Annotated in this window: 43 protein-coding genes and 1 tRNA gene (2 of these 44 cut by a window edge); 13 read left to right on the forward strand and 31 right to left on the reverse strand. The window is 44.3% G+C overall.

Features of this window, described 5'->3' with window-relative positions; genetic code table 11:
* From ABFW99_RS05300 to polA, 19 genes are all read right to left on the reverse strand, one after another.
* A protein-coding gene (locus tag ABFW99_RS05300) for a bifunctional folylpolyglutamate synthase/dihydrofolate synthase (protein ID WP_349355123.1) crosses the window boundary here: on the reverse strand, positions 1 to 1,066 show its 5' portion. Its footprint begins 188 nt before the window's first position; 1,066 of the gene's 1,254 nt are visible here — the first part of the coding sequence; its start codon is at positions 1,064 to 1,066; its stop codon lies beyond the left edge, outside the window.
* On the reverse strand, positions 1,063 to 1,917 hold the full coding sequence (locus tag ABFW99_RS05305; protein WP_349355124.1) for an aminotransferase class IV: 855 nt from the start codon (positions 1,915 to 1,917) through the stop codon (positions 1,063 to 1,065). The genes ABFW99_RS05300 and ABFW99_RS05305 overlap by 4 nt, the downstream gene beginning before the upstream one ends.
* Positions 1,910 to 2,437: a TlpA family protein disulfide reductase gene (locus ABFW99_RS05310; protein ID WP_349355125.1), complete on the reverse strand. Its 528-nt coding sequence runs from the start codon at positions 2,435 to 2,437 to the stop codon at positions 1,910 to 1,912. The genes ABFW99_RS05305 and ABFW99_RS05310 overlap by 8 nt, the downstream gene beginning before the upstream one ends.
* A gap of 38 nt (positions 2,438 to 2,475) precedes the next feature.
* Entirely contained in the window at positions 2,476 to 2,898 is a 423-nt protein-coding gene (locus tag ABFW99_RS05315; protein ID WP_349355126.1) for a type II toxin-antitoxin system VapC family toxin, read from the reverse strand.
* Positions 2,876 to 3,157 (reverse strand): hypothetical protein, encoded by a 282-nt coding sequence (locus ABFW99_RS05320; protein ID WP_349355127.1) that lies wholly within the window; start codon positions 3,155 to 3,157, stop codon positions 2,876 to 2,878. The genes ABFW99_RS05315 and ABFW99_RS05320 overlap by 23 nt, the downstream gene beginning before the upstream one ends.
* 97 nt (positions 3,158 to 3,254) lie before the next feature.
* Positions 3,255 to 4,793, reverse strand: a complete 1,539-nt coding sequence (locus tag ABFW99_RS05325; RefSeq protein WP_349355128.1) for an MFS transporter — start codon at positions 4,791 to 4,793, stop codon at positions 3,255 to 3,257.
* 17 nt (positions 4,794 to 4,810) lie between these two features.
* Positions 4,811 to 6,181, reverse strand: coding sequence for an alpha-amylase family glycosyl hydrolase (locus tag ABFW99_RS05330; RefSeq protein ID WP_349355129.1), 1,371 nt, complete (start codon positions 6,179 to 6,181; stop codon positions 4,811 to 4,813).
* Between the two features lie 11 nt (positions 6,182 to 6,192).
* The gene (locus ABFW99_RS05335; RefSeq protein WP_349355130.1) at positions 6,193 to 8,520 is read right to left on the reverse strand and encodes an alpha-amylase family glycosyl hydrolase; all 2,328 of its coding nucleotides are present in this window, start codon (positions 8,518 to 8,520) and stop codon (positions 6,193 to 6,195) included.
* Positions 8,521 to 8,631: 111 nt separating this feature from the next.
* Positions 8,632 to 11,580, reverse strand: coding sequence for an alpha-amylase family glycosyl hydrolase (locus ABFW99_RS05340; RefSeq protein WP_349355131.1), 2,949 nt, complete (start codon positions 11,578 to 11,580; stop codon positions 8,632 to 8,634).
* A 10-nt stretch (positions 11,581 to 11,590) separates the two neighbouring features.
* Positions 11,591 to 12,604: a LacI family DNA-binding transcriptional regulator gene (locus tag ABFW99_RS05345; protein WP_349355132.1), complete on the reverse strand. Its 1,014-nt coding sequence runs from the start codon at positions 12,602 to 12,604 to the stop codon at positions 11,591 to 11,593.
* A gap of 77 nt (positions 12,605 to 12,681) precedes the next feature.
* The gene (locus ABFW99_RS05350; RefSeq protein ID WP_349355133.1) at positions 12,682 to 14,883 is read right to left on the reverse strand and encodes a T9SS type A sorting domain-containing protein; all 2,202 of its coding nucleotides are present in this window, start codon (positions 14,881 to 14,883) and stop codon (positions 12,682 to 12,684) included.
* 48 nt (positions 14,884 to 14,931) lie between these two features.
* Positions 14,932 to 15,957 (reverse strand): PorV/PorQ family protein, encoded by a 1,026-nt coding sequence (locus ABFW99_RS05355; protein WP_349355134.1) that lies wholly within the window; start codon positions 15,955 to 15,957, stop codon positions 14,932 to 14,934.
* A gap of 14 nt (positions 15,958 to 15,971) precedes the next feature.
* Positions 15,972 to 19,610 (reverse strand): hypothetical protein, encoded by a 3,639-nt coding sequence (locus tag ABFW99_RS05360; protein ID WP_349355135.1) that lies wholly within the window; start codon positions 19,608 to 19,610, stop codon positions 15,972 to 15,974.
* Positions 19,611 to 19,649: 39 nt separating this feature from the next.
* Entirely contained in the window at positions 19,650 to 22,316 is a 2,667-nt protein-coding gene (locus ABFW99_RS05365) for a TonB-dependent receptor (RefSeq protein ID WP_349355136.1), read from the reverse strand.
* 283 nt (positions 22,317 to 22,599) lie between these two features.
* On the reverse strand, positions 22,600 to 23,835 hold the full coding sequence (gene ispG / locus ABFW99_RS05370; RefSeq protein WP_349355137.1) for a flavodoxin-dependent (E)-4-hydroxy-3-methylbut-2-enyl-diphosphate synthase: 1,236 nt from the start codon (positions 23,833 to 23,835) through the stop codon (positions 22,600 to 22,602).
* Positions 23,836 to 23,841: 6 nt separating this feature from the next.
* Positions 23,842 to 24,750, reverse strand: coding sequence for a rhomboid family intramembrane serine protease (locus tag ABFW99_RS05375; RefSeq protein ID WP_349355138.1), 909 nt, complete (start codon positions 24,748 to 24,750; stop codon positions 23,842 to 23,844).
* Entirely contained in the window at positions 24,743 to 25,375 is a 633-nt protein-coding gene (locus ABFW99_RS05380) for a rhomboid family intramembrane serine protease (RefSeq protein ID WP_349355139.1), read from the reverse strand. Before ABFW99_RS05380 ends, ABFW99_RS05375 begins: the two co-directional genes overlap by 8 nt.
* An 11-nt stretch (positions 25,376 to 25,386) precedes the next feature.
* Positions 25,387 to 26,889, reverse strand: coding sequence for a phytoene desaturase family protein (locus ABFW99_RS05385; RefSeq protein WP_349355140.1), 1,503 nt, complete (start codon positions 26,887 to 26,889; stop codon positions 25,387 to 25,389).
* A gap of 283 nt (positions 26,890 to 27,172) precedes the next feature.
* Positions 27,173 to 29,926 (reverse strand): DNA polymerase I, encoded by a 2,754-nt coding sequence (gene polA / locus ABFW99_RS05390; protein WP_349355141.1) that lies wholly within the window; start codon positions 29,924 to 29,926, stop codon positions 27,173 to 27,175.
* A 96-nt stretch (positions 29,927 to 30,022) separates the two neighbouring features.
* On the opposite strand from polA, the gene add reads away from it, so the two are divergent.
* Positions 30,023 to 31,012, forward strand: a complete 990-nt coding sequence (gene add, locus ABFW99_RS05395) for an adenosine deaminase (protein ID WP_349355142.1) — start codon at positions 30,023 to 30,025, stop codon at positions 31,010 to 31,012.
* Positions 31,013 to 31,016: 4 nt separating this feature from the next.
* Here add and ABFW99_RS05400 read toward each other — a convergent pair whose 3' ends face one another.
* The 4 genes from ABFW99_RS05400 to nusB all read right to left on the reverse strand — a co-directional run bounded on the left by ABFW99_RS05400 (position 31,017) and on the right by nusB (position 34,967).
* Positions 31,017 to 32,549, reverse strand: a complete 1,533-nt coding sequence (locus tag ABFW99_RS05400; protein ID WP_349355143.1) for an N-acyl-D-amino-acid deacylase family protein — start codon at positions 32,547 to 32,549, stop codon at positions 31,017 to 31,019.
* 152 nt (positions 32,550 to 32,701) lie between these two features.
* Positions 32,702 to 33,796, reverse strand: coding sequence for a redox-regulated ATPase YchF (gene ychF / locus ABFW99_RS05405; protein WP_349355144.1), 1,095 nt, complete (start codon positions 33,794 to 33,796; stop codon positions 32,702 to 32,704).
* 18 nt (positions 33,797 to 33,814) lie between these two features.
* Complete coding sequence (locus ABFW99_RS05410) at positions 33,815 to 34,438, reverse strand: metallophosphoesterase family protein (RefSeq protein WP_440707443.1); 624 nt, start codon at positions 34,436 to 34,438, stop codon at positions 33,815 to 33,817.
* A 58-nt stretch (positions 34,439 to 34,496) separates the two neighbouring features.
* Positions 34,497 to 34,967, reverse strand: coding sequence for a transcription antitermination factor NusB (gene nusB, locus ABFW99_RS05415; RefSeq protein ID WP_349355146.1), 471 nt, complete (start codon positions 34,965 to 34,967; stop codon positions 34,497 to 34,499).
* A 248-nt stretch (positions 34,968 to 35,215) separates the two neighbouring features.
* Here nusB and ABFW99_RS05420 point away from each other — a divergent pair.
* A tRNA-Val gene (locus ABFW99_RS05420) sits at positions 35,216 to 35,289 on the forward strand.
* Positions 35,290 to 35,320: 31 nt separating this feature from the next.
* Here the strand turns inward: ABFW99_RS05420 and ABFW99_RS05425 are convergent.
* A complete protein-coding gene (locus tag ABFW99_RS05425; RefSeq protein ID WP_349355147.1) occupies positions 35,321 to 37,438 on the reverse strand; it encodes a PAS domain S-box protein in 2,118 nt (705 codons plus the stop codon).
* A 160-nt stretch (positions 37,439 to 37,598) separates the two neighbouring features.
* Between ABFW99_RS05425 and thrS the strand changes: the two genes are divergently transcribed.
* The 11 genes from thrS to ABFW99_RS05480 all read left to right on the forward strand — a co-directional run bounded on the left by thrS (position 37,599) and on the right by ABFW99_RS05480 (position 47,188).
* A complete protein-coding gene (gene thrS / locus ABFW99_RS05430) occupies positions 37,599 to 39,542 on the forward strand; it encodes a threonine--tRNA ligase (protein WP_349355148.1) in 1,944 nt (647 codons plus the stop codon).
* Between the two features lie 18 nt (positions 39,543 to 39,560).
* Entirely contained in the window at positions 39,561 to 40,103 is a 543-nt protein-coding gene (infC, locus tag ABFW99_RS05435) for a translation initiation factor IF-3 (RefSeq protein WP_255135932.1), read from the forward strand.
* Positions 40,104 to 40,178: 75 nt separating this feature from the next.
* On the forward strand, positions 40,179 to 40,379 hold the full coding sequence (gene rpmI / locus ABFW99_RS05440; RefSeq protein ID WP_255135856.1) for a 50S ribosomal protein L35: 201 nt from the start codon (positions 40,179 to 40,181) through the stop codon (positions 40,377 to 40,379).
* Positions 40,380 to 40,398: 19 nt separating this feature from the next.
* Positions 40,399 to 40,746 (forward strand): 50S ribosomal protein L20, encoded by a 348-nt coding sequence (gene rplT, locus ABFW99_RS05445; RefSeq protein WP_349355149.1) that lies wholly within the window; start codon positions 40,399 to 40,401, stop codon positions 40,744 to 40,746.
* A gap of 157 nt (positions 40,747 to 40,903) precedes the next feature.
* Complete coding sequence (gene pheS / locus ABFW99_RS05450) at positions 40,904 to 41,911, forward strand: phenylalanine--tRNA ligase subunit alpha (protein WP_349355150.1); 1,008 nt, start codon at positions 40,904 to 40,906, stop codon at positions 41,909 to 41,911.
* A gap of 17 nt (positions 41,912 to 41,928) precedes the next feature.
* Entirely contained in the window at positions 41,929 to 44,337 is a 2,409-nt protein-coding gene (pheT, locus tag ABFW99_RS05455) for a phenylalanine--tRNA ligase subunit beta (protein WP_349355151.1), read from the forward strand.
* Positions 44,338 to 44,349: 12 nt separating this feature from the next.
* Positions 44,350 to 44,604, forward strand: coding sequence for a hypothetical protein (locus ABFW99_RS05460; protein ID WP_349355152.1), 255 nt, complete (start codon positions 44,350 to 44,352; stop codon positions 44,602 to 44,604).
* The gene (locus tag ABFW99_RS05465) at positions 44,601 to 44,894 is read left to right on the forward strand and encodes a cell division protein ZapA (protein WP_421774406.1); all 294 of its coding nucleotides are present in this window, start codon (positions 44,601 to 44,603) and stop codon (positions 44,892 to 44,894) included. Before ABFW99_RS05460 ends, ABFW99_RS05465 begins: the two co-directional genes overlap by 4 nt.
* Before the next feature lie 29 nt (positions 44,895 to 44,923).
* Positions 44,924 to 45,739: a TIGR00282 family metallophosphoesterase gene (locus ABFW99_RS05470; protein ID WP_349355154.1), complete on the forward strand. Its 816-nt coding sequence runs from the start codon at positions 44,924 to 44,926 to the stop codon at positions 45,737 to 45,739.
* Positions 45,739 to 46,431: an ABC transporter ATP-binding protein gene (locus tag ABFW99_RS05475; RefSeq protein ID WP_349355155.1), complete on the forward strand. Its 693-nt coding sequence runs from the start codon at positions 45,739 to 45,741 to the stop codon at positions 46,429 to 46,431. Before ABFW99_RS05470 ends, ABFW99_RS05475 begins: the two co-directional genes overlap by 1 nt.
* 70 nt (positions 46,432 to 46,501) lie before the next feature.
* Positions 46,502 to 47,188, forward strand: a complete 687-nt coding sequence (locus tag ABFW99_RS05480; RefSeq protein WP_349355156.1) for a tetratricopeptide repeat protein — start codon at positions 46,502 to 46,504, stop codon at positions 47,186 to 47,188.
* A gap of 70 nt (positions 47,189 to 47,258) precedes the next feature.
* On the opposite strand, the gene ABFW99_RS05485 is transcribed toward ABFW99_RS05480, so the two are convergent.
* The 7 genes from ABFW99_RS05485 to ABFW99_RS05515 all read right to left on the reverse strand — a co-directional run.
* Positions 47,259 to 49,949: a helix-turn-helix and ligand-binding sensor domain-containing protein gene (locus ABFW99_RS05485; protein ID WP_349355157.1), complete on the reverse strand. Its 2,691-nt coding sequence runs from the start codon at positions 49,947 to 49,949 to the stop codon at positions 47,259 to 47,261.
* A 172-nt stretch (positions 49,950 to 50,121) separates the two neighbouring features.
* Complete coding sequence (locus ABFW99_RS05490; protein WP_349355158.1) at positions 50,122 to 52,179, reverse strand: T9SS type A sorting domain-containing protein; 2,058 nt, start codon at positions 52,177 to 52,179, stop codon at positions 50,122 to 50,124.
* 94 nt (positions 52,180 to 52,273) lie between these two features.
* Positions 52,274 to 53,218 carry a glycosyl hydrolase family 17 protein gene (locus ABFW99_RS05495; RefSeq protein ID WP_349355159.1) on the reverse strand — a complete coding sequence of 315 codons (945 nt, stop codon included), beginning with the start codon at positions 53,216 to 53,218 and terminating at the stop codon, positions 52,274 to 52,276.
* 1 nt (position 53,219) lies between these two features.
* Positions 53,220 to 54,128 carry a glycoside hydrolase family 17 protein gene (locus tag ABFW99_RS05500; RefSeq protein ID WP_349355160.1) on the reverse strand — a complete coding sequence of 303 codons (909 nt, stop codon included), beginning with the start codon at positions 54,126 to 54,128 and terminating at the stop codon, positions 53,220 to 53,222.
* A gap of 47 nt (positions 54,129 to 54,175) precedes the next feature.
* Positions 54,176 to 55,606, reverse strand: a complete 1,431-nt coding sequence (locus ABFW99_RS05505; RefSeq protein ID WP_349355161.1) for an MFS transporter — start codon at positions 55,604 to 55,606, stop codon at positions 54,176 to 54,178.
* Between the two features lie 34 nt (positions 55,607 to 55,640).
* The gene (locus ABFW99_RS05510; RefSeq protein WP_440707444.1) at positions 55,641 to 57,101 is read right to left on the reverse strand and encodes a glycoside hydrolase family 30 protein; all 1,461 of its coding nucleotides are present in this window, start codon (positions 57,099 to 57,101) and stop codon (positions 55,641 to 55,643) included.
* 54 nt (positions 57,102 to 57,155) lie between these two features.
* Positions 57,156 to 57,671, reverse strand: partial view of a glycosyl hydrolase family 17 gene (locus ABFW99_RS05515; RefSeq protein ID WP_349355163.1) — the final stretch only. It continues 774 nt past the right edge of the window; the window shows 516 of its 1,290 coding nt (coding positions 775–1,290); the start codon falls outside the window, past its right edge; its stop codon occupies positions 57,156 to 57,158.

A 57,671-nucleotide genomic window follows, 5' to 3' on the forward strand; every position in this document is an offset into this window, starting at 1 on the left:
ATGCTTTTTTAAATCCCCGTAAATGGTCGAAAAAATCCGGTGTTAGCTTATCCTTCATCCCGGAAAAAACCAATACCGTTTCTGCTTTTGGTTTCATCTGCTCCACTGCAGCGAGTGATGATTTCAGAGCCTGAGCATTGTGAGATCCACTGAAATACCATTCAAACCCGCGATTCAGCTTCTCAAAACGACCGGGAGCCCCTGTAAAAGATTCGATTGAACGTAAAAGCTGTTCCTTCTCGACTTTAAATTTAGTGTTCAGGATATCAGCTACCACCCAAACAATCGCCACATTCCACTTATTTACAGACTCTTTAAATATTGTCTTAAGCTGAATCGAAGGTGCATGCAACAAAACAACACCATTGCTCCATTCAGGTCGTAAACTTTCGATTTTATATACCTGAGCATCCTCTTTGTGAGCGACTTTACTAATTTCGTTTAACGGACCTCCTGGAATATTACCCAGCACTACCGGTTTGTTCTTCTTAATGATGCCAGCCTTTTCCCGTGCTATCTCCTCAATCGTATCCCCCAACACATTTTGATGGTCCAAACCAATGCTGGTAATTAACGATACTTCCGGGATAATGATGTTGGTTGAATCCAGCCTTCCACCCAGTCCGGCCTCAATAATCGCCAGCTCTACCTCTTCTTTTGCAAAAAACCAAAAAGCCAATGCTGTGCTGATTTCGAAATAGCTGAGCTGGATTTCCTGGAGTAACTCTGCAGATTCCTTAAAGAACTCAAGCAGCTGAGCGTCTGTAATTTCTTCCCCAATCACTCTCACACGTTCGTTGTATCGCAGAAGGTGAGGCGAGGTAAACAAACCTGTTTTGAATCCCGCATCCGCGTATACTTTCTCAAGTAAATAAGCGGTCGTCCCCTTTCCATTGGTTCCGGCTATATGAATGCTAGGGTAGCTATCCTGAGGGTTTCCCAAACGCTCACAGAATTGCCGGATGTTATCGAGTGAGAAGTTTGCAGCCGAAGTACCCGACTTTTGAAACATGGGAATGGAATCGAGATAATCCCATACATCCTCAATGCTATTAAATGGTTTCATTGCTGAAACTCCTTCACCTTCATTTGATCAAAGCCTGCTTTAATCTTCATCACCAACGGGTGATTTACTTCAAACCGGATTTCATCCAGTGAAAGAACTTCGGCTATCTCCATCAGAGAATTCGTGCAGAAAACGGCTTCAGCTTGCCGGATATCTGAAAGAAGGTATTCTGATTCTTCGAATTCAAGTCCAAGTGAGCGAATCACATCAAGAACCAACAACCGGGTTACACCAGGGAGTAAATCACATTTCGTGGATGGAGTGTATACCTTGTCCTCTTTTATCCAAAAGATGTTAGCTGAAGTTGTTTCGCTGACTTTATCATCCACGGTAAACATCAGTGCATCATCGCAGGAGCGTTTTGCAGCCTCCTGAGCAGCTTTGATATAGTTTAGCCCATTGCTGAGCTTATGTTTTCGTTCAAGAGCCTCTGAAGGGATGCAGCGCGTTTGAGCTATTGACAGTTTTAAATCTTTTCGTTCAGTCTGTTGCTTCGACGCCTGAATCATCCACTGAGCATTTTTTGAGCTTGGAGTATATCCTCTCCCCCCATTTCTCCAGCATTGAATTCGAATCATAGCTTCAGCATGCTTAAGCTGATTTTGCTTCAATAACTTTTCAACCTGTTCCTTTAATTCTTTAGAAGAAAACGGAGCCTGTATATTCAAATAATCGAGACCAGCTGATAATCGGTCAATATGATCATTCCACCCCAAAAATTTACCGGAATAGCTTCTGAGCGTCTCAAAGCAACCGTCGCCATACATCAATCCCCGGTTCAGTGGAGAAATGGCTGCAGCTGATTCCGGAATCAGTTCACCATTCAAAATCATATATACTGATTTACTCATCTATGTACACTTTTAGAGAATCGTACCCTACTCCTTTTTCATACCCGATTTGAGAAGTGACAATATTACTTTCTGCATCGAACAAAATGTAGCTCGGAAAACCGGGCACTTTGAGGTGGTTAAACAGATGCGTGCCATCCAGGTAGGTAAAACCTGGGTATTCAGGTACTTCCGGTAACGATTCTTCCGCATCTTTTACCAAGCCGGCAAGCACAATCAACGAATCATTTTCCAGGGTATATTTCTGTATCTCATCCAGCATGGATGTTGACTTTTCGGACCAGCTGGCCCAAAACACCAATAAGGTTGAATTCCCCTGCTGCTCTGCAATGGAGGTAGAGTCGGAAGAATTTAAAACCCGCAAAGGCATGGTTTTCAGTGAATCGGAGGTGGCAATATTTTCGTTAAATCGTGTCCGTTGCTTTCGTTCAAAATTGAAGGAAGAAAATACAATGACCAGCATCGTAATGACGGCCACTCCGATCATAAATGGAACAAATTGTTTTTGCTCTAAGCGCATACTTTTTGAGGAAAGATAGAGAAGATTATACTTCTAATTCACTGCTTATACGGAGAAATTAAATCAAGAGGATTTCCCTTTAAATCATGGTATATATGGAAGTCAAAGTCTAAGGTGAAAATCTGTGCATTATTTGAATCTTCTACTAAAGATAGAATACTAATATCACCCAAAGAGGCGTCATTGTCACTATATTTAAGCACCTGCTTATGGATATAATCCATGTTCTTTGGATATGCTTCTTCAACACTGATAAATTCTTCTTCAATTGTTCGAAAAAGTCCCTCTATTCCATTCGGAACTCTTCTAAGAATGTGAAAAGCTTCTGAAATTATAATGGAGGTCGTGACAAGGTTTTCTTCAATTCTGCTAATTTTCTCAGAGGCCCATAAGTGATGCTGGTCCCGCCTATTTAAAATTGCTACGATCGGCCCCGCATCAATGAAGACTGTCTTTGCCAAAATCTTCCATGTATTTAGGATTAGTGGATAAATCTCTTGGCCCGTCTTTAATAATTCCAACAAGGTGTTGCATTCTATCTAATAAAGAACCCGGTTTGGCCTCAATTTCATATTCCATGACTTCTTCATTCACCAAATTCATTACCACTTCTTTTTGGGATAGCCCCTTCTTTTCTGCAAGCAGTTTAATCTTGGCTTTCTCTTCCGGCGTTAACTTCATTCCAAACCAGACAATATCTTTTTTGTCTTTTGCACTCATCACGGTCTTATTATTCCAATGTTGCAACCAATCTACTATAAAGTTGCAACAGAGTCCACCAATTTTTTCAAGAACGGCTTTTCAATACAGCTATGAACTAATTGGCACCTGCTTTTTCGTCCACATCATCAACAAAATACATCGTGGCAGCAGCTATGATCATAACAATCCCACCAAGAACCAAAGCATAAACGGCCTCACCTCCGAAGTACGTACGAGTGACAAAGCCCAATATGGTGGCGGCCAAAAGCTGAGGTAGTACAATAAAGAAGTTAAAGATTCCCATATACAGGCCCATTTTTTGGGCGGGAAGTGAACCCGCCAGAATCGCATAAGGCATCGCTAATATCGAAGCCCATGCTACCCCCACTCCGATCATGGAAATGATGAGCATCATAGGGTCAGAGATAAAGTAAATCAGTATCAATCCGATTCCACCAAGTACGAGAGATAAAGCATGTACCCATTTACGACTCAATAGTTTAGCCAAAGGAGCTAATGCGAAAGCTACAATAGCAGCAACACCATTATAGACCCCGAACATTACACCCACCCAGTCGGCGCCTTCATTGTAAAGCATGGAGGTTGTATCACTTGTCCCATAGATGTGAGCCGTAACTCCGGATGTGGTATAAATCCACATGGCAAATAAAGCGAACCACGAGAAGAACTGAACCACAGCCAGCTGCTTCATGGTTTTGGGCATGTGGATGAAATCATGCATTACAACGACCAGTCCGTGTTGGGTTTTACCGCCTTTCTGAAGCAGTCCGGCTACCAATGAAACCAGACCCGCAGCAATCAAACCACCGGTGGCCACATACACTTCTTTCTCAAGTTCGTATGCAAAAGTGAGATACGTAGTGATTGCCCCAAAAACGGCAAAAATGATCCCCAGATTAATTTTATTTTGCCCCTTCCCGGCTTCAATAGGCACTTCACGAAGTACCGACTCATCTACAATTTCTTCTTTCTCAGCTTCCTCAAATCGCTCGAGTTCTTCCGGAGTATATTCTTTGGTTCGAAATACAGTCCAGGCTACAGCACTTATAAAAGCTACCGCTCCAAGGTAAAACGACCATTTTACAGATGGTGGAATAATCCCCTCCGGGGCTGTGTTTGCCACACCGAACCAGTTAGTCAATATCCACGGAAGTGCAGAAGCCACCACGGCTCCGGTTCCTATAAAGAAACTCTGCATGGCAAAACCTTTTGTCCGCTGCTCTGACGGGAGCATATCTCCCACAAACGCCCTGAACGGTTCCATAGATACATTAATGGAAGCATCCATGATCCAAAGCATACCGGCGGCAACCCAGAGTACGGGCGAGTTGGGCATAATCACCAAAGCAATGGATGCAGCAATGGCACCGAATAAAAAATAGGGTCTCCGCCGGCCAAGGCGGGTCCATGTTCGGTCACTGAAATAGCCAATAATCGGCTGAACCACCAACCCGGTAAGCGGAGCTGCTATCCACAAAATTGGGATATCGTCCACACTGGCCCCCAGTGTTTCAAAAATACGGCTTACGTTTGCATTCTGAAGGGCAAAGCCAAATTGAATCCCCAAAAAGCCAAAGCTCATATTCCATATTTCCCAAAAGCTGAGGCGAGGTCGTGTGGTTGGTTTTTCCATGCTTCCTGTATGATTAATTATTTAACAAAAATAACCCATTGATTGGGACCGAAACTGATCTCTTCCGAGGTAACCATTAAACTTGTGGAGTTATAGGTGGTGTACGATTCGTCAACACCAACGTCCTGCAGAGGCACGCTTTGGCGATCTCCGCTGAAATTCATTACCACAACAACTTCACTATCATCTTTCTGGCGTTTGTAGGCTAACACTCCTTCTGACCCCTCAGGAATCTGAATAAACTCCAGATCTCCTCCAAAATCTCCGTTCCACAAAGCGGGAGTATCTCGTTTCAGGCCCACCAGTGTGGTGTAGAAATCCTGGTACTCATACTCCTTCCATTCGATCGGGTCTTTCTCAAAGAACTCAAGCTGCTTGTCCAATCCGGATTCCTGTCCGTTATAAATCAAGGGCATCCCATCGATGGTAGCCGAAAGAACAGCGAAGTTCTCGAAATTATCCCCATACATACCCGGGTCTGTGCCATTCCATGAATTTTCATCGTGATTGGAGGTAAAATACATCCGGTAGACAGAGGATGGATAGTTGGCTTCCGTTACCTGCATCAGGCTATCCAGATGCTGAAAGGTTTGGTGGCCTTTCGCAATTTCACGTATGGTATGTGCATACTGCCATGCATAATTCATATGAAATGCTTCTTTCACCAATTCCGGCTCCCCATCTTCGGCAAGCATAAATACCGGTTTTATCGTATTCAGTGAGTCAATCGCTTCTTTCCAGAAATCAGTGGGAACCATGCCGGCCACATCACACCGGTAACCGTCTATATCAAATTCACGCACCCAGTATTCGAGGGCGTCAATCATGGCAGCCCGCATTTCTTCGTTTTCATAGTCGAGCTGAATTACATCACTCCAGTCAGTACCTCGTGGAGGCATAAAATTTCCTTCCTCATTCAGTTCGTACCAATCCGGGTTTTCGGTCCAGGGATTATCCCATGCGGTATGATTAGCTACCCAATCTATAATCACCTTAAAACCCAACTGATGCGCTTCATCCACAAAGCGGGCAAAGTCAGCTTTGGTACCAAAGTTCGGGTTCACGTCTTTATAATCCTGAACTGAATAGTAGCTGCCGAGTGGCCCCTTTCTATTCTTCTCCCCGATGGGATGAATAGGCATCAGCCATAAGATACGGACGCCCATCTCTCTGATTCTTGGTAAGTCTTTTCTGACCGCTTCGATGGTCCCTTCTTCCGAATACTGGCGGACATTAATTTCGTAAATACTGGAATTTTTACTCCATTCCAGCTGCTCGACAGAACTTACCGGGGTGTTTTCCGATTTTTGTGCAGGCTTATTACATCCTCCTGCAATCACACTTAGTGCAATGAATACCGGTAGTAGGTTGGTTAAGAATTTCTTCATGAACATTTTTCTTAAAGAGTTAATATTTCAAAACTGTTTGACGGCAGGTTAACTTTGAGAACTCCGTCTTCCACACTAAACTCATTGCCGAATTGGGCTTCCAGATTTGAGTAGTCAAATTCGTCCCGGAGAAGTACTTCTACTTCCTGTTGCCGATCCGATTTATTGAACACGGCAATTACCTGTTCCTCGAAATAGGCTCTGGAATAAGCTAATGTATGATCGGTGACGGTATGGAACCGGAAATCGCCATAGGTAAGCGTCATTTCGGTATTGCGAAGCTCGGTCAATTTGCTGTATACGCTGCGATTTTTGAGTTCCGGTGAGCTAAGCTCTTCATCCTCAAATTCCATCCAGCGGCGGTTATCCGGGTCGTTGGCTCCGGGCTGGCCGTATTCATCACCCTGATAGGTTACCGGAATTCCCGGAATGGTTTGGTTGAATGCGTGAAACATACTCAACCGGTCGTAAGCAAAAGCCTGAGGATCTTCAATTTCGCGGGTCCAGCCGGCCAGTTTTCCGTCTTCGCTCCAGCTTACTTCCCCACTGGTTAAGGTGATAAACCGGGTTTTGTCGTGATTTCCTGAGATATATCCCATCAGGTTGTGGTAACCGTAATAGTTAAAACTTTCCTGTAGCTGGGTTTGCAAGCCGTTGAACGAATTACTCTGCCCGAAGGTGTTTAAGCCGGCATCGTACAGGCTGAAATCGAACTGAGCGTCCAGCATTCCGGAATTGATGTAACTGGCGATGAGCTCGCGGCTGCCATAGGTTTCCCCAATCTGGAAAACCTGCTTGCCTGTGGGGATGGTTACCGAGTCTTTAATTTTGCGGGTCAGCGTTCGCCAGAATTCCAGCTGAATGTGTTTGGTGGCATCATGGCGGAAACCGTCCAGTTCATATTCTTTCACCCAATAAAGAGCCGAATCGGTCATTGTTTCTATAACTTCCTCCCGGGAAAAGTCGAGCGTAGGCATAAAAGTGTCGAACCAGGTGGTGAGTCTCTGCTCGTCCCAAAGTTCGGTATTCAACCGCCCGTCAGGCAGATAAAGTTCGGTGGCCCAATCCGGATTTCGCTGATATACAGGGTGAAGTTCATGCACGTGATTGGCTACATAATCCAGGATCACATTCATGCCGTTTTCATGAGCTACTTCCAGCAGTTCCCGGAACTCCTCTTCGGTTCCAAACCGGTCATCCAGTTTGGAGGATGACACCGGCCAGTATCCGTGATATCCCGAAAATGTGGTAGTCACTCCTCCTTTATCCCACAGTCCATAAGCGTCCTCAGGATTCTGGGTTATTGGTGATAGCCAAAGTGTATTAATCCCAATATCTTCAAAATATCCGCTTTGAATGGTTTGAATGATTCCTGCAAAATCGCCACCATAATAATTGGCTTTGGGATGAATTTGAGGATCATCCACTTTACGGGTATTGGCCGGATTTCCGTCTTTGAAACGATCAATCAACACGAAGTACATATTCCAGTTGTGATTATCGTGCCGGGTTAGATCACCGGAATCCCGAATGACCCTTCCATAGTTCAAAGGGATCAGTACATCGTTGGATAGTTGACCGTTTTCATAGGTCCAGGCCCGGATATGTGAACGCTCTATGCTTTGGGCGTTAGCGGGAATCTCAAAACTGAGGATGTTATCTTTAAAACGAGTTTCCAACTGATAATTTTCCCAAAATACGATGGTGTTTTCGGTAGCCGAAGTCTTCAAATACAAAACGGGCTCAGAATGATCGTAGGTTTCCACCATCGGTTTTTCGGCATCCACATCACCTACGGTTAAAACAGAATTGGTCCCTCCCATCCCGTTGCTTACCGTATTGGGATTAGCAGGATCGGGTGTCTCTTTCCCATCCAGCATCAGGATATATTGGTAAACTCCTTCATTCACCAGCATGGTGGTATGCCAAACATCCCCTTCTTTTGTAAAAGGAGCTGCTGCCGGATTCCAGTTATTCATTTCACCCTTTAGCTGAACCGTTTCATACTGTTCCCCTTTCGGGTCGAAGGAGATGGTAACTTCCTGCTTATTCGACCTTTTTAGGAGGATATCATATCCATAGCCATCCAACCAAAAAGTCATAACGCCAAGGGGATTGTCTAACGAACCTGATAAAACCACCTCTTCTCTGTCCTGAGACAAAGCTGCGGACAGTGAAGCCGGCACAACAACAGAATCGATGAGTGAGGGAGAAATAAAGTAATCGGCTGTTATGATGGTGGTTTTATCAAATTCGAGACTGACAGGCGAAGCCAGTCCAATTATCTGTGATTCTTTGGGAGCATCTATATAAGAAGAACACCCAGTAAGAACCAGCACTAGTACAGTAATTGTGGATCTAATAGTCTTTTTCAACACGTGTTTAATTTTAAATTTTGAATGTTAAGTTTTGATTTATGAAATAATTCAAAACTTAACATTCCCAATTTCCTACTTAATGAGCATCATCTTTCTGCTAAAAACCTGCTGATTCGCCTGTAAACGGTAGATATAAGTACCGCTGCTTAAATTCCCTGCATTGAAACTGACGGAGTACGATCCGGCTGCTTTCCGTTCGTTAACCAGATCCTTTACTTTTCTTCCCAGTACATCAAACACCTGCAGCCTGACCTGTCCTGCACTGGCTACATCAAATGAAATAATGGTATTTGGGTTGAATGGATTAGGGTAATTTTGTCTCAGTTGGAAGGAATCCGGAATGTTTGGGTCCGGTTTCGTTTCTGCTGAAGTCAATATTCCGTCTTCGGGCGTTTCAAACTGGCGGGTGGTATAAATCCTGAATTCTCCTGGAGCAAGCGTAAACGTCATGTTTGGGTCTCCCACTGTGATGGAGGTCCCTTCAAAAAAATTGTGCCACTCACCCGATGCCGGGAATGTAACTTCAGCATCAGCTTCAGTAACGCTAAAGTTTCCTACTACCAGTGCATCAGAATCTTCGTGCTCTAACACATATGATTTTACAGCCTCACTGAGGGTATAAGAGGCTGACTCAGGATTGGTAAAAACCGGACTGCTTTTTCTGAGGTTGATCAACGAGCTCCATGTCTTATACACTTTCAACCGCTCGTTATCATCATAATAATTCCACCGAATGGGCTTCTCACTCACTCGACCGGGATCACTGGCTTTACAGTCCCCGTTCGAGCTTCCACCCGGCTTCAGGCACTCGTCCTCTCCCCAGCCATAACCGAGCTCCCCGAATTGCCATATCATTTTTGGTCCTGGGAGTGGAAAGAAAAAAGCACCAACCATTTTTTGGCGGGCAAGTGCTGTACCTAATTCTCTTATTTGATAAGAGCCCGGGTTCTCTGAGCACTCATCTTCAAAGCCATTTTCAGAGTTATCAGGTAGATAATTTGTGCAAGAACCATATTTCTTCTTTTTCAACATCAGCCACTGCTCATCATGGCTTTCCATATATCCAACTACATGCCGTTCCTGAAAACTGGTTCTTGATTCGGCTACAACACCAACGAGATTGGATTTTCCATTTTCATTATATCCCATAGAAGCTTCACTGTAGGCATGATTCATATTCCCCCAAAGCATCACTCCTTTGCCTTCATGAACCCGGTAATTGGCCCATTCTTTTTCTTCGTTTTCCGTGCCAAGGTGCTCAAAAATAACGATGAAGTCAGGGTCTGCGGCCCATTGGTAGTCCGAATATTTTTTCAACAGATCAACGCGATCTTGCTGATACGCACTGGTGCATGAACCATTGCTTTCGGTGCAATTCTGGGTAAAACCCTTGGTTAAATCCCACCGAAAACCATCAATTTTATACTCATTAATCCAGTGCTCGATCATCCGTTTTGTGTAATACTGCGTTGCGGAATACGAGTGATCAAAATCATTAAATACATTGAAAGCATGCCGCGGTTGTGAGTTGAAATAATACTCATCGTCGTTTCCATAAAGCTGATACAGCGGATTCGCTCCGGTAGCATGGTTCATCACCACGTCCAGAATGACTGCCATTCCCCTTTTATGGGCCTCATCCACAAACTTTTTAAAAGCTTCGGGAGTACCGTAAAATTTATCGAGGGCCAGGTGATGGTTGGGATTATATCCCCAGCTCAGATTCCCGTCAAACTCGCTCACCGGCATCAGCTCAATGGCATTCACGCCCAAATTTTCGAGATAATCTAGCGTATCGGTTAACGTTTGGAAGTTCTTGGAATTCAGGAAATCACGGATCAGTAATTCATAAATGACCAGTTCCGTTTTTTCCGGTCGCTCATAATCCGTTGCCTCCCATTGATATTCATCCTTGCCCGGCTGTAATACCGTTACCCATCCCTGGGTTTTTTCTGAAGGATAAGTCAACAAATTCGGAAAGGTAGACTCCGGTATATATGGATCGTTAAATGGATCGAGCACCAATTCAGAATAAGGATCGGAAATCCGCAGTTCGCCGTCAACCAGGTATTGCATGCCGTACTGCTCTCCGGGTGTGAGTCCGGTAATTTCAATCCAATGCCAAACACTGTCAGGATTCAGCGAATCTTTTTTCATGAGGTAATTCTCATCCACTTTCCATTCGTTGAAATCTCCCAGTGCAAATACATAATCTTTGCCCGGTGCAAACACGGAAAGCGTAACTGAAGTACCATCCTGACTGTAGGTGATGCCATCCTGAAGTCCCTGAGGTCGGCCGGCTTTTTCAGGACTTACATCCGGTAGGTATGCAAAAGTTACAGAGTCGGTTCGGGTTGCACCCGATTCCGTTACTGCTACCAATTTAACCGTGTTCTCACCAACCGTTAAAGATACTGTGGAGAGATCCGTAATTGAAAATAACTGACGTTCGGTATCATAATTTCCTGCGAAAGTGCCGGCTGTGGTTCCGTTCACAACAAACTCAGAAGCGTTTATATCTATTGGGTCGCTATCGGTGGAAGCAACAGTCGCCCAGATTTCATCTTCCTCCCCCACAATTTGGTTATTGGAGGGCTGAAGCTGAAAAATGAGCGGAGTTGTTACTTCGATGAATGAGTCGTTATTATTGCCGATAGCAATATCGTTAAGCGGATCGGTAAACCACTGCCATTCGGAGCCGCTGGAATTGTACTGTTCGTGAAATTTATAAGCATATCCTGATCTGCCATTGTAGGTTGCTCCACCACCGCCAACCGTTAGGCTGATAGTTTTAAACCAAAACCCATGAGTTTGATCCTCTTCCATCAAAGAACCATCGGTCGTACTTATCCGGCCACTGTTATTGTTTCCCCAGTTATTGAACTCACCGGGTACAAATGCTCTCACGGCGTCATCGTTGGAATAGTAACGAAAGGTGACGTCAATGGTATTCTGTGCTACTGATATACTTTGAGTGCAAACAAAAATGATCAGCAGTAATATTGACTTCAGGTACTTCATGGAGCTTAGGTTAAGCGTCAACTTTCTTCCCGTTTACTTCGGTAGAAGTTCGGGTTATCAATTCGGGGGTATAAATGGTTTGTGAGACCGCCTTGTCCGGTTTATTCATTCGTTCGATGAGGTTTTGGGTGGCAAAAAAGCCCATATCTCTCATGGGCTGACGAATGGTGGACAGCCCCATGTATTCAGCTAATTCAATGTCATCATAGCCGATTATCGGGATTTGCTTGCCTGTGTCTTGCATAGCTTTGAGTGCTCCCACGGCCTGAATATCTGAGGCACAAAAACAGGCTTCCGGCATTGGATCCATAGTCAATATTTTGATCATGGCCTCATATCCGGCCCGTTCGGTAAAACCGTCCCGATACATGGTATCGCCGGTAACTACCAGGTTTTGATCGAAAGGAATCTCGAATTCACCGAGAGCTTTTTTATAACCCACAATCCGATCCCGGATGGGCTTAGATGTCTCCAAAGCGGAAAGCATGGCCACTCGTTGGTAGCCATTTTTAAACAAGCTTTTTGCAGCACGGTAAGCCCCTTGGGCGTTATCAACACTCACTGAATCGAATCCTTCGTAGTGTTCATCCACAAGGGTAATGGGTACATTATATTTTTGGAGCTTGCTCCAGTCTTTATCATCCAGGTGAATGGAAATAAAGAGGTAGCCTTCCGCCCATCTTCGTTTAAGAACATGCTCTACCTGTTCCTGGACATCTTTGTTTGGGGAGATATTAAAGATGCTGAGCTCATAATTTTCTTCACTGAGCTTATCCTGAATCCCTCCCAATACTTCCATGAAGAAATAGTTCGAAATAACCGGCACTACAATCATCACTGTATTACTTTTGCGACTGGCAAGACCTTGTGCAAATGCCTGAGGATGATACCCCATTTCATCTGCCACAGCCAGAACTTTGTTCCTGGCTTTGTCAGATACATTGGCGCTGTTATTGAATACACGGGAAACCGTGGCAATACTAACACCTGCTTTTTTTGCGATATCGTATATAGTTGCTGGCAAATCGAGTGAGTTTATTAGAAAACGCAGGCACCGGTCAAAGTACCTGCGAATAAAAGACTTATTATTGAGTAATCAATCTACTTGATTAACATCATTTTCTTGTTCTGGGTAAATGTACCTGCCTCAATTCGGTAGAGATACATTCCAGAAGCAAGTTTAGACGCATCGAACTGAACGGTATGCTGTCCGGCTGTCATGCGGCCATTTACTAATTGAGCAACTTGCTGTCCAAGAATATTGTAAACCGTCAACGTAACCTGAGTTGCAGATGGCAACGTGAAGTTAATGTTCGTTGTCGGGTTGAAAGGGTTCGGATAGTTCTGGCTTAAGGAGAACTCTTCCGGAGTAGTGGTGATATCTTCGTTTTCGTTAGAAACAACTACATCGTTATCACCTTTACCACCATTACGTACTACAACAGGTCCTTCGGTTGTAGCAAGGATGTACTCGTCATACAGATCATCGTAAACAGAATCTCCTCGAACGAATCCACCAAATACAACTTCTACTTTAGAACCACTGATACGTACATTATGGTCAGCACCAAAGCCGGCTTCGTTATCATATCCGTTGATACCTAATTTAAAGGCACCTACACGGGCATCTCCTGCAACATAAGACTTGGTTAATGTCCACAGAGAGTCTCCGGCAACTTCGTCATTACCCTCTCCGCTGTCATTAAACTTCAGGTCTTCAGCGCCGCCAAGAACAGGTCCCCAGTCTTCCCATCCACCGGCCAACAGAGGTCCGTTTCCGGAAAGGAAGTTAATGGTTGAGTCTTGTCCGCCACCGGCTTGTACATCAGCAGGAAGTGCCGAACTATCTGCCAGGTGGTAGTAAGCAGCACGCAGATCTACTTCAAATACAACATCGGTATCCTCTGAGAATACATCGTTAGGTGTAATTCCATCGAAGTAAGGGATGTTACCATCAGGAGCATTCTGAGCCAGGTAACGGCCTTGGAACAATCCATCTTCAGTAACGGTGATCATTTTGTTGTCGCCACTTTCCCAGGTCACAGACTCATCATCATTCACGATAGTGAACTTGTAAGCATAGGTGCTTGGGATTGGTTTATCGGTGCTGAAGGTTACAGAACCTTCGTAAATACCTTCAGTTTGAGACTCGGTGAGGTTATAAGTACCTGCACTCCAGTCAGCTTCGAAAGCGCCTGTTACAGAAACTGATTCCGTTTCAGGATCGAAATTTCCATTCAGTTCCTGAATAGACATATCTACCTGGAAGAATAACTCAACTTCACCAAACGTAGCGTTGTTTAAGTCATCATAGTCAAACTCAGGCTCTTCAGCTCCAAGAGTAGAATCCATACTTACTGTAAATGTCCGGTTGTCTCCGCGAGATTCATATCCTCCACCTATTCTACCTGAATTCGAGTAGATGTGGTATTTGAATGCGTAATCGCCTTCTGCTAAGGATATAGTTTTAGTGTAAACACCATCTTCATCTGCATCCATAAGAGTATCTGCAGCGGTATCCCAACCATTCATGGATCCGGGAATGGTAACGAAATCGTCTCCGGGTATAAATGCAGCCGAATCAATGATGTCATTCATATCAGCCTGGAAGGTAATGTCATAGTATCCCATAACGTCACTGGCAAATCGAGGTGAAATCTGAGAACCGTTGAAAGTTCCAACTACACCAATAATATCAAATCTTGCCGGAGGAGTTACCCCTATTGCTTCTGTTTGGGCCAGCAATCTAATAGGTACTTCACTGCTATCAGCATTCAGGAATGCATCCACATTGGTTGATCCCGAGGATCCATCAGCAGGCCAATCACCTGGAGTGGTAAGCAGGTCGTTAATTCTAACTAAGGTTCCCTGAATCCCGGCTGTATCTGTTTCAGGTGATGCCGCTTCCACAAATTCCTCGTAAGTGATAACACGTGGTGCAGGAAGCTCATTTCCTGAATTAATTACTGTAATATCTGTAGAAACATCGTCCACTACAATTTCTCTTAATCCATTGAATGTGTCGAGTTCTCCTGTTACTTCTACGCTATCACCGGCACTAATATCTTTGGCGGGGGTTCCGAAATCAAAAATATTTAGTCCCACACCATTGTCCTGAATATAAAAGGATGTTCTGGAATCAGATTCCAAAGCAGGTGTGATAGCAATTCCTCGCACAGTTACTACTGTTCCGTCTGTACTGTCTTTCGCAGCCTCGATGGAAATAACCTGTGCATACACTGATGAAAGTCCTAAAAGGGCCATCAAAAGCGCTGTACTGAATAAGGTTGTAACCTTTTTCATAGTTGCTCCTATGTTTGTTGTTATTGTTTCTGCGTGTGCAGTTTCTTATTAAAAATCAATTTGTAAAGTCCACAGAATAGGATCTTCCAAATACTCATGTGTCATATAGGTGGCTCCGAAGTTTGCCCCTATTCCGTTAAAGTCGTACTTCAGTCCAAACCCGGCTGTAAAACCCTGGTCTTCTATTTGGGAGGAAAACAGGCTTCGGTACCCTCCTCTTAAAAACAACAGGTCGTTAAAGCCATATTCAAGCCCAAGGTCAATACTTTCCGAGTTGTCGCTTGGGTGCTTGGCATCAACAGCCAGCTCTACTTTATGGCTTTCCATATCCAAGGCATCAATGGCCAGCCCTACTTTAAACAGCAGTGGCATAGGCCATGAGTCGGTTCCTAAGTATCCTTCCAGCCGGTCATTATTTCCGTTAATTCCTTTGTCAATGTCAATAGCCTGCCGAAGGTCATCTCCCGACATCTTCATTTCATTTCCGAAGTTGGTCATCGACATCCCGATTCTAAGGTTCCTGAAATTGGTGCGGTAAAATACACCAAGGTCTACCGCAAAGCCGGTGGCCGATTCATTCCATATCTTCTCCTGCACAAACTTGGTATTCGCCCCTATAGAAAACTGATCCGTAATAAATCGTGAATAAGAAACAGCAACTGCCAGGTTAGTCGGGGTAAATACCTCCCCGGTTCCTTCCGGTATCTCTATGGTTCTTACTTCAATTTCACCGTGATCAATCGCACGAACGGAAAGAGCAAAATTACCAAGATTTCCTCCATTTATAACCACTGAAGCATCCTGAATTTGGGAGTCAAGAAACCAGTTCATATTTGAGAATGTCACCGTATTGTTTTCAAGCTGTGCCATTCCTGCCGGGTTCCAGAACATGGAGCTTCCGTCGTCAGCAATTGCTACATAGGCACCGCCCATGGCCGTGGCTTTGGCGCCAGAAGTAATACTTAAAAAAGCGGCGGCTGTAGTTCCAACTTTATCCTGTGCCTGCACATTCGTTGCTAAAACCGCGCTGGTTGCTAACAACAAACAGTACTTGACTGCCTTAACTATGTTCATTGTTTGACCTTTCATCATTTAATTAGTGCAATTTTTCCTGTTTTAGTACCTACGCCCGGAGCTTTCAGGTGATAATAGTAGACTCCATAGGCCACATCCAGATTCTCCCTCGTCCGCAAGTCCCAATCCACATACCCCCGATCGATGGAGGCATCGTGCTGAAGTTCGCGTACCAGTTCCCCGCGAACCGTGAAGATTCGTATTGTTGAACCCTCAGGTACATTCTGGAATTGGATTTTGCGTTCCCCTCGCCCACTTGTGATAGTTGGCGGTAGTTTCCCTTCCCAGCTGGCTGCGCTTACATATGGGTTTGGTACCACTCTAACCTGATCGAGTCTGTCTTTAGCTGACTCATTATCTACGTTAGATGATTTAGTGGTGTATGAATACCTGTCGCTGGAACCAAAAGACTTGTATGTCTTGATTTCATAAATATCACCGGCTTCAGGCAGCTCTCCGGTTGGTACGCGGCCTTGCCCCAGAACCGTTTCATATACAATTCGGAATTCAAACACAGGACTAAGTGAATCACCAAAGCTGTCGTAGATATAAACGAATTCCCGGTCGCCCAATCTCCCGTCCTGATTGCCCTGAGTCTCATCAAAAGCAAATGGTACTTCTTCTCCAGTCACGGTATTGGTTACGGTGAAATTGACATCCACAGCAGGTGTATTTCTGGCACTTGGCCCGGTACCATTCACGGTATCCAACGATGTAGCCACATCCTGGTCAAAGAACTCAATTTCATAGTCATAAGGAGCTTTAAGAGCTGCAAACTGCCAGAATGGACTGTTGCTCAGTGTTCCATCCCGTACCAGTACTTCAATTTTCACAGAATCGTCCTCAGTCCAGCCCGATTCATCCTGATTAATACGGGTTTCATCATTCTGAAAGGCCAGTCTCATTCCATCAAAAATGTTTGATTCTGCATCCGAAAGTGGAATATCCGAAAGTATGATGTCGCCATTATTAATCACTGAATAAGTAGTAGCCGGATAGGTATTTCCCGGGAACCGTACTTCATACTCTGCATTTTCTTTCAGGAATACCGGGTCCAGAACTTCCACAAATACATCCCCGGTTGCCGTTCCCTGTGGATGACCGACATCACCCACAACAGATCCGGCCTGATACCCCAGAACAGGAGTATTTGGTTCTACTTCTACCACGTTTATATCTGTTACAGTTGAACCATCATCCCGAATAGTTACCGAGAAGTTATTCTCAGCGGGATAAAAATCGATGCTTCCCCTGTCATAAGCGGCCAATGCATAATAATAGGTTTGACCGTTCACTACGTTGGTATCCACAAAAGAGTGCTTCAGGCCGGTATCATCCCCTAAATAGAAAGGAACACCACGCACCCGGTCGGCAAGATCCGGATTATACACGTAGGTCGGGTCGTTTTGACCGGTGGACGTATCTTCGGCTGCCTGCCATAACCCGTTAATCCCGTTATCCAGGTCAAACTGAGCGATAGGCTCCAACAGAGCATCGTTTCCAAAGGCATCAGTAATTCTGCCCGGATCCAGGAAGTTGGGATCGGTACTTTTGAAAATTTTATAACCCTCAAAATCCTGTCCTAAAATCGGATCAATGCTTTCTTCAGCTATACTATTCCAGTACAGGGTAACCCGCTCATCACCTACAGCCGCTTTAAGCGTTGGTTTTTCGGGCGGCCGGGCAAAGTTATAATTTCGGTTATAGATTTCCTGAATGGTTTGCACGTTGTTGGTGATGTTGGCAAGGTCTTCACCAAATACCAGAGCCAGAGAGAAACGAATGGTTTCGCCCGGTTCAAGTCGGAAATACCCGGAGCTAAAGATAAAATCACCGTCTACACCACCAGCCTGCCGGTCTTCATTTAACTGATTGTTAGGAGTGAAAAAACCCGGAGACATAGCATCCCAAACCTGTTCATCCTGATTCAGGCGTACAGCACCCGGAGGAGTAAAATAATAGAAACTGGAAAGGCCAACCTGATCCGTCTCGTCCACATCCAGGTTCTCAAAATTGGGTTCTCCGATAGTTGGAACACCATCTCCTTCACCGGCATCGCCTGTTCCGGATACACCGTCAGCACCCACATCATCGGTAAGCGGGTTCCAGTCGGAATCGTTGTCAATTCCATCCGATCCCGATTCATCAATCATTGGGTTTAATAGTCCATGAGTGATTGAATCTTGCTGGGTTGGTGCCCCATTTCCAACATCTTCAGCAAAGCCTACATAATTCTTGTAGTAAAGTGCAGGAAGTTGTTCAATACCCCCGGTAATTCTCTCTTGACGTCGTTCATAATGCAGTTTTTCATCTTCATCAATAAGCCCATCTAAGTCTTCATCAATCAAATTCTTCTCAGTTACCGTAATAACCTCGTCACGGTTCCTGACATCCTTTGTAGTCTCCTGAATAGTCATACCAGGAGAAATTTGATATTCATATCCCTGTGAGGTTACAGTAGTTGTACCACTGCCCAGGAAAATAAATGAACGCTCACCAGTTTCTTCATCAATTAATACAATTGGATCACCTTCACTCAGCGTTCTGGGTTGAAAATCCTGCGGTTGAAAAACATTTCCCTGCCCTGCTAATGATGGATCCACATATGGGAAACCATCAATATTCAGCTGATCAGGATCTCCGTCTCCATCGTTGTCAATACCATCATCCGGATCTCCGGGACTTTCCATGAAGGCATACCCAACGTAGCCCACGTCGTTTCCATCGTTATTGGTACCGTCAGCATCCCAGGAATACACAATTCGGTTGGCCTGATCAAAGAAAGCAAGGTCATCCTGTGTATCACCGGTACCGGAAACCGCGCTTTCTCCGGCAGCGGTTCCTACCACCAAACCTACCGATACTCGAGGATAAGTTGTGGTACTGGTGTTGGTAAGTTCATAAATATAAAACATGGCATCCTGAGCCAGGAACTGAGACCATTGAAGTCCCCGAACGCTCATGGCCAGCCCTTGTCCGTCCCTGGAAGGATCGGTGCTGTCTGGTTCAAACGATGAAATTTCACCCTGATTAGCCAGGTCATTCATGAACTTATCGTTGTGATCGTCTGTCCAGAAATAGGTCTCAAAATCAGCGTTCTGGATTCCCCGTCCAAAGAAACCATTCCACTCGGGGCTACCATCGGGTGCTATCCAGGTTGGCTGATCCGGCCAGCGGTTCGGCCAGGTGGTTTCATCCACACTTATAGCCGGACGGTCATTTTCTCCGTCATCATTAGCAAAGCCGGCCATGGGCTCAAATCCCCAAAACTGGGTCTGCCCCGGACGAATACCCTGCCCTGCCCGGGGACCAAAGTTCGTAACGGAATGCTGAACCAGAGAATCTGCTTCTCCGTCACCATTGGTGTCAACAGGAATTTCCAAAGAAATTACCGGAGATACATCACCAATGTAGTTTACATCAGAGCCCCGTGGCCACTGCCCTCGGATTTCACCTACCCCGCCTAATAGTCCTGAGTTGTGGAAAGTAATCCATACCCGGTTTCCGTCAGATTCGGCACTTTTTCGGTACTCCCTGCTGGAGCGATACTGTGGATCTTTGAGAAATTCAGGAACATTTTGAGCGGTTGCATAGTCCTGCGCAAATAACAGGACAGCAAATAAAAAAACTAAACCGGAAGTAAATTTCTTCATGCTTTTTTGAGTATCAAACAGATGCATATTGGTATTCAATTAAAAATTATATCGGACTCCGAAAACCACACGTCGCGGTTCGTTATAAAAATCGGGACGGTCGTAATTCTCGTTCAGATACCGTATATCACCCCTGAAGGTCTTAAGATCTTCGTTTCGGTAGAGTGAATATTCCGCAGTCCCGGTATCAGAGAAAACCCCCTGTTCGTTACCGGTATCCAGAACATTATCAATCTTGGCATAAACCTGAAGTCGCTGATTGTCGCCCATTTCGAAATTCTTGGTAAGATTTAAATCCAGATTGTACTTAGGCGGGCGTCGTTGACTGTTCAATGGATTTACGGAAGGTGGTGTAGTCCCGCTGCGAAGAGTGTAATCCGGTGTGTAAGGGAAACCGGAACCTGCGTTAAAAATAGCTCCAAATCCCCACCCATCTCTGGACGTATAATTGGCAGTAAGGTTAACGGTGTGCAACTGATCCCAATCAAGAGGTACAATTCGTTTTTCAAGTTCCGTTTTGGCTGCTGCTGCATTGTAGGCCTGAGCCGGGTCAGAAGCATTTCCTTTGGCAATCTGGAAGGTATAGTCTGCTGTAAAATACAATCCGTTCGAAAAGCCCTGATCAAATGTAAGCACCACCCCTTTGATAAATCCAAAGTCAGAGTTTTTGATGATTCCATAACGGACCGATGTCCCGTCTACAACAGTCGGGTCAGTAGCAGTACCGGCGAGGTTTCTGATATCACGGAAAAATGCGGTTACCTCTACAGCCGAGCTGCTGCTTAACTCCTGCTTATATCCCAACTCTCCATTAATGGTTTTCTGTGGTTTCAGATTGGCGTTCCCAAGAAGACCAATTAGCCCTGAACCACTTCCAAGCCGGAAAAATGGGTTTTGATACAGCAGGTTAAAGTTTGGAATCTGGAAAAAGTGGCCATAAGAAAAGTGTAGGGCTCCGGTTTCGGAAATCGGGAATGCAATACCCAAACGCGGACTAAACTGCCAGGTGGGCTCAGATGATTCAAAAACCTGGCTTTGGTCTTCCGGGCGCTGCTCTTCAAATACCACATTAGGGTCTGTGGGGTCGGTAAATACCCTAAAGTTAGAGTCAAAATAATCGAAACGAACCCCGGCATTAATAATCAGATTTCCGATCTCTACTTTATCCTGTATATATCCTGAAATCTCTATCGGATTCACATCATAGGCAGAGTTAACAAAAAGGGTTTCAACACCACCATCAGGACTGTTTACAATAGAGGTTTTGTCACTGTATTTGAGCGTATGATACCGGTACTCGACTCCGGTTTTAATTTGGTTCGCACTATTTACCTGACTGGTGATGTCAAACTTACCGATCAATGTACTGGTTTCCCGGCTGGTTCGACCATTCTCGGTTCCGCCAACAATGAAGTTTGAGGTCACGTTACTTGCCCGGAATCCGGCATAATCGTTGGGCAGGTATCTTGAGTCAAACGGATCTTCAAATAGATACGACTCATATTTCTTATAGGTGTTCGACACACTCACATCATAATAGGTGTTGCTAGAAAGCGTGTGTGTACCTTTCAGATAAGCACTGTAATTACGTGTGAATTCCTGTCGGGAGAATTGCGGCATAAACTGAGCAGAGTGGTTGTAATTCTTAAACTCCTCTCCCCCAAAAATACCATTTGCTGAAATCTTCACTCCTGCCACAGGTCGCCACGTGAGCTTCACCTGGGCATTTAGTTTCTCATAAGGATTCATATTCACTAAAGAAGAATCCCCGGAGCCCAAAGTATCAACCAAACCAAGCTGACCCAGTGAGTTAATGCCCACATCGTTGTAATCAAATACTTCCCGCCCGTAGAACCAGCCGTCGTTTCCAAAATATCTGGCGCTGGCAAAGAAAAACAGCTTGTCCTTAATAATGGGGCCGTCCAGGCTTGCCTCAACATTTCGAACGGCAATCGGGTTGATTTGGCCAATGCCTCTGAAAAGGTCTGTTCGGGTAGAAACATAATCCCCTAAAAAAGTATTTACGGACCCTGTAAATTCGTTGCTTCCGTCTTTGGTCACAATATTCACGATACCACTCATGGCCTGCCCGTATTCCGCATTAAATGCTCCGGTAACAACCTGCACTTCTTTTACTGAACTATTCTCAACACCGGCAGAAAGGCTACCGTCAAACACATCCGTTACTGGAACACCATCTACCCAATACCCTACTTCACCAGTACGCCCGCCTCTAAAGTGACCATCAACCACACCGGCCTGTAGTTCTACGACTTCAGAAAAATTCTCAACCGGAATGGCTTCAATCTGATCGCTTGTAACCGAAGAAAGACTAGCCGTTACATCTTTTCTGATTAACTCTCTACCTGCAGTAACCGTAACCTCTTCTCCCTCCAATACCTGTGCCCGCAGTTCAACATTAATTTCCGTTGTAAGATCTATGGAAACGCGAACATCTTCTACTGTAGTCTGACTGTAACCAATGTAAGAAACAACCAGGTTATAGCTGCCCGGTTCAACTCCGGTAATAATATACTCTCCGTTAACATCAGTAGCATCCCCTTTGGACGTCCCTTCAATAATTACACTAGCACCTATAACCGTTTCACCTGTTTCAAAATCAGTAACCACTCCCCGAATTTTTCCATATTGAGCAAAAGCAGTGGCGGTGGTAAGGCTAAAAAAGAGTATGAAGAGATAGCGCATTTATCCAACATTATTTATTCCGGTTCTTGGAATTTAATGTTATGTAAGCGCTTACAATTTTTCAAGAAGATTTTCTAAAAAAGCGCTTTTCTAATGTAGGCGGGTTTCAATGTCGTGGATCAAATATTTACATAACCTTAATTATTATATAACAACACCTTAAACTAAAAGTGTAATCAACGATTTTGCTGTTGAAAGAATCAGCCAAACAAGAAATGTAAGATTTTTTCATTTCAGTGATTAAAATCCTGAGAATACATGAAAGTGCTTACAAGGCATTTCTTCATTCAGACGTAACCGCTTTCTTCTTACCGTAATTTTCCCGGATATAGTTATCCAGAATATCCCGGAATTCCTGCCCGATGTTATCTCCTCTCAACGTAGTGAAATGCTCACCATCAACATACACAGGTGCTTTAGGCTCTTCAAAAGTTCCGGGCAGGGAAATTCCAATATTGGCATTCCTTGACTCACCCGGTCCGTTTACAACGCACCCCATTACGGCTACATCCATTTCTTCCACTCCCGGGTAGGCTTTCCTCCATACCGGCATCGACTCAACAATGTAATCCTGAATTTCTTCTGCCAACTCCTGGAAGTAGGTACTTTTGGTTCGTCCACATCCCGGGCAGGATGTTACCTGAGGAATAAAGCTTCTGATTTTAAGTGACTGAAGAATCTGTTGAGCTACCTGAACTTCCAGCGCACGGTCTGCTCCCGGCTGGGGGGTTAGTGAAACCCTGATGGTATCCCCTATTCCCTGCTGTAAAATAACTGATAGCGCTGCTGAGCTGGCAACAATTCCTTTCATCCCCATTCCGGCTTCTGTCAGCCCTACGTGAAGCGGATAATCTACTTCTTTGGCAATGCGCTCATAAACGGTAATCACATCCTGTACACCCGACATCTTACAGCTGATAATGATTTTATTGGATGGAAGTCCTACTTCTTCAGCCAGTTTGGATGAACGTTTAGCACTTTCCACCATGGTGTCCAGCATTACTTCCTTGGCCGTTTTTGGCTCCGGCAGTTCGTTATTGGCATCCATTTTATCGGCGAGCAGCTGTTGATCTAATGATCCCCAGTTTACCCCGATTCGTACCGACTTATCATACCTGATAGCTTGCTCAACGATGGTGGTAAAGTTTTCATCGCGGGTCTTGGTACCGGTGTTCCCCGGGTTAATTCGGAAGTTGGCTAATGCCTCGGCCATATCGGGATACTGAGTAAGTAACTTATGCCCGTTGTAATGGAAGTCTCCAATAATAGGAACGGTAACTCCCCGGTTCATTAATTTCTCTTTGATATGAGGAACTGCTTTTGCCGCCGCGTCATTGTTTACGGTGATACGAACCAGCTCAGATCCGGCCCGGTGTAAATGTTCAATCTGATCAGCTGTCTCTTCGATATCAGCTGTATCGGTGTTTGTCATAGATTGAACCACGATGGGTGCATCTCCCCCTACGGGAACGTCCCCAACCATTACTTGTATTGATTTACGTCTCTTAATTGCCGACATAATGCCCTAATCTTTCTTACTTAATTCAAATAGTTTTCTTTTTTCTTCCGGCGAAAGTGAATCATATCCTTTCTTGGAAATCTTCTCCAAGATGGCATCCAGTTCAGACTGATCCATCTCTTCTACAATTTCCGCATCCTGAACAATATGCATGTTCTTATTTCGCGGTCGCTTTGAACCGGAACCGGGTTTACCGGCTGGCTTCACTTTACCAAACATATATTCTACGTAACGGATAACCATACTCAGGTCGGTTCCGTTTTGATGAGCTTTCACTAATAAATATCCTCCGAGTGCACCACCGAGGTGTACGAGTCGAGCTACTCCATCAGAACTCCCCAGAAACAGGATATCTATCGCTATCCAGCCGGCTACAAAAAACCGGGCCTGAATGGGTGGAAACAGAAACAGCATAATGGGCGCTGTAGGAAATAGCATAGCAAAAGCCACCAGTATACCCGTAACAGCTCCAGAGGCCCCTATCACCAGAGCTGTACCAAATAACTGAGCTATTCCTGCATCAAGCAGAGCTCCCAAAATTCCGGCCCCGAAATAGATTACCGTAAAGTTTCTCGGTCCAAGCGTTTCCTCAACGGCTCTCCCCATCCACCAGAGCCAAAGCATATTAAATAAGAAATGGAGAAACCCTCCATGCAAAAACATGTAGGTAACCAGCCGCCAGGGCTGCGTTAGAAAAGTCGGGAAAGACGGATCAAAGCCAAGCGCAGGAACTACCCAGTTGTTCAGGGTTTGCCCGCCCAACATTTGGATCACAAACACTATTGCGTTTATGGCAATAATCGTCCGGATAGCCACCGGCATGCGCATAAAGCCCCGCTTGAAAGCATTCCCAAACGAATCGTAGTTGCCGCTGTTCATATTTCCACCGGTAAAAAAAGTAGGTCCGTTAGCCATAGTATTCCGGTTTTTTAAGTCCCCAGTATTTAATCAGGATAAAGCCAACCACTAATCCTCCTAAGTGAGCAAAGTGGGCAACTCCACTATTGGGCATTGCCAACCCATTAAATAATTCGAACAGCCCATAAAAACCTACAAAGTATTTTGCCTTTATTGGTATAGGCGGTATCAAAAGCATGATATATCGGTCGGGGAACATCATTCCGAAGGCCAGCAAAATACCAAAAACTGCGCCGGAAGCTCCCAAGGTGTAAGCGAAATACCCGCCTATAAACATGTGAATGATGGCTGCTCCAATTCCGGTCAGCATATAATAAATAAGAAACCGTTTGGAGCCCCACAGGTTTTCAATGGCCTGCCCGAAGATCCACAGTGCAAAAAGATTCAGGAAGATGTGGCTGAGATCGGCGTGCAAGAACATGTAAGTTACCAGCTGCCACGGCATAAAACCTTCACCCAGCGGATTCAGAACTAAATATGGGGCAATGGCAGCACCAATGGGAGTCCAGCCCGAACCAAAGAGCTGCTTGGTGAGCAGGAACGCCAGCGCATTTATAATCAATAGGTTTTTAATGACTGGCGGAAATACGGAAAATTGGGTATTGGGTGAAAAGTTATCCAAAAAATTCTGCTTTATTGATGATTCTTGATGACACGTGAATATACGTTGATTCCACTCAAAGTTACGCCCGGAATTCCTTGTCCGGGGTAAGTAGTATCTCCGACAAGATACAAACCTTTAAACGGAGTTTCGTGGGATGTCCATTTGAGCAAGCTTCGTGCCATACTTTGGGGAATACCGCCTACCCTGCCTTTTTTGCGGTACACCCAATTTTCCCACGTTATGGGTGTAGCCGTGTGAATAACATCTATTTCTGCATCGGCAAAGCCGGGCAGTTTCTGAGCAAGTTTCTTAACGACGAACTCCTCAACCTGTTGCTTAGCCGACTCATATTCTCCATTCAGCGAGTACCAAAAATCCGGCGAAGCATGAGTCGAAACATTAAGTGTGCGATGTCCTTCCTTAGCTCGCTCAGTATCGCCCGGTTTAGACATGGATACAAAGATGGAATCGGAGTTGGTGTAAGGTACTGTAGTGCCATCGTCTAAATGGATTTGATGGTGTAAGGGTAACTCATCCGGGTAGGCATCAGTGGTAGCGATCCCGAGTGTGATGGCTCCCCAGGCATCGCTAAAATCTTTGCCTTCCTCTTCAAAGTAGTCTTTCATATTACCCGCTGTAATACCGCTCATATTCCACACCGGTATATTTGAGATTACAATGGGTGCCCGATAGGCAAACTTCTCATTCCTTTTGTTCTTGGTGTGAATCAGGAACTGACCCCCGTCCTGATCAATCATTTCCACTCCTTCTTTGGTGTGTAGCGCCCCTCCCTTTTCTTGAATAAAAGACCGGATGGCATTCACCATCTCCAGCAACCCACCCAGTACATAGTAATTCGAATAATTGGTGTACGTCAGTCCGGCCGCGCCAAATAAAAAAGGCGTTTGATGTGATTTAGCCTGAGCGGTAATCATCAGTTGTTCATCCACAAAACGACGGAATTTTGGGGTATCAACTCCATACTTTTGCATTGCATCTTCTACCGATTGAAAAGCATATTTCAGCACCCAGACATCCAGTGGATTATTATTGACAGCCAATTGCACCCATTCGGATATCTTTTGGGGAGGAAAGAATGGGTTCTTCAGCGATATTTTCCAGACCAAATCAGAAACAGCCAGTGCCTCTTCCCAAAAGGCCCGCTGTCCTGCTTCATTCCCAAAAACACGAATGCACTCCTGTATCCACTTATCACGGTCCTTGTAGCGCGTCAGTTGCTCACCGTCCAGCCAAACCGACATGCTTGGGGTGATTTCTTCCCGGGGAATTTGGATACCCGTTTCTTTTTCCAGTTTCCAAAGCGGCTGATTTTCATCAAAGCCAATTAGCGTTGTCGCTCCTGATTCAAACACATATCCTTTCCGAAAATAAGAAGAAGAACAACCGCCCGGGGCATGTGCTTTTTCCAGGATGAGTACTTTATATCCGGCATTAGCCAGCATGGCGCCGGCACTCATTCCACCCATGCCTGAACCGGCAATAATAACATCGTAGTCTGTATTGATATTCATGCCGACCTAACATGAATTATCAGCTAAAATGTTCCGGATTTTCCAGTATTAAGATGTGGGCATTTGTAACCTTTCCAGAGTTAAACCGAGAAGGTTAATCTACATAAAAGCCTTAATAGCTCTGGAAAGGTTAGCTAAAGGAAGAATGATGATTAGCCATCCAACAACTATTCACTCCGACGCAGAGCATCCGGAGCGAGGGCAAACCATCACCTCATCACCTCATCACCTCATCACCTCATCACCTCATCACCTCATCACCTCATCACCTCATCACCAACCCCTAATGAGCTTCCAGCCAGTTTTCAGCTACACCGGATTCTACATCCAGCGGTACATCCATTTCGAATGCAGTTTCCATTAGTTCTATGATTTTTGAAGGAACATCATCCATCTCACTTTCGTGGATTTCGAAGATCAGCTCATCATGCACCTGAAGCAGCATCCGGCTTTTCTTGTTGTTGTCTTTGAGCCAGTGGTGGATATTAATCATCGCCAGCTTGATGATATCCGCAGCTGTTCCCTGTATGGGCATATTAATGGCTACCCGTTCGGCAAAGCCCCGCACATTCCAGTTCCCGGATTTGATGTCAGGAATATACCGGCGACGCCCCAGCAGGGTTTTCACATACTCATGCTCACGGGCAAACTCTTTAGTCTCGTTGATGTAATTCAAAATATTCGGGAATCGCTCGAAATATTCATCTATCATCTCTTTCCCTTCATTATTTTCAATGCCGAGGTTCTGAGCCAAACCATAGGCACTTAACCCATAGGGAATACCAAAGTTTACCTCCTTGGCCTTCCGACGATGATCGGCAGTTACTTCATCTAACGAATCCAGATTAAATATTTCCTTCGCTGTTCGGGAATGAATGTCTTCCCCATTCTTAAAAGCCTCAATCATGGCTTCATCTTTGGAAATGTGTGCGATGACCCGAAGTTCTACCTGGGAATAATCTGCCGACATAATTTTATATCCTTCTTCAGCTATAAACGCCTTTCGGATTTCTCGCCCTCGATCCGTTCGGATAGGAATGTTCTGTAAATTTGGGTTTGACGATGCCAGGCGACCGGTTGCTGCCACACTCTGGTTAAAGTCGGTATGAACGCGTCCGGTTTCTTCATTCACCAAAGATGGCAAGGCATCCACATAAGTGGATTTTAGCTTGGCAAGCTGGCGGTAGTCCAGAATCAGGTTTGGCATTTCGTATTTTGCAGCCAGTTTTGTGAGTACAGACTCTGCCGTGGAATACTGCCCGGTTTTGGTTTTCTTGCCGGCCGGCAGCTCCATCTTTTCAAATAGAATAGTTCCCAGCTGCTGCGGAGAATTAATATTAAACTCTTCTCCCGCTTTGTCATATATTTTTTTCTCCAGCTTATTGAGATCGTCTTCCAGTTCTTTGGAAAACGTTGTCAGCATATCCACATCCAGCTTAACCCCTTTGTATTCCATCTCTGCAAGTACTTCCATCAGTGGGTAATCAACGGTATAAGCGATGTCTTCCAGTTCATCATTCTTGAGTCTCTCACTCAGAATTTCATACAGCCGTAATGTAATATCCGTGTCTTCACAGGCGTATAAATACACTTCTTCAGGGGTTAAGTCGGCCATTGAAATCTGTTTCTTACCTTTCCCAATAAGCTTTTCTATGGGCACAGGCTTATAATTCAGCAGACTTTTGGCGAGTTCATCCATTTTCAATCTCTGATTCGCATCAATGAGATAAGCGGCAATCATGGTATCAAACGGCTTACCTTTAATTTCGAGCCCGGCCCGGGAAAGAATCAGGTAATCGAATTTATAATTGTGAGCAATTTTGGTGGTTTCTTCATCCTCAAATAAGGGGCGAATAGCTTCAATAACTTCACCTTCATTTAACCCTCCATCCACATTTACCGGTATATAGTACCCGGTTCCCGGTGTCGCTGAGAATGCAATCCCCACCATTTTCGCTGTAACCGGATCCGGACTATCGGTTTCCGTATCAAAACAAAACTCTTTATGATCTTGAAACTGCTCTACCAATTCTTTCACTCTGTCTAAAGAATCGATCAGCTCATAGTTTACCTTATCTTCATCCAGCCCCTGCTGTTCAGCTTCTTCCTTAAATGAACCAAACAAATCTACCTGGTCTCCCTCTTTCTCGGCCACCGGACCTTCTTCCCCCATATATTTCTTGGTGAGCGTACGGAATTCCATTCTCTTGAAGAATAGGCCCAATTCTTTCTTGTCCGGACCTTTCCACTCCAATTCTTCCCAATCCTTTGTGTTCGGAACATCTGTTTTAATGGTCACCATAAACTTGGCATGAAGGGCCTGCTCACCATATTCCATCAAGCCTTCGCGGGCTCGTTTTCCGCTGATATTAGGAGCATCTTCAATGGCTTTCTCCAAAGACCCGTACTTCTTAATCAGTTTAGGCGCCCCTTTCTTCCCTATTCCCGGCACGCCCGGAATGTTATCCGAGGTGTCACCAATCATAGCAAGCACATCAATCACCTGTTCCGGATACACTCCGAAATAGTCTTTCACTCCTTCCCGGTCTATGATATTGAAGCCTCCATCTTTGTTATCAGGCTTCATCATCCGGATATGATCATGCACCAGCTGCATAAAATCTTTATCGGGTGTAACCAACATTACATCTACGTCATCGGCGTTGGCACCGCTGGCGATGGTTCCGATGATATCATCCGCTTCGTAGCCATCCTGCTCTATATTCTCGATGCCCCACGCTTTCACCATTTCCTTGATAAGGGGAATACCAATGGTCAACTCTTCCGGCTGTGGCGGACGATTGGCTTTGTATTCTTCATCTTCCTCGTGGCGGAAAGTAGGTTCGTGCGTATCCCATGCAACGGCAATGTGGGTTGGTTTTTCTTCATCCAGCATTTTCTCCAGCGTATTTGCAAAGCCCAGAACAGGCCCTGTTGGGATGCCTTCTGAGTTTTTGAGCCGGCTGTTTATAAAAGCAAAGTGAGCACGGTAGGCCAGCGCCATTCCGTCCAGTAAAAAGAGAAGTTTTTTAGACATTGAATCTGTTTATTTTGAACGTGAACAATGAGATCGGAAACTAATTTTTTTTGATTCTAATTACGAATATTGATTCTCGATAATCCCTGAGGTTAAATGAATTTTACTACGCTGCCAAAAATTGAGCTACATCTGCATCTTGATTGCTCATTGAGCTTTGATGTAGTCAAAAAATTACGACCCGGAATTACTCAGGAGCAGTATAAGTCAGACTTCATCGCCCCGGCCAATTGCTCCAGCCTGGAGGAATACCTGAAGTGTGCCCAGGAGCCCATCTCCCTCATGCAAACCAAAGAACAGCTGGAAATGGTAACCCTCGATCTTTTTCAGCAGCTCAGGAATGACCGTGTAATTTATGCTGAAATTCGTTTCGCCCCCCTTCAGCATCTTGAAGAGGGCCTTAGTCCGGTAGAAGTTGTTCAGGCAGTTGATCAGGCTACTGCCAAGGGAATTAAGGAGACGGGCATCGAAGCAAGAGTTATTCTCTGTACGCTGCGCCATTTCTCTGAAGAACAAAGCATGCAAACCGTGCAGCTTGTGGAGCAATTCAAAGGCAGTTGCGTCACCGGTTTTGATATAGCAGCTGATGAGACCTTACCTGTTGATAACCACATCAAAGCATTTGAATATGCCAACAAAAATAATATTCCCTGCACAGCTCATGCAGGTGAAGCTTGTGGTGCCGAAAGTGTGCGAGAAGTACTGCAGAACTTCTATCCATCGCGAATCGGTCATGGCGTGCGGAGCCTGGAAGACGATGCGCTTATGGATCACCTCAAAGAGAATAATATCCACCTGGAAGTCTGCCCCACCAGCAATGTGCAAACCGGTATTTATAATTCAGTAGCCAATCACCGGGTCAATGAAATCTATGGTCGGGGAAATTCGCTAAGTATCAATACGGACGGACGGACGATTTCCAATGTTTCTCTGAATGAAGAATATTATTCTTTGAATAAGCACTTTAACTGGGAGCTTGAACACTTTCTTCGTGTTAATCACCACGCCATAGATGCTGCATTTTGTAATGAAGAGACGAAGGCGAAATTGCGAAAGGAGTTAATAGGTGGTTTTAATGGAGATTGAGAAATCAACTGTTATCTCTCAAAACCATACCCGTTTTTTCTTTACTTAATTCTGTCCCTGATTTAGCCACATGTCCGTTTACAATCACCCATTCAAAACCTGTTGCTGGCTTATGAGGGGATGAAAAGGTGGCATTATCCTGAACCTGTGCCGGATCAAAAATCACGATATCCGCTTTCTTGCCGACTTTCAATACACCCCGTTCTTCGATTCCCAGCGTTTGTGCAGATAATCCCGACATCTTATGCACTGCTTTTTCTATAGAAAGAGATTCCTGTTCTACCACATATTTACGGATCACTTTTGCAAAACTGCCATAGCCTCTCGGGTGACGCATACCCGGACTCCCATCCGAACTGATCATCACTCCTTCCCCTATGGCAATTCGATCCTGTAGCTCTTCATTCATTACAAAATGAGCAGCTGATCCTGCATTTGGCCCCATCTGAAGTAACAAGTCAACCGGGCTCATCCCTTTTTCCCGGGCAGCTTCAGCCAGAGTCTGTCCGGCATAATCTCCCGATCCGAACAGGATGGCATCAGGACCGTTTCGCTGATCCACTTTCGAAGCCAGAAACTCCCTCAGCAGCGATGGATTTTCGTTCATAATAGCTTTCCACTCTTTCTCTGTTTTGGCCCAGGTTGGGAACACAATCCCAATTCCGGTATAGCTGGCTGCGTACGGATAAGTATCTGCTGTGAATGTGATCCCTTCCTGATTATACAATTCAATCTGATTCAACACTTCCTCCGCCCGCTTTTCTCCTTTCCCATACACAACTTTGAAGTGAGAAGTATGAACTTTGGCATATTCTCCCAAAGCGGCCAGTTCCTCTATAGATTGCATGACTCTCGAATCATCTTCACTGCGCATATGACTCATTACAATCCCCTCATATTCACCCACAACTTTAGCAAGAGCAGTTAGTTCACCCGATTTGGCATAAAGTCCCGGCACGTATTCCAGACCAAGGCTCATCCCAAAGGCACCGGTTGTCAGGTCAGCTCGTAGCTTGGTTTGCATTCGCTCGATATCGCGGTCAAACACTTCTTTGTCTTCGTTCAAACCTACTGATCTTCTAAGAGTGGCATGGCCCGATAAAGTGGCTACATTTACCGCCGGCTGAGCAGAATCCACCTCTTCAAACCAATCAGTGAGAGAACCGCTTGCTGGTGAAGAGCCGTCCTGACCGAGCAGTATGGTGGTCACTCCCATCGAAAGGAAGTTCTCAAATTCCGGTGTTCGAATCGGATTCCCATGAGCATGCATATCAATAAATCCGGGAGCTACTATTTTCACGGATGCATCTATTACTTGTATTCCAAGAAGCGTATCCGGGCTGATTTCGCCAATGGTATTAATGGAATCTCCACGAACCAATAGGTCTGCCTTATAAGCATCATCCCCGGTTCCATCCACTATAGTTCCATTAAGAATCAACAGGTCGGTTTGGGCTTGTGCGTTAAGCTCATGTACGGGTGTACTAAGGGCGATCAAACCAATAGCCAGGTTTAGGATGGAGATCAACTTTGTCATGAGATATATTTATTGATTAGGAAATTAAATTCATGACAAGAAAGACAAACCCAGGCAGATTTAAAAGTCGATGGTGATTAAGTGATATGGTGATAAAGTGATGAGTGGTACAGTATGAAACATTCACCCTATCACCATATCACTCCTCACTACTAAACATTAAATCTGAACAGGAGCACATCACCGTCATCTACCACATATTCCTTTCCTTCCTGACGCATTTTTCCTGCTTCGCGAGCTGCTTTTTCGGAACCGAGCTCTTCGTAGTCTTTGAATGCAATAGTCTCAGCGCGGATAAATCCTTTTTCAAAATCGGTGTGGATTACTCCCGCCGCCTGTGGAGCTTTAGTGCCTTTTTTAATGGTCCAGGCACGGGCTTCTTTTGGTCCTGCGGTAAAGTAGGTTATCAAGCCCAGTTCTTTGAAAGCACCTTTGATCAATCGGTCTAAACCTGCACTTGGAACACCGAGTTCTTCCAGGAACATCTCTTTTTCATCTTCGTCCAGCTCGGCAATTTCAGCTTCGATCTTAGCACAAAACATGACGGTTTCATCATCATGCTCAGAAGCTATCTCTTTTACAGTATCCACATACTCATTACCATCTTCCAGATCTGATTCCCCAACATTGCAGGCATACAGCACCTGTTTGTCAGACAGCAGGAACAGATCTTTATAAGCTTCACGCTCTTCTTTAGATACTTCAAAAGTCCGGGCTGAATTTCCTTCCCCAAGGTGATCGGCCAGTCTTTGAACGATCTCGAGTTGAGCCACTTTGGCTTTATCTCCGCCTTTGGCTTCTTTTTTCAATTTCTCTACCCGTTTCTCAACCGATTCAAGGTCTTTCAGAATCAATTCTTCCTCGATGATGCGAATATCCCGCTCGGGATCCACACTGCCTTCCACATGTATGATATCGTTATCATCAAAACAGCGAACCACATGTAAAATCAGGTCAACCTCACGGATATGAGATAAGAAGGCATTTCCCTTCCCCTTTCCTTCCGAAGCACCTTTTACCAAACCGGCAATATCCACGAACTCGATGGTGGCAGGGAGTACGTTTTTGGATTCAGCCAGTTCTGCCAGTGTATGCAACCTGTTGTCGGGAACGGGAACCATGCCCACGTTCGGGTCGATGGTACAAAAAGGGAAGTTAGCTGATTCTGCTCCGGCGTTACTCAGGGCATTAAATAAGGTTGATTTACCTACGTTGGGTAGCCCAACTATTCCACATCTTAAGCTCATGTACGGATAATTTGAATTTTAAAAGTCTAAACTTTCTTGTTGAATAAATTTGGTTTCAGGGAGAGCCACGGCCGTTAAAACACCATAGCCTCTTTTTTTATACACACAGCCGGTATCAATGCCCAGCATGTTTGGTTCTACAATAGGTTCTTTTACCGGGGTATGACCAAATACCACCGTTTTCTCCCACACATTCTTTCGCGCATACACATGGTCGCGCTGCCAGATAAACTGTTCACGTTCGTATTTGCTTTCCAGGTTCTCCTTTATCGTCAGATCAGGAGAAATGCCTCCATGCACAAAAAAATAGTCTTCAGTCTCCCAGTACAACACGGTGTTTTTGAAAAAATCGTAATGCTCCGCCGGCAGCTCAAAATTGCCCGGGGATGAATCGTAATTACTTAAGGTGGTATTTCCGCCGTTGCTCAACCATAAGTTCCACTCCCCTTTTTCATAGGCATCCAGCAGCATCTGGTCGTGATTCCCGGTCAGGAAAACACACTCATGATTTTTATCAAACTTGATGAGCTGCTCTACCACTCTTCGTGAATCAGGACCACGATCCGTGTAATCTCCCAGGAATACGTAAGTCGGTTTAGTGCTGTAAGTATCATCGAGTGTGTTAAGCAGTGCTTCGTTCATTCTGCACACCCATGAATGTCGCCAATTGCTATAATTTCAGGATGTGGTGCCATGTTCTTTAATTATTTCCCAGCGTTTTCTGAATGAGTCCTCGTCCTTTTTTATTAATGCGTCCTTTTTCATTCAAATCGCTCAAAGCGGCATCCAAAATTCCGTTTATAAATCGTCCCGACTTTGCAGTTGAATATCTCTTAGCCAGTTCGATAGCTTCATTGATGCTTACTTTGGTGGGAATTTCTTCGAAATAGATAAACTCGCAGATGGCCATTTTCAGAATCATGCGATCAATTAAAGCCAGCCTGTTGATATCCCAGTTTTTGATGTGATCGGCAATCACTTCGTCCAGCTCTTCTTCATGATCAATGGTTTCGAAAAATAATTTCTCTGCGAAACGGCGAAGGTCTTTTTCTTTAGTGAATTCCGCTTTCTTGATGATGGTGTCAGCCACGTGCTGGGTAGAATCTTTGCCGAGCTGCAGCGCGTAAATTGCTTTGAGAACCGTTTCTCGTACTTGTCTTCGATTGATCATGCCAAATAACTATTGTAGTGAGCGCCAAAGATACGGGTTTATGTATACAATTGTGCACCATAAAAAATCACAAATCGATCTATCGGTCCATCGGTTAACCGCAGTTCCGAGTGATAGATTTGCGAAAGATCGAACGACTCCCGACTGTTCGGGACGATGGACGATTTGTATCTTTATAAAAACCCAAACTCCCGTTGTGTTACTCCCCGAAAGCTCCCTATATTTGAAGCCGTTTATTTGATGCCCTCGCGTCCCTAGCTCAGTTGGTTAGAGCGTTGCATTGACATTGCAGAGGTCACTGGTTCGAATCCAGTGGGACGCACATTTTACTTTCAGAAAGTTAATTCGCCCCTCTATTCCTCTTCTTCACTGCTCTTCTCGAACTTGAATTCAAAAATAGCGCCATCCTCACTTCGATAGTCGAAAGACGCATTTAACTGTTTGGACAACGTTTTAATAAGGGTCATACCCAGAGAAGTATGAATATTGGCTTGTGGTTGTTCAGGAAGGCCGATTCCATCGTCTTTTATTTGGAGCAATAACTTATCACAAGGCTTTGAAAGGCGTACCGAGATAGTACCACTCTTCCTTCCGGTAAAAGCATGTTTGTAGCTGTTTGTAATAATTTCGTTCAGCAGTAAACCACAGGGTATGGCCTGAATGATGGGAAGTTTTACCGGGATGATATCCAGTTGAATATCTACTTTTACATCCGATCGTTTCATGGTTTTATGGATCACCTCAGTCAGTTCTTCAAAATACTGATTGATATCCACTTCGGAAAAATCTTCACTTTGATACAACTTTTCATGAACCATCGCAATTGAATTAACCCGCATCTGACTGTCTTTAAGAATACGCTTAGCGTTCTTATTTTGTGCAGAATAGGATTGTAACTCCAGTAATCCTGTTATTACAGCAAGGTTATTTTTTACACGATGATGAACTTCAGCCAGCAACATTTCTTTTTCCCGGAGTGATTTACGTACCTGCTGCTCCGCTTTTTTCCGGTCTGTAATGTCCACGTAAATTCCATAAATACCCACCACGCTTTTCTCTACCACTACCGGAACGGCATAGATAATGACATCCACAATGGTGCCGTCTTTACGAATTCTTCTTTCTGTTACTTCGGTAACTTTGGAACTTTCGGTAAGGCGAACAGCTTCGTCATGCCTTTTTTCAGGAACAATTAATTTATCCAGTTCCAATCCCTTCAACTCATTTTCGCGATACCCAAAAAGCTGCTCAAATCCATCATTCACCATTTCGACCTCACGATGCTCATTCAGCAGAGCAATACCAATAGGTGATGAATTAAACAGTTTACTGAATAAACCCTCACGCTGTTTGAGAGCTTCTTCCGACTCTTTTCGGTCCGATATATCCCGCTCAATCACAATAATTACTTCTTCTCCAAAATAATTACCGATGTTCACCAAAAACTCAGTAGGAAAAATCTCCCCGTTTTTCTTTTTCCCCCAGCCCTCAAATTTCCCCGGATTGCCTTCACGAGCCAGTTCCTGTATTTCTTTAATACGCTCTTCATCATACTTGCCCGGAGCCGCCAATATTCGGTTATGTTTGCCAACTACTTCTGTTCTCCTATACCCAAAGGTACTTTCGAGGCCTTCATTAGCTTCAATAATGGTTCCTTCTTTATCAAGCAGATATATGGCATCACTGATTGAGTTGAACAAATCCTGGTAGCTCATCATGCTACGCTTGGCATCGTCAAGAGCTTCTTCGCGGGCGGTTACATCATGCACCAGCGAATACATGGCTACCACCTCACCATCAGAATTATAAAGCAATGAGTTGTACCATTCACAGTAAATTACATCGCCGTTCTTGGTAATATTCCTGTTGATCACAGAAACATCCTTCCGGCCATTTTCATATGTCTCTTTAATGGTTTCACGCACATAATCCAGATCATCATCGTGGATGAACTTCTCAAGCAGCCTCTTCTCATTTATCGCTTCCTCTTCGGTATAGCCAAACAGTTCTTCAGCTTTCGACGACCACCGAATGATATTCAATGATGCATCCCATTCAATTTCAGCGAGAGGAAAGTTATTCAGATCCAGCTGACTGGATAGCAATTTCTTTTTATCTCTCTTCCCCTCCACTATTTCTGAGAAGTTATGAGCAATAACCAGCTTAGCGGGCCGGCCTTTATAATTGATGAGATGAGCAGAAAGCTGAAAGTACAGCTCCTTCCCGGCCCTTGTTTTGAACACCCAAATCTTATCGGCAGACTTTTTAGCAGGTATCGGGATTTCATCCTTTATCTTTTCACCTGATTTCTGCTCCCCGAAGTCAATTACTCTTTTTTTCAGAAACTTCTTTTTTTTGTATCCCAAGATCTCAGAAGCCGCACTGTTTACATCCAGAATCTTGAGGGTAGCCTGCTCGCATACAAACATAGGCTGAGCATCGAAGAAGCTTTCTTCGGGATTAAAATTCATGTACAATTATAGATTTAAATTCATTGCCGAACGAATATCACATTTCTGAACCATCAAATCCAATCCTTTTAATCTAAATTAATCGGCAGAATAAGCCTGTGTGTACATACTATTTTTTTTATCTTCCACTGTTAAAGAAATTCTGAGAATAAAACACTGAATGGCAGACCAAAAAATTACGCTTACATTACCCGACGGAAGTCAACGAGAATATTCATCAGGAACCACAGGATTAGAAGTAGCGAAGTCTATAGCATCCGGCTTAGCCCGTGCCGCTCTTAGTATTACCGTGGATGGTGAGATTATAGATCTGGATCGTCCCATTACAAAAGATGCTGAAATAGCTATCAACACCTGGGACAGTGAAGACGGCAAATACACCTTCTGGCATTCCTCGGCTCATCTGCTGGCGGAAGCTATTCAGGAACTGTATCCGGATGCCAAGTTTGGAATTGGCCCGCCCATCGAAAGCGGATTCTATTACGATATTGATTTCGGGGATAAGCAGATCTCCCAGGAAGACTTGTCCAAGATTGAAGACAAGTTCATCGAGATGGCTCGTAAAAAAAATGAGTTTGACCGAAAGGAAGTAACCAAGCAGGAAGCCCTCGATTTCTACAAAGAAAAAGGTAATGAGTATAAAGTGGACCTGATTGAAGATCTGGAAGACGGAACCATTACTTTTTATACTCAGGGGGATTTCACTGATCTCTGCCGAGGCCCGCACATCCCAAATACAGGTGATGTGAAAGCAGTAAAATTGACCAGCCTGGCCGGTGCCTACTGGAGAGGAGATAATGAAAGTAAGCAGCTGACACGTATTTACGGGATCAGCTTTCCGAAGCAAAAAATGCTGGAAGAGCATCTTACTCGTTTGGAAGAAGCCAAGAAACGCGATCACCGCAAACTTGGTAAAGAGCTGGGAATTTATATGATCGACAATATGGTAGGCAGTGGCTTACCGATGTGGCTTCCCAATGGAACCGTACTTCGGCGAACGCTGGAAGCTTTTCTCCGTGATGAGCAGAAAAAACGCGGATATAAGGAAGTCATCACCCCGCATATAGCAAATATAGAGTTGTATAAGACTTCCGGGCACTACCCCTATTACCAGGATTCTCAGTACAACCCCATGCAGGTTGATGATGAAGAGTACATGCTGAAGCCAATGAACTGCCCCCACCACCACCGGATTTATTCCAACGATTTACGCAGTTACCGCGACCTGCCCCTGAGACTCGCTGAGTTTGGCTCCGTTTATCGCTACGAACAGTCGGGCGAGCTTAGCGGACTTTCACGCGTGCGTGGATTTACTCAGGATGATGCCCATATTTATTGCACGCACGACCAACTGAAGCAGGAAATAAAGCACACTATTGAACTCACGCAGTTTGTATTTAACACTTTTGGGATGCCGGTTGATATTCGCCTCTCCTATCGTGATGACAACGAGAAGAAGTATGGAGGTAATACTGAATACTGGGATCGTGCACAAAAAGAGATCCGTGAAGTAGCTGATGAAATGGAGCTCGATTATCATGTAGCTCCCGGTGAGGCCAGCTTCTATGGACCCAAGATCGATTTTATTATTCGGGATGCCATCGGACGGAAGTGGCAGCTTGGAACCGTTCAGGTTGATTATGTGATGCCGGAGCGCTTTGATCTGACTTATGTAGGATCAGACAATGAAAAACACCGTCCGGTTATTATACACCGCGCTCCTTTTGGGTCGATGGAACGTTTCACCAGTATTCTGATTGAACATTTTGCCGGAAACTTCCCGCTGTGGCTGGCTCCTGAACAAGTACGCATCCTTCCTATATCAGATGAACAGAACGCGTATGCCGAATATTGCTATGAGAAATTGAATGAACTTGGGGTTCGTGTTGAACTGGATTCCCGAAGTGAGCAGATCGGAGGAAAAATCCGGGATGCTGAAACGAGTAAGATCCCATATATGTTAATAGTGGGTAGTAAGGAAGTTGAAGATGAGACAGTTTCGGTTCGCCGTCATAAAAAAGGGGATATTGGAACTTTCAATTTTTCTGATTTTCTTTCAGACATAAACGAAGAAATACAAACTAAAGCTTTACCTAAAGACTAACTAAACAACGAGGTTACTATCGCAAGAAGAAGTTATCAGAGACGACCACAAAACGAGGATCGTCCTCGAATTAATGAAGAAATCAATGCAGCTAAAGTTCGGGTTATCAAACCTGACGAAGAGCATGAAATTACGACAGCTGAACGCGCCCTGCAGATAGCTGCATCGTATGATTTAGATCTCGTAGAGGTCGCCCCAAAAGCCAAGCCCCCGGTTTGCAAGGTGATTGACTATGGGAAATTTATGTACGAGAAAAAGAAAAAAGAGAAAGAAGCGAAGAAAAAACAGCATACTATATCTGTTAAAGAATTGCGCTTCCGTCCGAACACAGACGATCATGATCTTGAATTCAAAACCCGCCACGCACGAGAATTTTTGGAAGGTGGCGACAAGGTGAAAGCAACCGTGCAGTTCCGTGGACGAGATATGCTTTACACGGAAAAAGGTGAATTATTGCTTCTGCAGCTTGCTAAAGACCTTTCTGATGTAGGCAAAATTGAAAGTAAGCCTAACATGGAAGGCCGCAGAATGATCATGATGCTCGCCCCATCTAAAAGTTAATTCCTTCGTTGCACAGGGATACAAATCTCCCTATTTTATAAGTCTTTAAATTTTCACAAAAGTTGGTGGATTTCCATGCCAAAAATGAAAAGTAATAGTGGTGCTAAAAAGCGGTTTAAGGTTACCGGTTCCGGTAAAATTAAGCGTAAAAAAGCTTACAAGCGTCACATTCTGACAAAGAAAAGTAGTAAAACAAAAAGACAGCTTGGAAAAGACACATTGGTTGACAAAGCCGATGAAAAGTCTATCAAAAGACAGCTGCCTTATCAATCTTAATTTTTAAACTAACGACAAAATGCCACGTTCATTAAATTTGGTGGCTTCCCGTCGCCGTCGCAAAAAGATCATTGATCAAGCGAAAGGTTACTGGGGCAAGCGTAAGAACGTTTACACCATTGCGAAGAATGCCGTAGAGAAAGGACTTCTCTACCAATACAGAGATCGCAAAAATCGTAAGCGTAATTTCCGTCGATTATGGATCACCCGCATCAATGCGGCAGCAAGATTAAACGGTACAACCTATTCTAAACTCATCCACGGGATGAAGACCAAGAATATGGAGATCAACCGTAAGGTTCTTGCAGATCTTGCCGTACACGATGCAGATACGTTTGCTGCTATTGTTAAGGAAGCCACTGCTTAATTGCATATATTAAACGGTATAAACCGGCAGATCTTTTTTATAAGGTTTGCCGGTTTTTTTATTTTCGGGAACTAATTTAGGTTCCAGCGCAGATGTTAAGCCTCGTATACAGCATGCCATGCTGATGCGAAATCATTTTAAAAGAAAATCACAGTTCATGCTTAATGATATAAAAGCATTACAGGAAGAAATTAACAGCTTCTCCATCTCAGACGATGAGCAGCTCGAAGCATTCCGTCTTGAGTTTTTATCCCGAAACGGGAAAGTGCAATCCATGTTCAAAAATATGGGCAGCGTTCCCAAAGAAGAACGGGCTGAAGTTGGTAAAGCGATGAACCAGGTGAAAATGCTGGCTGAGTCAAAGTTTGAAGAAGCTAAAGCCGCACTTGAACAAAAGGAAAGCAAAAACCTGAGTGCCAAAGACGACATCACCCTTACTCCTCCTTCCTATCCTTTAGGATCGTTGCACCCGCTTACGCAGACCCTGGAAGAAATGAAATCCATTTTCTTCCGGTTGGGCTTTACCATTGCAGACGGACCGGAAATTGAGGATGATTTCCATAATTTCACGGCGCTCAACTTCCCCCCGAATCACCCGGCAAGGGATGAACAGGATACCTTTTTCATCAAGAAAAGTGATGACCCGAATATTCAGGATTTGGTGTTGAGAACACATACTTCACCGGTGCAGATTCGACTGATGGAAAACACGGAACCGCCTATCAGGGCTATTATGCCAGGACGTGTGTACCGGAACGAGGCTGTTTCACCCAAGTCTTACTTCTTATTTCACCAGGTGGAAGCTTTATATATAGATGAAAATGTAAGTGTTGCTGACTTGAAGGAAACGCTGATCACTTTTGCCAAGCTGATGTTTGGGACGGATGTAAAATACAGATTACGTCCCGGCTTCTTCCCTTTCACTGAACCCAGCCTAGAAATGGATATATGGTGGGGATCGGAGAAAGACGGTAAGTGGCTAGAGATTTTAGGCTCCGGCATGGTTGACCCCAATGTATTCAAACATGCAGGTGTTGATCCCGAGAAATATACCGGCTTTGCCTGGGGCATGGGTGTTGAACGTATTGCCATCCTCAGACACGGCATTGACGACATCCGTACCTTCTACGAAAATGACATTCGCTTCCTCGAACAGTTTAACTAAATACCTCCCCCGCTTTAATGAAAGTATCGTACAACTGGCTTAAAGAATTTATTGATCTTCCCCTCTCACCGGAAGAGACCGCAGAAAAACTAACACTAATCGGACTGGAAGTAGAAGAAATTGAATCTTTTGGCAGTTCTCTGGACGGAGTAATTGTCGGAGAAGTGCTGGAAGTCCGGGAACACCCAAACGCCGATCGGCTGCAGGTGTGTGATGTAAACCTGGGCGACTCCCAGACACAAATTGTGTGCGGGGCTAAAAATGTAGCTGCCGGACAGAAAGTACCTGTGGCTACAGTGGGTTCCACCCTTCCTATAAAACTGGATGATGGTTCCTTCCTGAAAATTAAAAAGGCCAAACTCCGCGGTGAAGTGTCTGAAGGAATGATTTGCGCCGAAGATGAACTCGGGCTTGGAACCGATCACGATGGCATCATGGTGCTGGATGAAGACTTAAAAGTGGGAACACCCATTTCGGAAGTCTTCGAGCTCTATGAAGATACCATCATCGACATTGCCATTACTCCTAACCGCCCGGATGCAACCTGCCACCTGGGTGTAGCAAGAGATTTATCAGCTGCTCTTAACATCGACCTGAAAAAGCCTGAGATTTCTACCGGTAAAACGGTTAAAGATTCCGATGACATCACCATAAAAATTGAGAATGCAGAAAAATGCCATCGGTATGTGGGCAAGATGGTCAAAGGCGTTGAAATCAAAGAATCACCAAGCTGGCTGCAGAATAAGCTGAAAGCCATTGGTGTGCGTCCGGTCAACAACGTAGTGGATGTTACCAATTACGTGATGTATGAATTGGGACAGCCGTTGCATGCTTTTGATTACGCTACCATTCGCGGCAAAGAAATCATAGTTAAGGATTTCAATAAGGAAATTGAATTTGAAACGCTGGATCATGTGAAGCGCAAATGTACACCGGGCACCTTGTTTATTTGTGATGGTGAAGGTCCCGTAGCCATTGCCGGCGTAATGGGCGGTGTGGATTCTGAAGTTGGAGATAACACCACTGATATCCTCATTGAAAGTGCCTATTTCGACCCCGGCTCCATCCGCAGAACAGCCAAAGAGCAAACCCTTCAAACCGATGCTTCCTACCGTTTTGAGCGCGGAATTGACCCAAACCTTCAGGCAATTGCTGCAGAACGAGCCGCTCAGCTGATTGCTGAGGTCGCCGGCGGAGAGATTTCAGAGGAAACGGTCGATGTTCACCCAACCAAAACAGAAACACATCAGCTTACCCTCCGAAAAAGCTATACCAATCGTTTGTTGGGAACGGATTTTGACACCTCAACCATCGCGAATATTTTGGAAGGACTGGAACTGAAGGAAGTTAAACGGAATGAGGATACCATTACCTATGGGATCCCTACTTTCCGCCCGGATTTGGAACGCGAAGTCGATTTAATTGAGGAAGTTGGTCGACTGTTCGACTACAACAAAATTCCCGCTCCGAAGCACGGAATTTATGTTTCTTCAGAACCGATTAACGAGTGGGAAAAACTCAATCAAAAAATCAGGAACACTTGTCTGCAGTTAGGACTTCGTGAAATCTATTCCAACTCGCTTATTTCTGAGAAAGAAGCCTCACATTTTGGTGAGCTCGATGATATGATTTCTGCACTCAATCCTTTAAATAAGGATATGAGCACTTTACGCCCTTCTCTTCTGCACGGATTTCTGAAATCAGCCTCTTACAACTTCAACCGTAAAAGGGCTGGTGTTCGGTTTTTTGAATTGGGGCATGTATTCAATGCCGATGAAGAAGGAACGTATTATGAAGGCATTAAAGAAGAAGTGCATGTTTTGCTTGGCCTGGCCGGACTAAAAAATCAGGACAGCTGGTCGGAAGAGGCAGAATCGTATTCCATTTTTGATCTGAAGGCTTTGGTTCAAGCTTTCTTCAGTAAACTGAATTTAATGGAGCATCTTTCATCGAAGGCAAAAGATGAAAACACTCTTGAATATTTTTGGGGAGATAAAAAAGTTGGGACCCTGTTCCTTCCTGCCGATGACTTAAAAGAAGCCTATGATTTCGATCAGGAAGCTTTTGTGGCTGAACTATCTGTGTCAACAATAGCCGAGGCTCTTGAGGTTATACCTGAAAATACTTTTACAGCCGTTCCTAAATTTCCCGCATTCGAATTCGACTTTGCTGTGATTGTTTCTCAATCGGTTACAGCCGGAGAACTGATGGAGGTGATAGAAGACAAAGCCGGCGATCAGCTGGAAAGCATTGATATTTTTGATGTTTTTGAGGGTGAGTCAATCGGAAAAGGAAACAAAAGCCTGGCCTTTCGGTTAAACTTCCTGAATCCGAACAAGACCTTGAATATCAAAGAAGTAGAACCTATTATTCAGCGAATTGTTAAATCATTGGAAAAAGATTTTTCAGCTAAACTGAGAGGGTAACCAAACCTGCATATGAATAAACTTTCACAACAAAGCGACAAGTTCAGACGGCTGCTGGATGAAGTGGGTTCCGAGGTGGAAGGTCTGAAACAGGAAATTCGCGAGCTTAAGAAGGACAACGCCAAGCTTAAAGCCAAACTCGAGGAAGAACACGAAAAGCAAACCGATATCTTTTCTGCTATCACAGAATCAGAAAGGCTGGCGCTTAGGCAACACGTGCAGGGGCTTATCTCAAAAATTGACCATCACCTTGGAGTTGATTCATGAAATCGATAAAAGTTACCATCCTCGGCAAACAATACCCTCTAAAAGTAGAGGATCATGAAGAAGAATCCATGGTCCGAATCTGCAAGTTTGTGGATGAACGTTTTAAAACCTACCGGCAGCAACTGGTGAAACAGCCGGAATCTACCGTTATGGTGCTGGCTGCGCTTAGCATAGCCGAAGAGCTTTTTGAAGCCCGTAACGCAAATACAGAATTAGAGAATAACGAAGAAGTTCTGATGGAGCGGGTGAATCACAGTCTCGAACGCCTGCTCACCGAAATCAAAGAATAATAATCCCCTATAAATAGCAGGAGTATATTTTGGCTGATACAATCAGCATTTTTTTTGTTGGCGACATAGTTGGAGACCCCGGTATTGAAATGACCAATACCTTCTTACCCAGTCTTATTAAGAAGTATGATGCCGACTTTGTGATCGCCAATGCCGAAAATTCCCACGAAGGATTTGGAACAAACAGGAAAATCATAAAAAACCTGCTTAACCTTGGAGTAAATGTGGTTACCGGTGGCGATCATTCTTTTGACAAATGGAAGGTGTTTGATTACATGCGCGATCATGATCATATCCTCCGCCCTCTTAACTACCCTAAAGGAAATGCCGGGCTTGGTTTCAGTATTCATGAAGTGCCCAATAAAAATGTAAAGGTAGGCGTACTGAATTTGCAGGGGCGTACTTTTATGAAGGCCATTGACGATCCTTTTTCCACAGCCGAGTGGGCGTTGGAGAAAATCAGGGAAGAGACGAAGATCATTTTTGTGGATTTCCACGCCGAAGCCACCGCTGAGAAAATATCCATGGGCTGGCATATTGACGGAAAAGCTTCGGTGATGGTTGGAACGCATACTCATGTTCAAACCAATGATGCCCGTATATTTCCGCAAGGACTCGGTTACCTGACCGATGCCGGTATGACCGGCTCCATGAACGGAGTTATCGGGATGGACAAGAAAGTAGCCATCAAGCGATTAATGACGGGGGTCCATCAGAAATATCAGCCCGCTTCCGGCGATAATCAGCTTTGTGGGGCTTTAGCAAAAGTAGATATCGAAACCGGAAAATGTGTGCACATCGAGCCCGTTACCTATCCCGGACTAAACAATTCAGCTACCGATTAATGGATAACCAAAAGATCGTTCTTCAAGCAAAGGACTTATATAAAAGCTTTCCGGGCGGACCTGATAAAGGAGAGCTTAAAGTATTACAGGGTATGAATCTGGAGATTACTGAAGCGAGCATCACATCGATTGTTGGCTCGAGCGGAAGCGGTAAAAGTACACTGCTTCATATTCTGGGAGGTCTGGATCGTGCTGATTCCGGAGATGTATTCTGGAATGAAAAGAACATTTCGACTTATAAGCCGGATAGCCTGGTTGATTTCCGAAATAAGTATATCGGCTTTGTTTTTCAATTCCACCATTTACTGCCGGAATTTACCGCGCTCGAAAATGTGGCTATGCCCGCGCTGATTGCCGGCACCCAAACCGGTGAGGCGTATGAACGGGCTCATGAACTGCTTGGCCTTTTTGGTATCGATGAGCGGTCGGGCCACCGCCCTACCCAACTTTCAGGTGGTGAGCAGCAACGGGTATCCATGGCCCGAGCGCTTATGAATAACCCACGTGTGGTACTTGCTGACGAACCCACCGGAAACCTTGATCAGGAAAACACAGATATTATCCTGGATCTTTTGTTTGAGCTCCGGGAAGCTATGGGCGTTTCTGTATTGCTGATTACGCACGAAAAGGAAATCGCAAGCCGATCGGATACCATCCTTGAATTAAAAAATGGTGTTTTAGAATCACTTTAAGGTTTTGGGAAGTCCCAAAACAGTCCTATTTTTACACCCTTCAAATCACAGCTATTTTAAATTAATAAACATGTCGAAACGACTTTCAAAAGAAGAATTAGAATCTGATCCGCTGATTGAGAATTATAATCGTGCAGCGGCTTATGTAACTGAAAACAAGAGCTTCATCACCACTGTAGCCATTGCAGTTGTGCTTGTTGTAGGCGGCATTATAGGATATAATTATTATTCCTCTGCACAGGAACAGGAAGCACAGCAGTTACTGTCTGTAGCCGAGAACTACTATAATCAGGCTGATTACGAAAACGCTCTTTATGGTGATGAGTTTGAGCTGACCTATGGATTCGATCAAATTTCTGAGGAATTCCCACGAACTAACGCCGGCAATATTGCAAACTTCTATGCCGCTGTATCCAGTTACGAACTGGGCGATATTGAAAATGCACTCATATTCATGGAAGAGTTTGAGGTGCCCAAAGGCATTCTTGGTGTAGGCCCTCTTAGTCTCCATGGTAAACTGCTAATGGCCAATGAAAGTTATGAAGCCGCAGCAGAGAAATTCGTTCAGGCCGCTAATTGGGATGAGAACAGTGTTACTACTCCATCTAACCTTTTGGAAGCCGCACAAGCTTATTATCAGGCCGGTAACTACGACAAAGCTGATGAATTGGCTACTCAGATTATTGAAGAGTACCCGCAAAGCGGACAAATTGCTGAGTCTGAAAAGCTGAAAGGAATGATAGCTGCAATAGGCTAAACTTTCTTTCGAGAAAGTGTTAAGGCTGCCTTTTTCAAGGTAGCCTTTTATGTTTCTAATAGTGAGTGAGTTATATGGAATTGAGGTAGCTGTGCAAATCCTCGTCTGTTTCGATATTGAGCTTCTTCCTTAATCTCGACCGGCTGATATAAACACTGGATGGTTTAATATTCAGCATATTGGAAATTTCCTTGCTGTTAAAACCAATTTTGATGTATGCACAAAGGCGCAAATCGTAGCGAGTCAGATCCGGGAATTCATCCCTTAATGTGTCAAAAAATTCCTGGTGTAGCTCATCAATCTGTATTTCGAAGGTGTTGTCTTCCGGCTCAATATGAGAGTCAATTATCCGAAGAATCTCTGAACTACGGACTTTAACTGATTCCGGGTTATTGCCAATTTGCTCAAATTTGCTTTTCAGCTTTTGCAGGATTCTGTTCTTCTCATCATTCTCCTTGGCTTTGGTAGCCAGCTCAATGGTTTTTGATTTCAGCTGTGCCTTAAGCTGTTCAAACTCTGCACGGGATTTCTGTTGCTCGGCAAGCTTCAGCGTCTTTTTGTGTTTCTCCTGCTGTTGCTGCAGCGACTTTCGCTGATTTATCAGCATATCTTTCTTCTGTTTTCCCAGAGAAACTTCCTGCCAGCGGTATAAACCATACATCATCAAAATTGTGGCTAACACATAGAATGAATACGCATACCAGCTTAAATACCAGGGTGAAGCTATACTGAAATTCAAACTATTGGGCTGAGAGATGATACCATTAACTCTTGCGCGTGCGGTAAATGTATGCTCATCATATGATAAACCCACGAGATCAAAATCTGATTCTTTTATCCAGCTACTCCATTGGCCTGTATCTTGTTCCCGGTATTGATAATAAGCTCCGTCCACATTCGGTACTATTCCCCGTATTCTGATGTTATTGAAGCGATGAGGAAGTTCAGCACCGGGGTATGCTCTCATCTTATTCTCATTATTGTATGCCACCGCCTCCCTGAAAATCAGCTGAAAATTCAGGCTATCTTCATTCCCATTGTTGTCCAGTTTTTTGAAAGCAAAGCCATTATAAACCGGGTAGAATTCGTATTGTTCATTTAGTTGTTCGGGATTAGTATTACCAAGTAATAAGTCATCAATTTCCTCTGTTTCCCCATCCAGTCTCTGTTCTGAGAAGTCATTCTGAATTGAATTGTAATCATACCGGTGAGTCTCGGTTAACACCACAATGTTATCACCGGATTTTCTTAATACATGCTCCTCCCCTTTAAATTCTTCTGATAGAAAAATCTCTCGTTCGATTGGATATAAGTTTTCGTTCAGTGTTGCCTTAATCACTCCATAGTTTGGGATATTAACCCAAATTGTTTGCCCCTTTCCTTTAATCACCCGATTACAGGATCCGAGAATAAGCTCCATCTTCTCACGAAAGCTCCATTCATTACCAGTTTTCTCATAAACTGAAATGCCATTGTATGTACCTGCAAGCAATACATCACCAAAGGGCTGCAGCGTCCATATCCCCTTTTGTTCACCTATCTTTCGGGCGTTATTACCTTCAACCGAAAAGAGCCCCTGATCGTGACTCATCAATATCTGATCATCGATGGTTTGCAGCGACCAAACTTGCCCTTCTGTACCTTTTATTAAACTGAATTGTCCCAGGTCTCCGGTATTATTGAGTGATTGCCAATTGGTTGTATACAGTCCCTGATTGGTGCCTAAATAGAATGTGTCTCCGGTGACTTCAGCCGTATATCCTGTTCCAAAATTGCCTTCATAATCATAGAAGAAGGTGTACTCATTTCCTAAGTCAAGAAACGAAACACCATAATCCATAGACAGCCACAGCTTGCCATTAGGTTGGTGGTGCAAACTCAACACCGTGTTGTTTTGCAACCCTTTATTTTTGTTGATGTGATGAATCAGGTTTCCCTGAATATCACTGATATATAAACCCTGAGATATGGTTCCAAAAGCAAGCCTTATGCTATCGATCTTCTCAAAACTGAATACACTGCCTTTCTTCAACTCATCCGATAATTCGTTACCAACCGGACTGATGGAACCTGATGTATATTGCCACAACCCTGAATTCCGTGATACCAGAACTAGCCCTTCGTTATTTTCATACACCCCGGTGATATCATTTGGTGATCGCTCTGCAGTTGTTGTAAGCTTTTGGGGAGATAAGTCACTCAATTCGAACAAGCCTTCTTCATCAACAAATAAGAACCTGTCTCCTACTACAAAGCTCTTACTTATGGATCCCGGAGCTGAAATCTTTGTGAGATTTTCATCTTTATAGATGTAAATATTGCTCGCCGAAACAAACAGGATGTTGTCATTGAGATGGTGAACATTCCAAAACTCTTCATTTATTTCATTCAAATCCTCTTTAAACGGATATAAAGAAGTATATTCAAACTCATTGTATTTATTTCTTTCCCACACGCCGAAGTCCAAATCGGAACCGGTGTAGATCAATGAGTCATTCTTTACCAATATCGATCTTATAATACCCTGACTACCCTTGTAATCGCTCCAGACCTCTCCATCAAACTCTAACATAGCTTTATCGGCAGCCATGTAAATAATACCATTTGGTGCACTGTCAATAGCCCAGACTTTTCCTTTATGATTATAGTCGGAGGGAGTAAAATTCTTTAGATAGGGAACCCCTTTCACCGCTTCTTGCTGTGCTACGCAAATAGATGCACATAGCAGATGAAGTGATAAATATGTAATTAACTTTTTCAAGAAACGAGCGTGCTTATTATACCTGATCCTACTCAACAATTGGTACATTATACCTATATAACCTTTTCCACTGAAAATCATTCTAACTAATTAGACTAATTCGGTGTTTTTTAAACATAAAAAAACCGACTCATAAAGAGCCGGTTTTTTTTGAATCTATTCGAGAGGTTGATTACTTGATCAACATCATTTTTTTGGTAGCCGAAAAATTACCGGCAGAAATACGATAAATGTACATTCCGCTGGAGAGATTACTGGCATCAAAAGTCAGCGTATAGCTGCCTGCTGCCTGTCGCCCTTGAGTAAATGTGGCTACTTCTCTTCCCGTAATATCATACACCGTTAGTGATACGTTTGCAGCGCTTGGTATCTGATAAGAAATATTAGTAGTCGGGTTAAACGGGTTGGGATAGTTCTGATCTAATGAAAAGCTGGATGGGATAGCCTCGTTTTCATTTGATGTAAGAGTACCGCGTGTAAGCATTAAATCGAAGGAGCTTTCAGCAAATCTAACGCTGTCTCCCGCCATGGCTGTTACAGTCCAAATGAGGTCAATTGAACTTTCTGCACCCACATTGAGGCTGGCTAAAGCATCATCCAGTGCCTGATAGGTCAATGTAAGCGTGGTATCGGATCCGTTATTGTCAGACGGGATACTCAATAGTGGATCAGAGAAGTCACCTTCAGGAACATCAGCATGCCAGGTGTACATAACGTCTGTATTAGAGGCAGCTTTGCTCCACGATATCTCTACTTCCGTGGACTGTTCACCTTCAAGGTTAAGATCGGTACCGTCCGGAGGAGATAACAGAGAAAATGCTTCAATTGCAGGCTCTACGTACACTTCCAGAGATACGTTATCAAGTACAACAATACCAACATCCGCTCCCATATCAAATAAAACACGGCTAGACGGACCACCAAAGGTATTACCGGTTCCATCATCAATGGCAGAGAGAATCACTTTATAAAGTTGGGTGCTATCTACCAGGGTAACAGACTGTGTAGCTGCATAGAACGGGCCTTCACTCTGACCTATTCCAACAATCATATCGCGTGTGTTACCTGATGAGGTTGAAGCCTCAAAAGACAGTACGTAGGTCTCGCCGGCAGTAAGGTCCACAAGTTGACTGAGGTTTACATCAAAGGCATTTCCGGCTGTAGCCACATCAGCAAAGTTATAGCTGTTTCCACCCTCTGTGCGGATGTCCAGAGCATTACCGTACCATGAACCATCATCACCTGCTTCAAAGTCACCATTGGTAAGCAGATTTCCTTTAGGAGGCTCGGTTCCTCCGCCACAGGTTTGGTCAAAAGCTACTGTGGTATTTTCGGTTCCCAGCTGCCAGTTTCCTGCAAATGAGTCTTTACTCCAAAGCAGGTTCAAGTCAACTTCAGCCGGTGGTGCGCCTCCATTCCAGGTTAATGTCATTGTAAGCGTTCCGTCTTCAAGAGTATCTACAGCGGATGGTGTCGGGCTTCCTGTGATTGGACCACCAAATGCGTTGGCAATCAGCACATCCAAGCTGTCATCATTTGCAGACTTCATGCTGATTCTCATAGATTGAGCATCTTCATTCTCAATGGTAAGAATGGCTTCGCTTGCTGTTTCAGCAGTAATACCGTTATTGAAAACGGGCTCGGCACAGAATGCAACTGTATTACCGGTTTGAGTGGTATCCTCCATCTCTTCAGAGAATGTCAGATTATCAAAGTAAATGGTTGCATCTTCTGATCGGTCTCCGAAATCCGGGAAGATGGTGATTCCATTGTATTGTTCACCTCCGGGAGGATTGGCATAGTCGGAGAAATCAAAAGTCAGTTCTTCCCACTCTCCGGTAACGGTATTGGCAACTTTGATATCTCCCGGCGAAAAACCAGAAGCCGTTTCAAGTTTAATACCTACATCACTGATCTTAGATTTCCAGACCATTAGCGAGATAGTTCGGTTTGTAGAGTCCAGTGTAAATTGACCGATGTCTCCAGAAGTAGCTCCTGCAAAACTAGCTCCGGCTGCTCTGGCGGTAAAAGAGGCTACCGAATCAGACGTATTGGCTCCTGATTTATCAGGGTTCTCGATTACATCTACAGCCGGGTTGTCTACGTTTTCAAAAACGGTCCACTCCCAGTCTACTCCAATGCCATTTGCTTCAAAATCAACCGGGTTGTTTTGAGCAAATGCAAACGATGTAACCGCAAGCATCATTAGTGTTAATAGTGTTTTCTTCATAGTTCTGGTAATTAATTGTTTATGATTAGTATCGTTTCTTCTATGTTCTGTTTTTAGTGAGTTTATGGTTGTTAATTATGATTATGCGTTGATGTTAAACATCAATTTCCTTTGGAATGATGTGCTGAACAGCCGATTTTGGCGTTCTGTCTATATTGAATAATCCCCAGTGTTTTTCGGGTTCTAAAGGCTCCGGAGAGCCTTTCCAGTCTTCGTCAAAAGCTTCAAAAAAGAAGGTCATTATGCTTTCCTCTGTAGTCCATTCGGTAAGCTGATCGAAATAAACTTTTTGATGGGCTTCACTTACATGGTTAGCAGAAATACCACTTCCGTTCGACTGCGTAGCCCAGCCAGCCTCAGTTATAATCACAGGCGTATCCGGATATTTTTGAGCTACGGAGTAATAATTGTCTTTGGTGTACCCAATCCCTTCGTTTATATGCTTGTATTCCCAAACCGGGTAGGTATGGATGGAAATGAAGTCGACCGCGTTGGCCAGCTTTTCCAGTTTAAAAAGCCAAGGAACATAGTTTTCACAAAATGTAACCGGTTGAGAGGCTTGTTCTTTCACCATATTTACATAGCCGAGAACCTTGTCCTCATGTACATAGTGATCGGTCCAGTCTACACAAGATTCGTTTCCGACAGATAATGCAAAAATGATATCCGGGTAATCATTACCGAACTCAATCAAACTGTTAATAAGCTTTTGATTGTTTTCAGCATTCAGCTCCAGCTCAGATTCAGAATAAACACCGCCGCCCCAGGGGCAGTTAAAATTATTCATTTCAGCCTCGATAAAGGCTCCAAGCATTACTTTAAAATCCATGCTTTCATTCCGAATAACTTCAAGAACTGTTTTAGCATGCTCATCACAGTTATAGAGGCGCAGATAATCCCAGTAATTGTTAAGAAGCAGTAAATCTTCTTTTACTTCTTCATAACTCGGAAACGTATGTTCCGGGTGCTGTCCCTTTCTGAATCCTGAATAACAGATTGCCTGACCGGGTGATATGTCTAATTCTTTAAAACTGTTCATCCTAATATTTAAGTTTTCCGTCTTTGTCCCATATTCCCCAGCAGGCTCCTACTTCCCCCTCAGCTCTCACTTTCCAGGATTCGTCAAATGAGGAGAAGTAAAAGCTTTCAATGCCCTCGTCCTGTGTCCACAGATTAGCGTTTATGAAATACTTCATGGCATTAATTTTGGATGGATTAGCTCCTCCCAACGATTCTCCCTTACTTGGCCAGCCGGTTTCAGAGATAATTACCTCTTTACCGTTTGCGATCTCTTTTACCTGGTGGTACATCTGTCGCATGTGCTGCAGAGAATCTTTATAACTGGTGCCTTCCCAGAATGGATAGCAGTTGCAGAGTATAACATCACATAAAGCCGTTAGCTGTGGCCGCTGCACGAACTCGTAATATGCGTCTACGTAACCGACCGGAATGTCATTAGGTATTCGCTGCTTTACTTCTTTGATGTATCCGAGTAATTCTGACTCTTCAAGGTCTTCCCTGTAAAGTACTTCATTACCAACGGCTGCAATGTCAACTAACCCATCCTCAGTCAGTCTGATCAGATTGTCGATTTCCTGCTCGTTCTTCTCTTTATCATCACCAAGCCATGCTCCTACAAGAGTTTGAATACCCAGATCAGTCGCAACTTTTGGAATGTGCTCATTACCTTCGATACATGAGAATGAGCGAACCCAGTCGGTATGGGGTGCTATGACTTCCATTCTTCGCCGCACCTGCTCTTCGGAAATACGATCACCCGGTTTTTGGCCTTCCTCATATAAACTAAAGCACAAACCATGAATACCACTGTCCAGCACCTCCCGAAACAGACTGTCAATCTCGTCTGCCGGCATTTCGTCCAGATAGCTTAGCTTTGGTATCAGGTTTGATTTTTTGTAACTCAGAAATTGTTCTTTTCTAAACGACATTTTTCTTATTCGATATAATTATTCTTATTAATGCTTATCTGAACAGATCATAGCTCTCCGCGCCTGTCCACTAATGTCTGTTGAATTTCTTTGGCCCTTTCTTCCGTTAAACTGTAACTGTACATCACCCATATGGCCATAGCAGCCGTAATTGCGGGTATTGCTATATCAGCTATCCTCAGGTTTGTCATGGTTTCAGCCGTTTGTGTGGCCGCATTTTGATCAAAACCAACCAATTCCAGTACCAGGCCTCCAAGTACAAGCGCCAATGCCTGCCCAAGCTTCACCATCCACCAGTAAATAGCCCCGAAGGTGCCTTCTTTCCTGGGCATGCCATTCTTAAGCTCATCCAGATCGCACACATCTGCCGTCATACTCATCATCAGTGTAAATAAGCCGCCAAGTCCGAAAGCCATAAATGGAATGGGCATGAATAGCAGCCATGGATTTTCGGGGCTGAATCCCCACCATTTCAGTATATATCCAACAATGGAAAGAGCCGTTGATATGATGAAGGCTTTCCGTTTACCGAAGGTATCCGATAGCCAGGAGACGATTGGAATCACCAGAAAAGCAGTAGCTACAGCGGTAATGGTTGAGAACCAGGCCGGCCAGTTACCAGCAGCTCCGTAGTCCCCGTTAAACATGTAAAAAACGATGATAAAGTAACTGAAGGAGGCTACGAGTTGAAAGCCATTAAACACTAGGAAAGTAGCCGCACAGAGTTTCATGAACGGCTTGTTCTTAGATACAAGTACTATACCATGGAACAGCTCTTTTAAGTTCTCAAATGATTTTTTAAAGGTGATTTCCTTCCGGTTCTCCATTTCAGCATCATCAAAGCCTTCACAAAATATAGCGGGCAAAAGCCCAAGGGCGATGCAAATCCCTCCTACTATCACGGATAACTGCCGAACCCCTGTAGCCTGATCTGCAAATAAATCCGGATTCGCGATAAGTACCCAAAACCACGGTACAATCATCCAGGCGATTTGTCCAACAGTCTGTGAGAATGCCATAAGATGAGTTCGCTCGTTGTAATCGGTCGTCATCTCGTAACCCAATCCGATCAGCGGCGTCGCAAACATCGTGTTACCCACCAGAAAAACCATCGACATAATCAAAAAATACCAGAAGTTGTATGCCTGGGAATTTGTCTCATCCATTTGCCAAAGCAGAATGAAAAAGAGCCCGCTTAGGATAGCACCTACAAAAATGTACGGCCGGCGGCGACCCCATCTGGATTTAGTATTGTCAGAAATGAATCCCATAATTGGGTCCGTCAGAGCATCAAAAATGCGCGGTAAACCGCCAAGCAAGCCAGCCAGGAATGGGTTCATCCCAAAAGCGGTAAGCAAAAAGAACATAAAGACCCCTAAAGCCCCGGGTAGTAAATTAAGTACCAGGTGACCTGCCCCAAACGAAGCCTTTTGCAGTAAAGGTACTTTATCTCTATTTGCTGTTTGATGTGCTGACATTCGCTTCCTCAGTTATTCCGTGATTCCTTTCTTCTCAGTTTTGCTTGATTAGAATAGTTTGTATAGCCTGCCCTGGTATTTCTATTACTGATGAAGCACCATTCAGGCCAAGCTGTATTACTTTGTCAGTATTAGCCTGATTAAGAGCTACCACCGCTATACTTCCGTCAGGGTTTTCGGCAGCCGTAAGCATTAAGCCATCAGTATTGGTTTGATCTGATAGATTGTGCTTAATTCTTTTTGCACCGGGGCGGATATATTTACTGAAATGCGCCATGGTGTAATAAAGCGGGGTGTAATACACTTCATCGGCCTCCGGATCTACAATCACAGGGGCTGTACACCAGTTCTCAGCCCAATTTGGTCCACCCTGTCGGTCAAGAACCATATTCCAGTCGATCCAGCCGTCCACCCAATTGTTTAAAGTCCCGATAATATCTCTGGCATACCTGTAAACAGGCACATATTTGGGATGAAGATGCTTTCTGTCTTCCGGAGCCCAATCCCAGCCCCAGTCCGTCGCTTCTTTCGACCAGTACCAGTCATCGTCTTTCCATGCCGGAATCTCCGCATCTACGGTAGCTTCGGTTTGGATCAGATACTTGCCGGGGGCTTTTCGGTGAGCGTACTGCAACTCTTTGGCAAAAATCTTGTATGTGCTGGCGTACCAGTGCACGGCCGTTCCGTCATAATATTTGGCCGTCTCTTCATCATCGTACATGGCGTCCACCCATTCAATCAATTCTTCATGACGGTTTTGGTCGTACCCAAGAATGTTGATTTCAGAATAGCCATCTTTTTCCAGCTGTGGCCCTAAATGCCCCTTCACAAATTCATTCATTTCTTCGGGTGTGAAGTGCATACTGTCCCAGTTGCTATCGTTACCCAAAGGTTCATTTTCTACGGTTATCCCCCATACATCTATCCCTTCTTTTTTGTAAGCAGTCAGGTACTTTGAGAAGAATAATGCCCAGGTGTCGTAATACTCAGGAAGTAACTTTCCACCCTTCCAGTCGTTGTTGTCTTTCATCCAGGGCGGAGCCGTCCATGGAGAGGAAATAATCTTGAAGCCATCCCGGGATACAGCCATCGCATCTTTGATCATCGGGATCAGATCATCCCGGTCTTCTTCTATGGAGAAGTTTTCAAGGGTACGATCGCCCGGAACAGGCGCATATGAGTAATTACCCAGCGAAAAGTCACTGGAATTCATATGCGTTCGAGTGAGTGAGTAACGTGCTCCGGAATCCCCGAAATAGGCTTCAAGAATTTCATTCCTGTTTTCGTCGCTAAGTTCATTAAGCAGATAAGCACTCGCCTCAGTAAATGAACCTCCAAATCCGGTAATTTCCTGATAGGTTTCATCAGGATTTAAGATCACATTGATAGAAGCTTCCTGGTCTGTGCTTCTTTCAACCAGTGATAGTTTCTCACCATTGCGGGAGGTTTCATATATCTCTGTTTCTAGCGTAGTATTGTTTGTGCAAGCAGCCATGAGAGTTGCCAAGAATAGAATTGAGATGTTACGTGCCTGAGTAATCATATCGAGTTAATCCTCTTGCTTAATAGCTTCAATTTCTGCGTCGATGGGCGGTACCATCACCGTTTTCATTAACTCATCACGATCACCATTAAATGTTTTGGTGATTGGTTTACCATCTCTTGTCAGCCCATCAAAAACCCCGGCATCCACCTCATCCCACATCACATACTTTGCTTCAGATTGCAGGTTGATGAGCCCGAAGTGATTCTCGGAGCCGAGCTGATTTGCTGCATCCTTCCATTTCTCGTCAAAAGCCTCGAAATAGAACACAGAGACACCATTCTCTTCCGACCATTCCCTAATCAGTTCGTGATAGCGGGCCATTTTAAATTCGTCGGTGGCTTTGGAGCCATCTTCTCCATAAAATCCGTTAGAAACGGTTGCCCATCCGGTTTCCCCAATATGAACCTGCTTATCAACTCCCTGCTCATTCATGTATTCTACCACACTTTGGTACTGAGAAACCGAGTAGTCCAGCGATCTTTGCATCGCATTCTCTATTTTCTCCATATCGCTGAGGTC

It is taken from the genome of Gracilimonas sp. BCB1 (genome assembly GCF_040117685.2).
Classification (GTDB): domain Bacteria; phylum Bacteroidota; class Rhodothermia; order Balneolales; family Balneolaceae; genus Gracilimonas.

Excerpts from the sequence above, each read along its gene's own strand:
- ABFW99_RS05365 (WP_349355136.1), bottom strand. The coding sequence starts at position 22,316 with ATGCGCTATCTCTTCATACTCTTTTTTAGCCTTACCACCGCCACTGCT.
- ispG (WP_349355137.1), bottom strand. The coding sequence starts at position 23,835 with ATGTCGGCAATTAAGAGACGTAAATCAATACAAGTAATGGTTGGGGAC.
- rpmI (WP_255135856.1), top strand. The coding sequence starts at position 40,179 with ATGCCAAAAATGAAAAGTAATAGTGGTGCTAAAAAGCGGTTTAAGGTT.
- ABFW99_RS05375 (WP_349355138.1), bottom strand. The coding sequence starts at position 24,750 with ATGGCTAACGGACCTACTTTTTTTACCGGTGGAAATATGAACAGCGGC.
- ABFW99_RS05490 (WP_349355158.1), bottom strand. The coding sequence starts at position 52,179 with ATGAAGAAAACACTATTAACACTAATGATGCTTGCGGTTACATCGTTT.
- ABFW99_RS05480 (WP_349355156.1), top strand. The coding sequence starts at position 46,502 with ATGTCGAAACGACTTTCAAAAGAAGAATTAGAATCTGATCCGCTGATT.
- ABFW99_RS05330 (WP_349355129.1), bottom strand. The coding sequence starts at position 6,181 with ATGAAGAAATTCTTAACCAACCTACTACCGGTATTCATTGCACTAAGT.
- ABFW99_RS05465 (WP_421774406.1), top strand. The coding sequence starts at position 44,601 with ATGAAATCGATAAAAGTTACCATCCTCGGCAAACAATACCCTCTAAAA.
- ABFW99_RS05410 (WP_440707443.1), bottom strand. The coding sequence starts at position 34,438 with ATGAACGAAGCACTGCTTAACACACTCGATGATACTTACAGCACTAAA.
- nusB (WP_349355146.1), bottom strand. The coding sequence starts at position 34,967 with ATGATCAATCGAAGACAAGTACGAGAAACGGTTCTCAAAGCAATTTAC.
- ABFW99_RS05460 (WP_349355152.1), top strand. The coding sequence starts at position 44,350 with ATGAATAAACTTTCACAACAAAGCGACAAGTTCAGACGGCTGCTGGAT.
- ABFW99_RS05340 (WP_349355131.1), bottom strand. The coding sequence starts at position 11,580 with ATGAAGTACCTGAAGTCAATATTACTGCTGATCATTTTTGTTTGCACT.
- ABFW99_RS05305 (WP_349355124.1), bottom strand. The coding sequence starts at position 1,917 with ATGAGTAAATCAGTATATATGATTTTGAATGGTGAACTGATTCCGGAA.
- ABFW99_RS05325 (WP_349355128.1), bottom strand. The coding sequence starts at position 4,793 with ATGGAAAAACCAACCACACGACCTCGCCTCAGCTTTTGGGAAATATGG.
- pheS (WP_349355150.1), top strand. The coding sequence starts at position 40,904 with ATGCTTAATGATATAAAAGCATTACAGGAAGAAATTAACAGCTTCTCC.
- ychF (WP_349355144.1), bottom strand. The coding sequence starts at position 33,796 with ATGAGCTTAAGATGTGGAATAGTTGGGCTACCCAACGTAGGTAAATCA.
- ABFW99_RS05500 (WP_349355160.1), bottom strand. The coding sequence starts at position 54,128 with ATGTCGTTTAGAAAAGAACAATTTCTGAGTTACAAAAAATCAAACCTG.
- ABFW99_RS05505 (WP_349355161.1), bottom strand. The coding sequence starts at position 55,606 with ATGTCAGCACATCAAACAGCAAATAGAGATAAAGTACCTTTACTGCAA.
- ABFW99_RS05350 (WP_349355133.1), bottom strand. The coding sequence starts at position 14,883 with ATGAAAAAGGTTACAACCTTATTCAGTACAGCGCTTTTGATGGCCCTT.
- ABFW99_RS05320 (WP_349355127.1), bottom strand. The coding sequence starts at position 3,157 with ATGAGTGCAAAAGACAAAAAAGATATTGTCTGGTTTGGAATGAAGTTA.
- ABFW99_RS05360 (WP_349355135.1), bottom strand. The coding sequence starts at position 19,610 with ATGAAGAAATTTACTTCCGGTTTAGTTTTTTTATTTGCTGTCCTGTTA.
- ABFW99_RS05510 (WP_440707444.1), bottom strand. The coding sequence starts at position 57,101 with ATGGCTGCTTGCACAAACAATACTACGCTAGAAACAGAGATATATGAA.
- ABFW99_RS05385 (WP_349355140.1), bottom strand. The coding sequence starts at position 26,889 with ATGAATATCAATACAGACTACGATGTTATTATTGCCGGTTCAGGCATG.
- pheT (WP_349355151.1), top strand. The coding sequence starts at position 41,929 with ATGAAAGTATCGTACAACTGGCTTAAAGAATTTATTGATCTTCCCCTC.
- polA (WP_349355141.1), bottom strand. The coding sequence starts at position 29,926 with ATGTCTAAAAAACTTCTCTTTTTACTGGACGGAATGGCGCTGGCCTAC.
- ABFW99_RS05425 (WP_349355147.1), bottom strand. The coding sequence starts at position 37,438 with ATGAATTTTAATCCCGAAGAAAGCTTCTTCGATGCTCAGCCTATGTTT.
- ABFW99_RS05475 (WP_349355155.1), top strand. The coding sequence starts at position 45,739 with ATGGATAACCAAAAGATCGTTCTTCAAGCAAAGGACTTATATAAAAGC.
- ABFW99_RS05495 (WP_349355159.1), bottom strand. The coding sequence starts at position 53,218 with ATGAACAGTTTTAAAGAATTAGACATATCACCCGGTCAGGCAATCTGT.
- ABFW99_RS05400 (WP_349355143.1), bottom strand. The coding sequence starts at position 32,549 with ATGACAAAGTTGATCTCCATCCTAAACCTGGCTATTGGTTTGATCGCC.
- ABFW99_RS05310 (WP_349355125.1), bottom strand. The coding sequence starts at position 2,437 with ATGCGCTTAGAGCAAAAACAATTTGTTCCATTTATGATCGGAGTGGCC.
- add (WP_349355142.1), top strand. The coding sequence starts at position 30,023 with ATGAATTTTACTACGCTGCCAAAAATTGAGCTACATCTGCATCTTGAT.
- thrS (WP_349355148.1), top strand. The coding sequence starts at position 37,599 with ATGGCAGACCAAAAAATTACGCTTACATTACCCGACGGAAGTCAACGA.
- rplT (WP_349355149.1), top strand. The coding sequence starts at position 40,399 with ATGCCACGTTCATTAAATTTGGTGGCTTCCCGTCGCCGTCGCAAAAAG.
- ABFW99_RS05355 (WP_349355134.1), bottom strand. The coding sequence starts at position 15,957 with ATGAACATAGTTAAGGCAGTCAAGTACTGTTTGTTGTTAGCAACCAGC.